At 39.3% G+C, this 57,671-nt stretch carries 40 protein-coding genes, 1 tRNA gene, 3 rRNA genes, 4 pseudogenes and 1 CRISPR repeat array (1 of these 49 running past the window's edge); of the genes and pseudogenes, 10 read left to right on the top strand and 38 right to left on the bottom strand.

Annotated elements, in window-relative coordinates; genetic code table 11:
- From AB1A03_RS00245 to AB1A03_RS00230, 4 genes are all read right to left on the bottom strand, one after another.
- On the bottom strand, positions 1 to 3,395 hold the 5' portion of the coding sequence (locus tag AB1A03_RS00245) for an RHS repeat-associated core domain-containing protein (protein WP_354622602.1). 916 nt of this gene lie to the left of the window's left edge; 3,395 of the gene's 4,311 nt are visible here — the first part of the coding sequence; its start codon is at positions 3,393 to 3,395; the stop codon falls past the left edge of the window.
- A gap of 90 nt (positions 3,396 to 3,485) precedes the next feature.
- The gene (locus AB1A03_RS00240; protein WP_354622601.1) at positions 3,486 to 5,201 is read right to left on the bottom strand and encodes an RHS repeat domain-containing protein; all 1,716 of its coding nucleotides are present in this window, start codon (positions 5,199 to 5,201) and stop codon (positions 3,486 to 3,488) included.
- Positions 5,202 to 5,245: 44 nt separating this feature from the next.
- A complete protein-coding gene (locus AB1A03_RS00235) occupies positions 5,246 to 7,006 on the bottom strand; it encodes a hypothetical protein (protein ID WP_354622600.1) in 1,761 nt (586 codons plus the stop codon).
- Positions 7,007 to 7,185: 179 nt separating this feature from the next.
- On the bottom strand, positions 7,186 to 9,189 hold the full coding sequence (locus AB1A03_RS00230) for a hypothetical protein (protein ID WP_354622599.1): 2,004 nt from the start codon (positions 9,187 to 9,189) through the stop codon (positions 7,186 to 7,188).
- Positions 9,190 to 9,643: 454 nt separating this feature from the next.
- Here AB1A03_RS00230 and AB1A03_RS00225 point away from each other — a divergent pair, with 454 nt between their 5' ends.
- The 3 genes from AB1A03_RS00225 (at position 9,644) to AB1A03_RS00215 (ending at position 11,465) form a co-directional block, all read left to right on the top strand.
- Complete coding sequence (locus AB1A03_RS00225) at positions 9,644 to 9,817, top strand: hypothetical protein (protein WP_354622598.1); 174 nt, start codon at positions 9,644 to 9,646, stop codon at positions 9,815 to 9,817.
- A 470-nt stretch (positions 9,818 to 10,287) separates the two neighbouring features.
- Positions 10,288 to 10,593, top strand: a complete 306-nt coding sequence (locus AB1A03_RS00220) for a transposase (protein ID WP_354622597.1) — start codon at positions 10,288 to 10,290, stop codon at positions 10,591 to 10,593.
- Positions 10,590 to 11,465, top strand: coding sequence for an IS3 family transposase (locus AB1A03_RS00215; RefSeq protein WP_354622608.1), 876 nt, complete (start codon positions 10,590 to 10,592; stop codon positions 11,463 to 11,465). Before AB1A03_RS00220 ends, AB1A03_RS00215 begins: the two co-directional genes overlap by 4 nt.
- Before the next feature lie 1,426 nt (positions 11,466 to 12,891).
- Here AB1A03_RS00215 and AB1A03_RS00210 read toward each other — a convergent pair.
- The 22 genes and pseudogenes from AB1A03_RS00210 to AB1A03_RS00100 all read right to left on the bottom strand — a co-directional run.
- Positions 12,892 to 13,803, bottom strand: a pseudogene (locus AB1A03_RS00210) (IS3 family transposase); the annotation flags it as partial.
- Positions 13,804 to 13,932 (bottom strand): hypothetical protein, encoded by a 129-nt coding sequence (locus AB1A03_RS00205; protein WP_354622596.1) that lies wholly within the window; start codon positions 13,930 to 13,932, stop codon positions 13,804 to 13,806.
- Between the two features lie 158 nt (positions 13,933 to 14,090).
- Positions 14,091 to 15,155: an IS110 family RNA-guided transposase gene (locus tag AB1A03_RS00200; protein WP_354622595.1), complete on the bottom strand. Its 1,065-nt coding sequence runs from the start codon at positions 15,153 to 15,155 to the stop codon at positions 14,091 to 14,093.
- A gap of 222 nt (positions 15,156 to 15,377) precedes the next feature.
- Positions 15,378 to 15,641 (bottom strand): annotated as a pseudogene (locus tag AB1A03_RS00195) (transposase); the annotation flags it as partial.
- Between the two features lie 271 nt (positions 15,642 to 15,912).
- Positions 15,913 to 16,959, bottom strand: coding sequence for a radical SAM protein (locus AB1A03_RS00190; RefSeq protein ID WP_354622594.1), 1,047 nt, complete (start codon positions 16,957 to 16,959; stop codon positions 15,913 to 15,915).
- The gene (locus tag AB1A03_RS00185; protein ID WP_354622593.1) at positions 16,956 to 17,411 is read right to left on the bottom strand and encodes a glycosyltransferase; all 456 of its coding nucleotides are present in this window, start codon (positions 17,409 to 17,411) and stop codon (positions 16,956 to 16,958) included. Before AB1A03_RS00185 ends, AB1A03_RS00190 begins: the two co-directional genes overlap by 4 nt.
- Positions 17,375 to 17,683 carry a glycosyltransferase family protein gene (locus AB1A03_RS00180; RefSeq protein ID WP_354622592.1) on the bottom strand — a complete coding sequence of 103 codons (309 nt, stop codon included), beginning with the start codon at positions 17,681 to 17,683 and terminating at the stop codon, positions 17,375 to 17,377. Before AB1A03_RS00180 ends, AB1A03_RS00185 begins: the two co-directional genes overlap by 37 nt.
- Positions 17,684 to 17,686: 3 nt before the next feature.
- Positions 17,687 to 18,193: a glycosyltransferase gene (locus tag AB1A03_RS00175; RefSeq protein WP_354622591.1), complete on the bottom strand. Its 507-nt coding sequence runs from the start codon at positions 18,191 to 18,193 to the stop codon at positions 17,687 to 17,689.
- A gap of 906 nt (positions 18,194 to 19,099) precedes the next feature.
- Entirely contained in the window at positions 19,100 to 19,609 is a 510-nt protein-coding gene (locus AB1A03_RS00170; protein WP_354622590.1) for an exonuclease/endonuclease/phosphatase family protein, read from the bottom strand.
- A 53-nt stretch (positions 19,610 to 19,662) separates the two neighbouring features.
- Positions 19,663 to 19,896, bottom strand: coding sequence for an exonuclease/endonuclease/phosphatase family protein (locus tag AB1A03_RS00165; protein WP_354622589.1), 234 nt, complete (start codon positions 19,894 to 19,896; stop codon positions 19,663 to 19,665).
- A 96-nt stretch (positions 19,897 to 19,992) separates the two neighbouring features.
- Positions 19,993 to 21,621 (bottom strand): PTS transporter subunit IIBC, encoded by a 1,629-nt coding sequence (locus AB1A03_RS00160; protein ID WP_354622588.1) that lies wholly within the window; start codon positions 21,619 to 21,621, stop codon positions 19,993 to 19,995.
- 60 nt (positions 21,622 to 21,681) lie between these two features.
- Positions 21,682 to 23,396 (bottom strand): annotated as a pseudogene (locus AB1A03_RS17270) (glycoside hydrolase family 13 protein).
- Positions 23,397 to 23,483: 87 nt separating this feature from the next.
- Positions 23,484 to 24,452, bottom strand: a complete 969-nt coding sequence (locus tag AB1A03_RS00145; protein ID WP_354622585.1) for a LacI family DNA-binding transcriptional regulator — start codon at positions 24,450 to 24,452, stop codon at positions 23,484 to 23,486.
- 461 nt (positions 24,453 to 24,913) lie between these two features.
- Positions 24,914 to 26,081: direct repeats of the CRISPR family, unit length 28 nt; unit sequence TTTCTAAGCTGCCTGTGCGGCAGTGAAC.
- Between the two features lie 413 nt (positions 26,082 to 26,494).
- A complete protein-coding gene (cas6f, locus tag AB1A03_RS00140; RefSeq protein ID WP_354622584.1) occupies positions 26,495 to 27,046 on the bottom strand; it encodes a type I-F CRISPR-associated endoribonuclease Cas6/Csy4 in 552 nt (183 codons plus the stop codon).
- Positions 27,047 to 27,048: 2 nt separating this feature from the next.
- Positions 27,049 to 27,246, bottom strand: coding sequence for a hypothetical protein (locus AB1A03_RS00135; RefSeq protein WP_354622583.1), 198 nt, complete (start codon positions 27,244 to 27,246; stop codon positions 27,049 to 27,051).
- Positions 27,224 to 28,291: a type I-Fv CRISPR-associated protein Cas5fv gene (gene cas5fv / locus AB1A03_RS00130; protein ID WP_354622582.1), complete on the bottom strand. Its 1,068-nt coding sequence runs from the start codon at positions 28,289 to 28,291 to the stop codon at positions 27,224 to 27,226. Before cas5fv ends, AB1A03_RS00135 begins: the two co-directional genes overlap by 23 nt.
- 2 nt (positions 28,292 to 28,293) lie before the next feature.
- Positions 28,294 to 29,295: a type I-Fv CRISPR-associated protein Cas7fv gene (gene cas7fv, locus AB1A03_RS00125; protein WP_354622581.1), complete on the bottom strand. Its 1,002-nt coding sequence runs from the start codon at positions 29,293 to 29,295 to the stop codon at positions 28,294 to 28,296.
- 3 nt (positions 29,296 to 29,298) lie between these two features.
- A complete protein-coding gene (locus AB1A03_RS00120) occupies positions 29,299 to 32,235 on the bottom strand; it encodes a CRISPR-associated endonuclease Cas3'' (RefSeq protein ID WP_354622580.1) in 2,937 nt (978 codons plus the stop codon).
- Positions 32,232 to 32,600 carry a hypothetical protein gene (locus tag AB1A03_RS00115; RefSeq protein WP_354622579.1) on the bottom strand — a complete coding sequence of 123 codons (369 nt, stop codon included), beginning with the start codon at positions 32,598 to 32,600 and terminating at the stop codon, positions 32,232 to 32,234. Before AB1A03_RS00115 ends, AB1A03_RS00120 begins: the two co-directional genes overlap by 4 nt.
- Positions 32,584 to 33,567, bottom strand: a pseudogene (gene cas1f / locus AB1A03_RS00110) (type I-F CRISPR-associated endonuclease Cas1f). The gene AB1A03_RS00115 and the pseudogene cas1f overlap by 17 nt, the downstream one beginning before the upstream one ends.
- Positions 33,568 to 33,661: 94 nt before the next feature.
- Positions 33,662 to 33,874 carry a BrxR family transcriptional regulator gene (locus tag AB1A03_RS00105; RefSeq protein ID WP_502945888.1) on the bottom strand — a complete coding sequence of 71 codons (213 nt, stop codon included), beginning with the start codon at positions 33,872 to 33,874 and terminating at the stop codon, positions 33,662 to 33,664.
- The gene (locus tag AB1A03_RS00100; RefSeq protein WP_354622577.1) at positions 33,814 to 34,476 is read right to left on the bottom strand and encodes a BrxR family helix-turn-helix transcriptional regulator; all 663 of its coding nucleotides are present in this window, start codon (positions 34,474 to 34,476) and stop codon (positions 33,814 to 33,816) included. The genes AB1A03_RS00105 and AB1A03_RS00100 overlap by 61 nt, the downstream gene beginning before the upstream one ends.
- A 442-nt stretch (positions 34,477 to 34,918) precedes the next feature.
- Here AB1A03_RS00100 and AB1A03_RS00095 point away from each other — a divergent pair, with 442 nt between their 5' ends.
- Positions 34,919 to 35,131, top strand: a complete 213-nt coding sequence (locus AB1A03_RS00095; RefSeq protein ID WP_354622576.1) for a cold-shock protein — start codon at positions 34,919 to 34,921, stop codon at positions 35,129 to 35,131.
- A gap of 444 nt (positions 35,132 to 35,575) precedes the next feature.
- Entirely contained in the window at positions 35,576 to 36,523 is a 948-nt protein-coding gene (locus tag AB1A03_RS00090; protein WP_354622575.1) for a YeiH family protein, read from the top strand.
- 34 nt (positions 36,524 to 36,557) lie between these two features.
- On the opposite strand, the gene AB1A03_RS00085 is transcribed toward AB1A03_RS00090, so the two are convergent.
- Complete coding sequence (locus AB1A03_RS00085; RefSeq protein WP_354622574.1) at positions 36,558 to 36,695, bottom strand: hypothetical protein; 138 nt, start codon at positions 36,693 to 36,695, stop codon at positions 36,558 to 36,560.
- A gap of 401 nt (positions 36,696 to 37,096) precedes the next feature.
- On the opposite strand from AB1A03_RS00085, the gene AB1A03_RS00080 reads away from it, so the two are divergent.
- The 3 genes from AB1A03_RS00080 to AB1A03_RS00070 all read left to right on the top strand — a co-directional run bounded on the left by AB1A03_RS00080 (position 37,097) and on the right by AB1A03_RS00070 (position 39,482).
- Entirely contained in the window at positions 37,097 to 37,519 is a 423-nt protein-coding gene (locus tag AB1A03_RS00080; RefSeq protein WP_354622573.1) for an alanine:cation symporter family protein, read from the top strand.
- The gene (locus tag AB1A03_RS00075) at positions 37,470 to 38,513 is read left to right on the top strand and encodes an alanine/glycine:cation symporter family protein (protein WP_354622572.1); all 1,044 of its coding nucleotides are present in this window, start codon (positions 37,470 to 37,472) and stop codon (positions 38,511 to 38,513) included. The genes AB1A03_RS00080 and AB1A03_RS00075 overlap by 50 nt, the downstream gene beginning before the upstream one ends.
- Positions 38,514 to 39,017: 504 nt before the next feature.
- Complete coding sequence (locus AB1A03_RS00070; RefSeq protein WP_354622571.1) at positions 39,018 to 39,482, top strand: chemotaxis protein CheX; 465 nt, start codon at positions 39,018 to 39,020, stop codon at positions 39,480 to 39,482.
- 586 nt (positions 39,483 to 40,068) lie between these two features.
- On the opposite strand, the gene polA is transcribed toward AB1A03_RS00070, so the two are convergent.
- The 7 genes from polA to trxA all read right to left on the bottom strand — a co-directional run bounded on the left by polA (position 40,069) and on the right by trxA (position 49,808).
- Entirely contained in the window at positions 40,069 to 42,867 is a 2,799-nt protein-coding gene (polA, locus tag AB1A03_RS00065) for a DNA polymerase I (RefSeq protein WP_354622570.1), read from the bottom strand.
- Positions 42,868 to 43,173: 306 nt separating this feature from the next.
- Positions 43,174 to 44,283: a 1-acyl-sn-glycerol-3-phosphate acyltransferase gene (locus AB1A03_RS00060; RefSeq protein WP_354622569.1), complete on the bottom strand. Its 1,110-nt coding sequence runs from the start codon at positions 44,281 to 44,283 to the stop codon at positions 43,174 to 43,176.
- A gap of 152 nt (positions 44,284 to 44,435) precedes the next feature.
- Complete coding sequence (locus tag AB1A03_RS00055; RefSeq protein ID WP_354622568.1) at positions 44,436 to 45,635, bottom strand: HDOD domain-containing protein; 1,200 nt, start codon at positions 45,633 to 45,635, stop codon at positions 44,436 to 44,438.
- A 119-nt stretch (positions 45,636 to 45,754) separates the two neighbouring features.
- Positions 45,755 to 46,450, bottom strand: a complete 696-nt coding sequence (gene fre / locus AB1A03_RS00050; RefSeq protein WP_354622567.1) for an NAD(P)H-flavin reductase — start codon at positions 46,448 to 46,450, stop codon at positions 45,755 to 45,757.
- A 57-nt stretch (positions 46,451 to 46,507) separates the two neighbouring features.
- Positions 46,508 to 47,977: a 4-hydroxy-3-polyprenylbenzoate decarboxylase gene (gene ubiD, locus AB1A03_RS00045; RefSeq protein ID WP_354622566.1), complete on the bottom strand. Its 1,470-nt coding sequence runs from the start codon at positions 47,975 to 47,977 to the stop codon at positions 46,508 to 46,510.
- An 84-nt stretch (positions 47,978 to 48,061) separates the two neighbouring features.
- On the bottom strand, positions 48,062 to 49,330 hold the full coding sequence (rho, locus tag AB1A03_RS00040) for a transcription termination factor Rho (protein WP_354622565.1): 1,269 nt from the start codon (positions 49,328 to 49,330) through the stop codon (positions 48,062 to 48,064).
- Between the two features lie 151 nt (positions 49,331 to 49,481).
- Complete coding sequence (trxA, locus tag AB1A03_RS00035; RefSeq protein WP_354622564.1) at positions 49,482 to 49,808, bottom strand: thioredoxin TrxA; 327 nt, start codon at positions 49,806 to 49,808, stop codon at positions 49,482 to 49,484.
- A 128-nt stretch (positions 49,809 to 49,936) separates the two neighbouring features.
- Here trxA and rhlB point away from each other — a divergent pair, with 128 nt between their 5' ends.
- Both rhlB and AB1A03_RS00025 read left to right on the top strand, forming a co-directional pair.
- The gene (rhlB, locus tag AB1A03_RS00030) at positions 49,937 to 51,193 is read left to right on the top strand and encodes an ATP-dependent RNA helicase RhlB (protein ID WP_354622563.1); all 1,257 of its coding nucleotides are present in this window, start codon (positions 49,937 to 49,939) and stop codon (positions 51,191 to 51,193) included.
- A gap of 4 nt (positions 51,194 to 51,197) precedes the next feature.
- Complete coding sequence (locus AB1A03_RS00025) at positions 51,198 to 52,124, top strand: Ppx/GppA phosphatase family protein (protein ID WP_354622562.1); 927 nt, start codon at positions 51,198 to 51,200, stop codon at positions 52,122 to 52,124.
- 202 nt (positions 52,125 to 52,326) lie between these two features.
- On the opposite strand, the gene rrf is transcribed toward AB1A03_RS00025, so the two are convergent.
- The 4 genes from rrf to AB1A03_RS00005 all read right to left on the bottom strand — a co-directional run.
- Positions 52,327 to 52,442, bottom strand: a 5S ribosomal RNA gene (gene rrf / locus AB1A03_RS00020).
- Positions 52,443 to 52,633: 191 nt separating this feature from the next.
- A 23S ribosomal RNA gene (locus AB1A03_RS00015) occupies positions 52,634 to 55,524 on the bottom strand.
- Positions 55,525 to 56,054: 530 nt separating this feature from the next.
- Positions 56,055 to 56,130 (bottom strand) — tRNA-Glu (locus AB1A03_RS00010).
- 143 nt (positions 56,131 to 56,273) lie between these two features.
- Positions 56,274 to 57,671 (bottom strand): 16S ribosomal RNA (locus AB1A03_RS00005); the annotation flags it as partial.

Raw genomic sequence — 57,671 nt, 5'->3', positions numbered from 1 at the left:
CCGTTATAAAAATATTCTGCTTGTGCCACTGCGCTATTAACTACGTTTAAACGCCCTTCTGCGTTATAGCTGTAAGTTTGATCACGCACCGCTGAGGTCAGTGTATTTCCCACTTCATCATAGGTTGCCGAATTAGCGTTAACACTCGCTAATAGATTGGACTGCCAAACGTATTGGTAACTGTCATCCGTACTGCCGTTTATATCCATCGTATTTTGTGAAATACGGTTACCCACGCCATCATACTCATAACTGCTGCTTGTGCTATCGTACGCTGCATTTTGTAAACGGTTATTAACGTGGTAGCCAAAGTTTTTATTTTCAGCGCTTAAGTTTGCATTACTGATACTGCCCAGATTAAGATTGAGATCATAGCCATAGCTCAAATTCCACTGCCCGGTTACGTTTTGATTGCTTAGCTGACCATTTAAATCATATGACTGTGTTAATGTTAAGCCATTGTCATAATGCAAACTTTGTATCTGACCACCCGCTGAATAACGGATATTGTCGACAAGGCTAGAATAGAAAGTCGGCGAGTCACCCGAGACAGTAATCCCGGTGATTTCACCCAAACCATTAGTTTGATAATTAACAAGCATATTAGAAGGATAAGTAATACTGTTTAATACCCCCGTCACCCCATCGTAACCATAGCGAGTGCTGGCAACAATATCACCACTTGTGCTGGTTAATAATGTATTAGTTTGCTCGATTAAACGGCCAAGTGAATCATAGGCAAAGTCAATGCTGCTATTGTCATTGTTAACTGAACTAAGCTTACCAATAGCGTTACTACCTGAGTCATAGCCAAAGCGGACATCTTCATCACGCGCAGCGTCATATTGCTTTTCAGTGAGGCGATTTAATGGATCATAACGTTGCCCAACACGTTGACCGCGTGCATCAATTATCTCGGTTGGATTACCTGCATCATCATATTGATAGCTAGTGCGACCTGTATCAGGACTGATTAATGTTTGTAAACGTCCTAAACCATCATAATCATAAACGGTTGTAGCGCCATTATCATCGCTTACTGTGGTCAGTTGGTTTTGCGCATTGTAGCTGTAGTTAATGACCTTACCTAACTCGTCCATATATTGCGTTAAACGATTTAAGCTGTCGTATTGCTTGCTTGATGTGGCGTTATAACCATTGGCTTCTGTTTCCAGATTATCGTTTAAATCATATTGCTGCGATGTGCTGCTACCTGCATGTAACACCTCAATTAAACGGCCTAACTCATCGTAGTTATAATTTTGCACCAGTGCAGGTGTGCCGGAACGACTCAAAATAGCCGAGGTGATATTACCCATGGCATCATATTCTAAATCTTTGTAATCACCGTTCGGGTAGCGAATAGACTGTAAACGACGCGCATCATCATAAATAAATTCAGTAGTATTATTGCCCGGCGAGGTAACAAAACGTACCTGTCCTAAGTTATCGTATTGATAAGAGGTGGTTAATCCGCCTTTACTGCTTGATGCTAGCCAACCTTCATCGCTATAGGTTAGCTGTGTGCTATGACCATTTATATCAATAATGGTTTCAGGTTTTCCATGAAGATTGTAGTTTTCGTAATAAGTAGTTTGCCCTAACGCGTTGTTCACTGAGGTTAAATACCCGGTCACATCCTGGTAAAAAAACGAGGTAATATCCTGCACATCTGTGCGCGGGCCATCGATTTCAGAAATCAAACCAAATGGATTGTCGTATTTATAGCTAACGCCTATACCGCCTGTACCTAAAACAGGTGGATCAATTGGTACTACTGGATCTACAGGGTCTGTTGGATCTACTGGGTCTGTTGGAGTGGCATCTACCTCGGTTAACTGCAAAGGTATGCTACTTGCAACTATCTGCGGCATATCTGCAAGCTCATATTGGCTGCTGAGCGCTTGCTCTAATGCACTTGCAACTGAAGCATCACCATATATTTTTAAGGCTATGGTTTCCCACGTATCACTTTCTGTTACTTGATAATAACTTTCAGCAAGCGACTCTTTTTCATAAACAGATAGGTTACTGATGATCAGATCACCACCAACATTCGCATCATCATCACCGACCAATACCAAATATTGATAATCGCCAGAGTAATAACTTCCCACGTTAATTTTGAAGTGCTGTGACTGGCCTGTACCATTATAGCGGTAGTCACTAACGCCCCAATTTTGAGTGCCTGCTAACTGAAACGTTGTTTCGAGACTCGGTGAAGTATCATTATCAAAGCCTATTCCTTGAATCTCTGCTTGTTTATTAATGGTAAGGTCAAACTCAATCATTGTTTGCGCTGTTATTGCATAATTAAAGGGTAATGCTTGCCAGCGATTGCCAAGCAACTGTACGCTGGTGCCATCAGCTGAGACAGTGACAGCCCCTGTTGTTGCATCATCTTGCCCGGGGAAGGCTTGCAGTGGAGCCTGATTGAAATTTATTAAGGCCGGTGAGTCTAGCGTTAATGAATTTTGATTTAATGAATAATTTTTTAATGTCGGGTCACTACCATTAACCCATTCCTGAAAATTGGATTTGCCATCATTATCAAAATCGCCATCAGCTGTTTGCAGCGGGCCACCAAAATAAGTTATTTCCCAACTATCTGCTAATCCGTCATTATCTATGTCGACAATATTTAGTGCTGTCAGCTCAGAAGGGAGCGCGGTGATAGCAATTTTTTCACCGCTGATTAAGCTGTGATCATTTATTAACAGCGCTTTTAATGACAGTGCTGCTTGTGCATCGCCGTATAAATCAAGCGCAACACTTTCCCAAGTTGCCCCCGCTGGCACCTCATAAAAAGCCCCTTCTAAGTTACCTTTTTCATACAAAACAATATTGCTAAATTCAATCTCTGTTTCTAATCCAGCATCGTTGTCACCGATAAAAACTAGATTCTTAAAATAACCTGTAAAATGGTCGCCAACATTAATTTTCAGATGTTGTGAGCTGCCAAAAGCACTGTAACTATAGGTATTAAGCCCCCAGTTTTGAGTTCCTGTGAGTTTAAAGCTCGTTTCGCTAGAGGCGTAAGTGTCATTATCAAATCCAATTCCCTGAATTTCAGCCATAGATGCAATATTGACATCAAACTCCATCACCGTATTTACGGTCACATCATAATCAGCAAGCAGATATTGCCAGCGATTGCCTGAAATATTGAGTGTTTTACCATCAACACTCACGTTCACCGCGCCAGATGCAGCTACATCTTGAGATGTAAAACTTTTCGGTGCTAACTGATTAAAATCAATATTAAACGAAGCGACCGTTAACCGTGATTCGTTTAATAAATATGCTGACGGGGTATCGGCTGCAACGCCTCCCGCGTACGTTAAACATCCCATCAAAGAGACCAGAGTGATGATGTTTTTAGCTGTGTTGTTCATTTCATAATCCTTGTTTTCTGTTTTATTAAATAAAACAGGTTAAATCCTGACTGCCTAATAAGGCGTAAACTGTTTCTCTGTTTTTATTGGTTAAATTTTTGCAATGCTTTTAGCCGTTAATAAGCCATTCGCATCGTAGTCATAAATTGTTATCTGATTACCTATCGTGACACTGGTCGGCAGGTTAAAAATGGGATGCCAAGTGGTAGTGATAATACGCTGCTCTGGCGTGCCTGCGGCTTCTGTACGTTGAATTTCTAATCCGCGTGCGTTATAGATAAACTCGGTAGTAACCCCTTTCCAATCGGTTTTTGATTTAAGCTGACCGTCCGGATAGTATTCGTAATTTTGGTTGGCACCTAAGCAGCTTGCCGTGCTGACACCTTCAACGGTTTCCAGGCGTTTTGCCCCGGCGATGGTGTTGTAGTTATAAATGGTTTGTTTGCCCAGCGGGTTAGTAACCGTAGTTTTATTAACGTCAAACTCAAAGGTGGTTTTATCAGTGTCATTGGCATGCTTGGAGACCACCGCACGACCGAGCGCATCATATTCCCATGTGGCATAACGGGCACCGTTTTCATCGGTGATGCCCGTCAACGCATATGGATGACGACTGTCTTCATAATGGTAACGGCGCACAGTTTCTTTACCCGAAACTAGCTTCTTAGTGACTGTTTCAAGGTTCGCGTATTGGTCGTAACCATAAGTTACCACTTCACCATTAGAGGAAGTGAGGGTAGTTAACTTGTTTTTGTCATCGTAGGCAAACAGCAGCTGGTTATTGGCATCGTCTTTAACGACTTCAAGGTTTCCGCTTGCATCATATGTGAGATGATGTGATAGCCCTGCGGAGTTAGTTCGGCGAATTAACTGCCCCTGTGCATTGTAATGCTCAGTTTGGTTGCTTGCAGAGCGGTAAATCCAGTGTAATAACTCACCCGCTTCATCTTCGACACGTATTAAACTGTCGGAAGTGATGTTAGTTGGTTTATAACTACCATCTTCTTGCAACGCAAATCGACGGTCAGCAAACTGGCTGCTGTTTAAACGAACCGTATTGCCAAGCTCTTCAAGTAAACCAAAGTAGTTATGGGTCCAGTTTTTATAACCTGCTAAGCGGGTTTCTCCATGAATTTCGTTCACAAGCAACCTCACATAACCAGCGTCTGTACTTTTATAGCCAACTGGTTGAAAGTGTGTTGCCCACTCAGCTGTATTGGTTTGAGTTTGAATTGCATGTTGACGAAGCTCCTGCGCCTCCAAGCTACGTTGACTGTTATAACTACGCGCAAAGTAAAGCGGGTAAGAGCCAGTTACAAGTATGTCAGGTGTTTCAGCTTGTACTTTTGTGCCATTAGAAACAATGACAGGATTGCCTGCACACTGTTGAACAACTTCAGGGCCAGTGCAAACACCACTTTCTAAATCAGGTTTGTCGGGGGGGCAGTATTTGGTGCAATCTCCAGCCTTCTCATCCCACGTAAACGGTGACTCACATTCTTTAACGCATTGACCATTTCTAGGTACTTGGTTCCCTCGACATTTTCCAAACATATCATGATGCCAATTAATGCTGCCAATATTTTGCCAAACATAGAAAAGCCCTGTTGTCCATTCATTACAACTACCACCTGCATACTGGCTTTTAGGTATAGAAGCATATATTGACATACAGGCTTTTTTTGCTTCTACATCATTTTGAAAGTATCCCCGATTCCATTGTGTTTCAGAAATAACGATAGATGATGTCATCATTAAAGCAATCCAAACAAAAAATTGAATGCTTGTTCGTAAGTTCGCTTTCATTGTCTTTGTTTATCCTTATTAAAGTATGTGTAATAGATATAAAATTAATTTTTTGAAACGTTTTTACCTGTTAATAACCCATTGCCATCATAGCTGTAAGTTGTTTTTTGATCACCAATAGTCACTGTTTTTGGTAGGTTGAAGGTCACATGCCAAGTGGTGGTTACCACACGCTGTTCAGGTGTGCCAACTGCTTCAATGCGCTGAGTTTCTAAACCTCGGTCGTTATAAACAAACTCGGTTTTAATGCCCTTCCAATCAGTTTTAGATTTAAGCTGTCCATCCGGGTAATACGCGTAGTTCTGATTGGCACCTAAACAGGATGCAGTAGCAACACCTTCAACAGTTTCTAAGCGTTTAGCACCTGCAATCATGTTGTAGTTGTAAATGGTTTGCTTGCCCAGTGGGTTAGTCACCGTAGTTTTATTAGTGGCAAACTCAAAACTGGTTTTGTTAGTTTCATTGGCATGCTTTGAGACAACCGCGCGGCCAAATTCATCGTATTCCCATGTTGCATAGCGAGCACCATTTTCATCGGTAATACCCGTTAATGCATAAGGGTGGCGGGTATCTTCATAATGATAAGTACGTACTGTTTCTTTACCCGAAACTAACTTCTTAGTCATGGTTTCCAGGTTGGCGTACTGGTCATAACCGTAGGTGATTAACTCGCCTTTGGAAGTTCCTAGGGTTAATAACTTACCCTGCCCATCAAAGTTAAAGTCCAGCTGATTACCAGCATCATCTTTCACTAGGTCTAACTGGTTGTTTTCATCATAAGTAAGGTGGTGGGATAACCCGGCACGATTAACGCGGCGGGTTAATAAGCCTAGGGCATTGTAATATTCCAGCTGGTTATCAGCCGAGCGGTAAATCCAATGTAATAACTCCCCCGTTGCATCTTCAATACGCGTTAAACTATCAGAAGTGATATTGACAGGTTTATAACTGCCATCGGCTTGTTTGTTGAAAGCACGATTAGCAAACGCACTGCTGGTTAAGCGTACGCTAGCGCCGCTGTTGAATGATTCTAATTGACCACTGTAGTTATGTGACCAGTTTTTAAAGCCTGCAACCCGTGTATTGTTAATTAACTGAGGCTCTAATTGCATGACTAACTGCGATTCTAATCCAGTGTAATCATTAGGCTGTACATATTTCGTCCATGTCAATTTCTGCTCTGGCGGTAGCGTTTGTATTGTTATTTGGTGCAGTTCCTGCGCTTCCAAACTGCGTTGGCTGCTGTAGTTTCGTGAAAAATTCAAAGGAAATGCACCAGTTCCCTTAATTTCAGGTGTTTCATATTGCACTTTAGTGCCGTTGGAGATCAGTACAGGGTTACCTGCACATTGCTGAATGGGCTCTTTTTTATTTTCAGGCGCAAGACAAGCACCACTGCCGGAATAGCTGCCGCTGCTGTTTTTAGTCAGATCAAGAAAAGGGGTTTCGGGGGGGCAGGATTTGAGGCAGTCTTGGGCTTCGCTATCCCAAGAATAGGGAGGAATGCATACATCATACCCTATAAAATAAAACCAAATTGGAGCACCAAAGGCCCCACCACTAATATAGTAGGCAAATCGATATTCATACCCTTCATAAGTATAAGCCCAGCCTTGTAAAACTTCTTGACGTATAAGCCCTTGCTGTTTATGCAGCTCATATTTTTCACAATCACCACACTCTAAAATATCTTGAGATATTGGCCCTCCTCGATAGCATGAAAACCCTAGATGGAAAGTTTCTGATGCAAGTGAGCTTGCGCTCATAAGTACAATTGAAAGTACAAACAAAACCAATGGAATCATATATTTCCTTTTATTATTCAAAGCAATGGCCCCTTTCTGAAGGGAAATTGGGTCACGTCTTTAATCTTGATGTCAAAACTAAAACCTTGATACCTTATGCAAGCATCTCCATACTTTCCTTTTCGGTGTTTTTTAAACTCTTTATTTATCATTTTCAATCCAACTTCCCTGTTTTAAATTTATAAGTGACTTTTGCTTTGAGAGGTCAATAACCCATTACTATCATAGTCATACGTCGTTACCTGATTCCCTACGGTGACACTGATCGGCAGGTTAAACTGCGGATGCCAGGTAGTGCTAATAATGCGCTGCTGCGCTGTACCAACCGCTTCTGTTCGTTGAACTTCTAAACCACGTTCGTTATAGACAAACTCGGTAATATTGCCTTTATGATCAGTTTTAGATTTAAGCTGACCATCTGGGTAGTATTCGTAGTTTTGGTTGGCGGCGAGGCAGGATGTTGTTGCCACACCTTCAACGGTCTCTAACCGTTTAGCGCCAGCAATGGTGTTGTAGTTATAGATGGTTTGTTTACCCAACGGGTTAGTAACAATGGTTTTATTAACGTCAAACTCAAAAGTGGTTTTATCCGTGTCATTGGCATGCTTGGAGACAACCGCACGACCGAATGCGTCATATTCCCATGAGGCATAACGGGCACCGTTTTCATCGGTGATGCCCGTCAACGCATATGGATGACGGCTGTCTTCATAATGGTAACGGCGCACGGTTTCTTTGCCCGATGCTAACTTTTTAGTGACCGTTTCAAGGTTAGCAAATTGGTCGTAACCATAAGTTACCACTTCACCATTAGAGGAAGTGAGGGTAGTTAACTTGTTTTTATCATCGTAGGCAAATAGCAGTTGGTTATTGGCATCGTCTTTAACCACTTCAATATTGCCGTTTGCATCATAGGTTAGGTGATGCGATAACCCTGCGGAGTTAGTTCGGCGAATTAACTGCCCTTGTGTATTGTACTGCTCAGTTTGGTTGCTTGCAGAGCGGTAAACCCAATGTAGTAAGGTACCCACTTCATCTTCAATACGAGTAAGAGAGTCTGAAGTGATATTGGTTGGTTTATAACTGCCATCTTCTTGCTGAGTAAATCGGCGGTCAGCAAACTGACTGCTATTTAAGCGAACTGTATTGCCAAGTACTTCGAGCAAACCAAAGTAGTTATGCGTCCAACTTTTGTAACCCGCTAAACGAATGCCATCCGTCGGTGGAACAAGCATTTCGACATAACCAATATTTTCCCCTTTATAACCAGCTGGTTGAATGTGTTTCATCCACTTAGATTTATTGGTTGTGGGCAGTATTTGAATCGATTGTTGGCGAAGTTCCTGTGATTCTAGACTACGTTGGCTATTGTAATTACGCGCAAAATAAAGTGGATAAGCGCCTGTTGTTAGCATGTCGGGGGCTTCAGTTTGAATCTTAGTGCCATTAGAAACAATGACAGGATTGCCTTTACACTGCTGAATAACTTCAGGGCCAGTACATACACCATTTACTAAATCAGGCTTGTCGGTTGGGCAGCGCTTTACACAACCTGTTTTCAGGTCTTCACCTAAAACGTCTAATTGGTCAAACAAATATGGTGCGTAACAAATCTTTTTCATTGTTATTTTGGCAGACTCTCCTTTTACAATTATTCTGTCGTAGCTTATACGTAAATCACCTTGAATAGTTCCACAACCAGCATAAGCGTCAACTTCAAGGCGCAAAGAATAATCTCTTGTTGTTTCTCTATAGCCAGAAGCTAAAGATGCCCCAAAGAATTCTGGATTCATTCTGACATTAAGCGGACACCTTTCTTGGCTATCTGGAACAATCCAATCAACGACAGCTTGAGCACTACTAAAACCACAGTATTGAGGATTTTGTGCCCCAAACCAACCATACCCATAGCTATTAAAACCACTATCATTAGCAAAGCAGTAATCTGAAAAGAAATAAACTATCTCCTCTTCTTTGTCGCTAGCTTTTGACGTAGGGGAGCTGGTTGGATAAAGTGATAAAACAAAATTGTAAGCTTTTTGATAGCTATCAAATTCTGCTGTCTGGCCTTTTACTTCGGCAATATAAATCATGGGAGATGCATAGGAATGGGCACATAGTGTAATTAAAATAAACATCAAAAAATACTGCCACTGTTTTGAAAAAATAGAGGTAGTGCGCATACTAAATCCTTTTAGTTTTATTAGTGGTTAAAGTGAATGTAGATAAAAACTAAAAGCAACCCGTCTTAGCTCCTGAATAAAGCACTTATAAATTATAAAGTTGCGAATACTAGGGATATAAATGTAAAATAGCAACTACCTACTCGGGTAGTATGGTTAGGTTACATATAAAATATGACATTATATTGACAAGAATCATTAAAATGTAGTTGTTAATACTGAAAGCGGGTTAATGTTTGCATAAATCATATCAAAAGGATTAACAATATTTTAGCTTCTTAAATTCTAACCTCATACATAAAAAACAAGATAAAACAATTCCAACAACACCTTACATTGCAGCTAGTTCGTTAGGTTGATTTGGGCTTAGCTAATCTCTTTACACCGCACATCTTTTTCACTTGGTGGGAATCACCCCAATTTTTTACTCTTTGATGAGCCCGCTCAGCATTCGATGGGAACTAAAAGTGTTAATGCGATGCTTTCTGTACTTTCTAGTACTCCCTGCCTGCAAAGTATTGTTGCGGCTTCATTTGATGAAAGTGATGATACATTCAGAGAATCGACGAATGGTATTAGCAATTTCAAGCTAATAAAATTACCACGTAAAATAATTAACCTTTTATAATTTGCTTTTTTTAGGAGTAGGTGGGGACTATGTTTCTTCCCCTCTTAGTTTTTTAAGTTTGAAGTACATAATTTTAAACTCTTTGGACGCTGTAGTTTGCCCTGTCTTTTCTTCTCGAATAGTAATTAATTGGGTGTATGCTACGTAAGTTCCGACCAGTATATCGCCAGCTGCCTTATGAAAGTAGAGTCACCTTTAGATGCTTGTGGGTGTGTCGCCAGGGCGTATTTTATATGGAGAGCATTGTGTCTCGATATAGTATGAGTAAGTGTCAGAAGCAGTTATACCAATCTGGAAAATTAACTGGTCAGGTTCATCCAATCCCTAAAGCACATTTTTTTTACTCTTTCAGGAAGACTAATAAAATCATTCCAAGCCTTGCATATTGCATCGACTATATGGTCTGATGTGGTTCAATACTACCGGACACTACTAAAGACTTCAGTTAATATGTCTAGTAGAGGTAGATTATGAATAAGAAAAAAGTACGTCCAATTTTTACAGTTGAGTTTAAACAAAGTGCAGTAAAGTTAATTACTGAGCAGGGGTATACACGCCAAGAAGCCGCTAATAATCTTGGTGTATCGCTGAGCGCAATTACTCGCTGGGTAAGAGCCGAAACGCAAGTTGACTCAAAAGCAGGCTCAAAGCAATCAACATTAAACATATCTGAGCGAGCTGAGCTGGAGATATTACGCAAAGAAAACAACCGGTTAAAAATGGAGCGTGATATTTTAAAAAAGGCCGCAGTCTTCTTTGCGAACGAAAAAGAATAAGATTTCAGTTTATTCAGCATCATAAAGAAGACTGGCCAATTAAAGTAATGTGTCGCGTCATGCAAGTAAGTTCAAGTGCGTTTTATGCTTGGCAAAATGCGCCTACTAAACCTTTTGATGCTTTGGGTTTTAATATAGACAGTGCGGTGCAAAATACCTTTAACAGTCACAAAATGACCTTGGGTAGTCGGCGCATGGTGACAGAGTTGGCAAAGCAAGACATTACGATTGGCCGTTACAAAGCCCGCTCAATGATGCGTAAATTAGGGCTTGTGGCTCGCTATCCCAAGAAATATAAAACGACAACTGATAGTAATCACAATAATCGAATTGAACCGAATAAATTAAATAGGAAATTCACTGTTGATGAGGCTAATCGTTATTGGACGACAGACATTACTTATATCGCTACGCATCAAGGGTTTATCTATTTGGCGATTGTCATGGACTTATATTCTCGCCGTATAGTGGGTTGGTCTATTGCAGACAATATGCGTACTGAACTATGCGATTCAGCCCTTAACATGGCTTATTGGCAGAGAAAACCAGCATCGGGGTTAATGCATCATTCCGACAGGGGAAGCCAATATACCAGCGATGATTATAGGAAATTACTTAGCAGCATGAAAATGGATGTGAGCATGAGCGGTAAAGGGGAATGCTGGGACAATGCCCCTACAGAGCGATTTTTCCGCAGTTTAAAGCATGAGCAATTAAACTATGAAACATTCAAAACAAAGAAAGCAGCAGAGCTAAGCATTTTAGATTATCTTGCTTATTACAACGGTAAACGCCCACACTCGGTTAATGGGTATTTATCACCGATTCAATATGAAAATAAAGTCGCTAAGAAAGTGTCCGGTTTTTATTGACCATTACAAACTGATGTTATTAGTACACATGCTCCACAGGACATAAAAGACTTGTTTAATGAGTACGAATTCGCAGTAAATGGGGACTTCTCGGATATAAACTATGACTCATCGTGCTTTAAACCCAAATCAATGCTTGGTGTTGAAAGTAAAAGTCTGCTTAAAAAATACCTTCAAAACCCAAGTGTAAAATATAATATTTCTTCTAGATACGTTGAGGAAGATGAGCATGAACTTGATTGGATTGAGCAAATAGTTCAACATTTCAATAAGAATGAAAAGTGAAAAAATTAATATTTTACGCGACACTTCTACTTATGACCGAACTCCAAATTATTTAAAGTCATTGCCTAAGCTCTTAGGTAGTGGCTTTAAATTTTGATCAAGCTAATAGAAAATTTAGCTCTGGCTTAATCTTTTAACTTTTTATATTTACTGAAAATTTTATTTCTAATCAATATTAAAAATCTAACTCCACAAGCCTTATTGACACTCGTTCAATTCGTAAATTTATTCGTTCCGTTGATATTTTTGGTTACAACTTGCAGCCAACAACCAGCAGGAAAGCAGGAAAGCAGGAAATTATCATAAAGTGAAGGTTAGAAAAGCCCTGCTTAGTTACCTAAGCAGGGCTTTGAATAGTTAGCTAACATTCAAAATTAAAAACCGGTTCCAGCTCTCTTTGCCATCAAAAAAACTTTAAAATCAAGAAAAATGTATGGCTGTCCTACCTTTTACCTATTGGAGTTCTCCACACTTTCATCCCAACTCCTAAACATGCGCCTTGTAACCACCCCCCTAAAATTAAAGGGTAAAAGCTGAGTACTAAAAACAATTCAATAGGCTTTTTTTCTACACCCTGCATAAAATTTTCTATAAAGTAATCAATAAACAATGTAGATTGAAAGTACGGTTAAGAAAATAGATTGAAAGTAAGTCTTAAATTAATAAAAAGACTGAAAGTGCGGTTAAGAAAATAGATCAAAAGTATGGTTATGTAGATCGAAAGTACGGTTAAGAAAACAGATGAAAGTAAGTCTTAAATTAATAAAAAGACTGAAAGTGCGGTTAAGAAAATAAATCGTATGGTTATGTAGATCGAAAGTACGGTTAAGAAAATAGATCGAAAGTAAGTCTTAAATTAATAAAAAGACTGAAAGTACGGTTAAGAAAATAGATCAAAAGTATGGTTATGTAGATCGAAAGTACGGTTAAGAAAACAGATCGAAAGTAAGTCTTAAATTAATAAAAAGACTGAAAGTACGGTTAAGAAAATAGATCAAAAGTATGGTTATGTAGATCGAAAGTACGGTTAAGAAAATAGATTGAAAGTAAGTCTTAAATTAATAAAAAGACTGAAAGTACGGTTAAGAAAATAGATCAAAATGACCTGGTCAACTCAATTCGGCCACCCTAGTTAAGTTCGTTAAGCTACTTCTTTTAATGATTTATTCATACGCTCAAATTCATTGGGGCTCTGATAATTTAGATATGAATGCATTCGTTGGCTGTTGTACCACATCGTGATGTAATTCAATACATCTTGCTGGGCTGCATAACGCGTTCGGTAATTACGCCAGTGGACTCGTTCCTGTTTCAAGCTACCGAAAAAGCTTTCTGCTACTGCATTATCCCAACAACATCCTTTTTTGCTCATGCTGCCTATAAATTTATGCAACCTCAGTATCCGCCTATATTGATGGCTCGCATATTGAACGCCTTGATCTGAGTGTATTATCAACCCGGCTTTAGGTTTTCGTTGCCATATAGCCATTGTTAGGGCATCACAAACAAGTTGTGCTTTCATCCTGCTACCCATACTCCAACCAACAACTTTACGAGAATATAGGTCTATTACGACAGCTAAATACAGCCATCCTTCAGAAGTCCATATGTACGTAATATCTTGCACCCATGCTTGATTGGGACGTTGAACATCGAAATCCTGTTTAAGTTCATTATCATATACAGGCTTCTTGTGATCGCTATTGGTTGTTGCTTTATACTTCTTCTTATAACGTACCCAAACGTGTGCTTCTTTCATCAGTTGCGCTGTTTTCCTACGTCCTACAGGAAAATCAAGCGCATTTAATGCCTTCTGAATGCGTCTTTCACCATAGGTATTATCGCTAAACTCGGCAATATTTTTAACCCATTGCAACATCTCTTGGTGCTCTGTATTTGCTGGTTTCTGAGACTTCCGCTTTTGATAGCTGTAGTAATTATTGTTTTTCACACCCAACACGTGACACATCAATATCACAGGCCAGATCTTCTTATTTTGGGCAATAAACGCGTATTTTACTTCGTTTCTTTGGCAAAGAAGACCGTCGCTTTCCTAAGAAACACTTTCTTCTACTGGTTGAAGCTCAAAACCAAACTTAGCAGCCCTTTGTTTAAGATTTTTAATAACCCTATCTTTATAATTTCTTTCGTATTGCTCTGCGCCTGGATCTTTATATTTCATGCCATACCTCATAGCATTGTAATATAAAATAGCGATCTTTCTTGCTGTCGCCGTTACTGCTTTTGACTTACCTATTCTTGCTGATAGTCTTCGATAAAATGCACCTAAAGCAGTATCTGATCTCCCAACGGTTGTCGCTGCTAATCTTAACTGGGCAACTAAACGGTTATTGCTCTTTCGTGATCGGGCGGATAATATTTTTCCCCGCTGATCTTAGATCCCGGGCATAAAGTTAACCATGATGTGAAATGGTTAGCACTCGGCCATTTACTCATATCTAAGCCACATTCTGACATCATTCTTAGCGCAAGATATGGTCCGAATCCATGAATTTGAGTGATATCATTCCCAACTATTTGGTATATTGCCTTTCTTACATCAAAGTTAAGTTGATTTGGTTGCCTTGTTTTGTGCTTAGGTTTTGGCAAGGGTTCTTCAGGCACTTCCTTATTAATAGCTAACTCAGCCAATACTTTTTCTACCTCACCATCACATTCATGAATACTGATTTGATAAGCATCGTACATAGCTAAAGCTTGCTTTAATGCAAAAACATGCTCAACTTGATAATTTCCGGTTAGAGCTTTTCTTATCTTTTCTTTACTCGCTTTACAGCGAGGATCACGATATTCCGCCAACTCTTCTGGAGACTTAACTCCTTTCACAATTGATCTGATTATATTCATGCCTGTGACGCCTGTTATATCAGATACAACTAAATTCAGTTGGATATTCATAAACGTTAATGCTTTTTGCATATGCTGAATATGAGCAGCTGCATAATCGGATAAGCGCTCACGAACTCTTAAGTAGCTACGCAACTCGACTATTTTTTCTTCAGGCCTAAAGCTAGCCTTAAGTAAACCGCAAGCATGCAGTCGCTGAAGCCATTGTGCATCATTCACATCCGTTTTCCGGCCTGGTACTGAACGACTTTCTCTAGCATTACAAAGAATCACTTTGATACCATGATCTTGTAAAATTTCATAAACAGGAACCCAATATACGCCTGTTGATTCCATCGCGGCTGTAGTGATGCCTTTTTTCACAAGCCAATTAGCCATATCAGATAAATCAGTTGTAAATGCCTCAAATGTTCTAACTGGCTCATCGGACATATCGGGTGGGATTGCTACAACATGGAAGCTCGCGCCGATGTCGATACCAGCAGAGGAAGCATTTAAAACAGGCAATGATTGTATTTGCTTAATTTTTTTATTCATAACTCCTCCGATCAATAAATTAATCTGGATGGAGGCTCGGATAAATCATTTTCCTAAACGGGGTCATAATGCCACCAAAATTGGGTCCGCAGATCCTCCTGAGTCAGGTTTTTTAACGGGATTTAAAATCACCAAAAGGCGAACGACTACTTTCCAGATTATGGTGAAAGTATAGGATATTTTCCGTGTTTCTATTTAGATGGGGGCGAGGATGCTAGCTAGGCTGTTTTTTAATATCTCACGCTCCATTTCCAAGCGTTTTACTTGTGCTTTTAACTTACGGATCTCTTCTTGCTCAGGCGTTAACTTACCATTTCCTCTAAATGCATGGCCATCGTCATTTTCAGCTTCTTTTATCCAGCGACCAAGAATCTGAGGAGTTACCTCTAAATTTCTAGCTGCTTCGGCAATGCTATAATTTTGCTCTCTTATGAGCGCAATGGCATCAAGTTTGAATTCTTTTGAATAGGTTTTACGTGTTTTCATTTCAATCTCCAGTTAAATCAATTATGTCTTAACTGGGTTAGTCGAATCAATTAAACCACGTCAAAAGTATGGTTATGTAGATCGAAAGTACGGTTAAGAAAATAGATCGAAAGTAAGGCTTAAATTCAACTTCTTTTTTTAAATTGGTGCGACCTTACAGGAACAAAATAGGGTCTTTATATAAACTGATAATTTACACGTAATTATTAAAATATAGAATAGATGGCAGAATATACCAAACATGCCATCAATCCTTTTTTAGATTTACACATCAATATTTAGGTCGACGCATATTACAACTCTGACAAAGTGAATTCGACATATAGTTATTACATAAATTCTGGTATTCAACACTATGCCAAATATCACTTACAGATTTTTGATTCAAATTACCGAAGTTTCCTAATTTTTTCCGTTCCTGGTCAGGGGCACAACAAACATTAAAGCGTCCATTTGGATCAACCCACATCTCTTTCCCAAGAAAGGGGCACTCCCCCTCAGGTGCAATATTATCAACTTGGGTAGGATCCAATTCAAAAAAGTTATCAAGAAGGATCTTATGCTCGCTAGCATCATTGTGCCTATCTGCAATATTATGACAAATTTTAACTGTCTCATTCCAAAGCTTTATTGAATCACTATTTTTACGTAAAGATAATGATTTTATTTCTTCAAAATGAGCCCATAAGTGATGACCTTTTACACGATTAAAACCAAGCTCAATAGCCATTTCGACCATAGCAGGAATTTCTGCTACATTAGTATCTAAAAATGTTAATTGCATTGTCATCTTGCAATAATTATTGGTTTCTTCAGCAACTTGGTCACGAACAGCGATGAAACGCTTAGCATTATCTATATGCTGCGTAAAACTAGAGCGAGGCATAATTTGCTCTTGTGTCTTAGCCGTTGCTCCATTCCATGAAATTTTAACATCACTCCCAATAGGTGTTATCCGCTTAGCCCAATACTCAACATTTTTCTCTTTATTTGGGCTAGGGAAAGTTCCATTTGTTGTAAGGTTTATTTTTAATTTCAATTCTTCACACAAATCTAAAATTAAATCAAAATGCCGATAAAGTAATGGTTCTCCCATAGTCGAAGGTATAAGCTCTGTAACTCCCATTTCAGCTGACTCACGAACAGCTCGTTCAAGCAGTTCTTTGGTCATATTCGCTCTTTGTGTCCCTTCTCGTTTACGTTCACTTTGAGACACTGCATACTCAGAATGATCTTCGCACATAATACAATTAAGGTTACAACTATCAGGGTTAGTATCTATCGTTATTCGCCACGGTATTGTATTTACTCCTTTCATGCCAATAGCCCTTTATATATGTTTTCCATATCTATAATTTGATCTGCAATATCAGGTATATCGCCACTTTCACTAAATGGGTATCCTCGATCACCCAGTTCAGCAGCCCATGAGTGATTATCAACCATTCGCTGCATCTGTTTACTCATTTCATCAACGGAACGATGTTCAAATAACAATCCGTTAACTTCATGATGGACGTATTCTGACATTCCCCCCGTATTCGCCGTAAGCACAGGTACCCTCGCTTGCTGTGCTTCATGGATGACTAATGGTGAATTTTCAACCCAAACAGACGGTACTACTATTGCGTCAACTTTATTGAATACATCTTCAACAATCTGTTGGTTTTTATATTCAGTCATCCATTCGACCTGCTTAGATTTACCTCCAGGTAAGCTATCAGCGATTTCTTTTAGCGCATTACTCTCCTGCCCTCGAGATCTCCCCAAATACGGAGCGTTGCATTACCTTCAATCATTCCAAAAGCTTCAATTAATTGATGAATACCTTTAGCTGGGATATGAGTTCCTATATAACCAAAAACAAATGTATCTTCGACTTCTCTTTTACGGTGCTGCATTCGCTGGCGATCAAACCCATAATCTAAGTAAATACTTTTACCAATAGGGAGACCAAAATCTTTTTCATAACGGCTTTTCAAATATTTCGCGGGCGATATAAATAGGTCAACTTGATCTACAACCTCTCGGATATGTGTCATTCTTCAATCAACCCAGTTTTCCCAGTATGCAATGTCGATTTCCCGATCTTCAGCTGCTCCCGAAAAGTAGCGAGCATAACATTGGGTTGCACATTTTTTATTAGCTTGCCCATCGCAGGCGGCCCATAAGTTATTATCCTCAGAGTGCATTTGCATAAACTGCCCTCTTGGGCACATTAACCAGTAATCATGTAATGTATAAACAATCGGAACATTGCGCTTTTTAGCTTCAAAAACCAATGATGTAGAAAGGTGGTTAAGATGACCAATATGCACAATATCCGGTTTAACTTGGTCTAGAACTTTAGCGAATTCTTGATCAATTGCATCTAAACGATAACGGTCTTTGTGCCTTGGGTTATTGGCTATATAAAGTTTAATTCGCGAATCATCAGCATCGGTTTCATACCGCATCGCGCCATCAGCCCTAAATGGGTCTTCTTCTCGAGTAAAGACATGAACATCATGTCCTCGAGCAGCAAGGCCAAGACATAGAGTCTGAGAATACACTTATAATTGTTTATGCTTAATGATTTTAAACGGCATTGAGCCAATACCATTGCAACCTGATTGCCGCGAAAAATTTAATTATGGATAATCACAACACAAAAACAGTGTCTCTAAAGAGTCTCTTTGAAACAAACAACACCAACAACTAGCTGATTAATATAAAAACAAACAAAAACACCGTCCAATCAAGCATGGGGGCAATGGAAAAACGGTTTGAAGGGAATTTTTGCATAAGAACACCAATATTAAGAATTAAAATCTACAAATAAGCCAAATCATAGTTTAAAACTCTAAGTGGCATTTCGGAAATAATAATTATAACAGAAAAACAGCCGTTAAATACGGCTATTGGGAGGGCATTTGGGGGTCAAAAGATTCGCATAATAAGTGATGATAATTCAAAGTAAATCTAAAGAATAAAAATAACAACCAACTTCAAATCAATAACTTAAATAAAACCTATTTGCAAACCACCCCACTATCAGCCCTATAGCGAATTGGACAGATTGAGTTACTAAGTAGCACCGTAATAATGTGTAAGGTTTACCAAACTACCTCTTACACACTGTGTATCATGGCCAAGCTCATCAGCCCCTGTGACGGCTAATAGTAAGTATGTGATCTAAATTTTGCGTAGGAAAAACAGCTTAATTCAAGGCGTAATTTGACGTAAATGGTTATTCCCTTTGCGAAAATACCGTTTTAATCAGTATGTTCAGCATTGAACTGGAGCCGTTATTTCAGGCACAAAAAAGCCCAAATAAATGGGCTGTTTTAACGCTAAATAGGGTCAATAAAGCCTATAAGCGACTTAGTTTTTTCAAGTAATGGCTGCATTTGCATTCATCTACTTGTATTTTTTCTACAGAGACACGCTTTTCAAAGGAATCAATGGGTTAATAAATACTAAGCAACTTCCACTTCAACCAATATCCCAAAGTGATCAGATACAATCGGATAAAAATCGTTATTAAAAATGGTCTGATGCTGCTTTACCACAACCACTTGATTACTAAGAATCAAATCAATCCGTAACGCTTGGCTGTTTTGCTCCCATCCATCAATATTTTTAATCACAGTGGTGCCAACATCTTTTTTCTCTGCCATTTCATAACAATCAATTAAACCGTTCTGTAATAGGTAATCATAACCTTCATTGCGTATATGAGTTGGGTTGTTGAAATCACCTAATAGAAAGCTCAACCCTGTTGATAATGTCGCCGTGATACGGTTTATCTGATCAGCAAATGGGTTCTCTGAGTCATTCCACCAGCCACAATGACAATTATAAAAATCGAGTTCACCTTGTTGAGAAGCGACTTTAATACGCACTGCTCGCCTATGTTTCCAAAAATTCACGTCATAGTTATCACTTAGGTCAATGACCTCATGCTCAATAATGGGCAATCGTGTCAAAAATGCGAGCCCCTCTTGATATACCTCATAACTTTGGTGAACAAAATCCCACGTTAGTTGGTAGTGATGCCCCTGTTCATCAGTTTTTGCTGTAATAAATAACCATAGTTATCAGCTAACACGGCATGATTACTTAATATATTGACATCAATAATCGGGCTATCTTGATGTTGATTAACCTCTTGTAATGCAATCACATCGCACCCTTGTTCGATAATGGCTTGCACCACTATATCCAACTTTTCTAGCTGTTTATCTTCTTGCCAACTGTGGGTATTTAGCGTCATTAACTTCATCTATTATTCGCTTATTTAATGTACTGAGATAAAACGCAGCTTTAAAGCTGCGTTTGTTGAGGTTGTTCGTTTAAGGTAGAGGACGAATTACGCTGCTTGCGCTGAAAACTTCTCAAGTAACCTAGATTTAATAACATCCACCCCAGGACCATAAATAACTTGTACTCCCTGTTCTTTAACCACTGACCCAAGTGCACCAGTAGGCTTCCATAACGCATATTCAGCAACCAATTGCGGATCATTAACGGTAATACGTAAGCGAGTCATACAAGCATCAATCTCAGCAATATTGCCACGGCCACCTAAATTTTGAATAATAATCTCAAGCTTCTCATCTTGTGACATGGTTTCTGCACTTTCATCTAGGTAGTTACCCATACGTCCCGGTGTTGGTAATTTAAACTTCACAATTAGCACACGGAACAGTCCATAGTTAATAACAAAGAAAACAATACACACCAATGCGAAACGAACTAAATCACCGCCAATGCCCGCTGAAACCATCATTGGTATACGCGTGAGTAATTCAATCAAGCCAAAGGCATGTACACGTAGGTCCATCACATCCACTAATGCAAATGCAATACCTGTTAACACCGCGTGTGCAACATACAAAACAGGAGCAATGAACATAAACATGAATTCAATCGGTTCAGTCACGCCCGTTAATAACACAGCAAGACACGCAGATAAAAACATCGGTTTATATTGCTTAAGCTTATCCTTATCAACACAGTGATACATCGCAAGCCCAATACCAATCAGTGATGACGCAGCTATAATTACTTGGCCCGCTTTAAAACGTGCTGGATGTACTGTATCTAATAAATACTGGTAAGTTGTCGGATCGCTTAATTTAAGATTATTTAAATCACTTATCCAAGCAAGCCATAATGGGTCTTGACCATAAACACTTGAACCCGCACTAGCCCCTGTTAAAAGCTCATAAGAACCACCTAGCTCGGTGTAATTCATTGGAATTGTTAAGGTGTGATGTAAACCAAATGGCAGTAATAAACGCTCTAACGTACCATACAAGAAAGGAGCGGCGATCGGCGCACTCTCTTTAGAGGTTGCAATCCATTGACCAAAATCATTGAGAGCACCTTGAATTAAAGGCCATACTATCGATAAACCAAGCGCAATGATCACCGAATAGAAAATCACCATAAAAGGAACAAAACGCTTACCGTTGAAAAATGCTAATGCTTCAGGTAATCGAGAGAAGTCATAGTAACGGTTATATAAGTTGGCACCTAAATAGCCCGACATAATGCCGATAAAAACACCCATATTTAATGCTGGAGCGCCTAAAATATTAGTAAAAAATTGAGAGACAGGCAGCTCAGTTCCAAATAAACTCATCACAACCGCCTGAGGATCACTCAGCATACCGTTATCTACGCCCAGTATAACCCCTGTGATACGGTTAATTAATATGAAGGCAATAAGCGCCGCAAATGCCCCACCTGCACGCTCTTTTGCCCACGAACCACCAATCGCGACAGCAAATAACAGGTGAAGGTTAACAATAATCCCCCAACCAATATTTTCCATAATATGGCCTAGTGTTTCAATCGCACCGAAACCGCCAGCATACATTGCGACGACTTTACCTAGTGAAATCATAATACCGGCTGCGGGCATCACCGCTATAACAACGATAAGGGATTTCCCAAACCGTTGCCAAAAATCAAATGATAGTAATTTACTCATAATTAATTCCTTGGTTGAAATGCAGGTTAACGTCATCAACGCCCCTGCCATAAATATAATTTAATGTTTTCTTACAAATATATACGCTGCATAAGCGGGAGCTATTTGCGTTGTTATAAAATCCGATTGAATGTGTTCATTATTGATAGTTTGGTTATCAAGCATTAACGTCCCTAATTGCGCACTGTCGATATTAACGATGCTCTCTTGTGCACTTAAATTGGTAATAATGGTCCATGTCATATCTTGAGCAATGCGTTGATAAGCATAGATATTAGGATCATCAGGCATCAACAATTGATAACGACCAACCACCAAACTTTCATTTGATTTACGCAGGGCAATCAACTGTTTATAAAAATTCAAAATTGAGTTTGGATCTTGCTGTTGTTGTTCAACATTGATATCGGTGTAATTTGGATTCACAGCAAACCAAGGTGGCACCTCAGAAAAACCAGCAAAATCGCGATCATTCCATTGCATTGGTAGACGACTATGATCACGGGATACTTGATTTAACAATGCCAAGATCTTTTCGTCGGTTTGTCCTTGTTGCTCTAACTTTTTACTTAAATTTCTAGCAGACACATCATTAAAGTCGTTCACAGAAGTAAACTGATTATTTACCATGCCGATCTCTGGCCCTGATAAATAAACGGAGTTCCTTTCATCAAAAAATAACAACTTGCTAAAGCCGTAGCACTGCCATACCAATAATCTGGATGAGCAAAGGTATTAATACTACGGGCTTGATTGTGATTCTCTAAATAAAGTGCGTTCCAGCCTTTGCCTTCTAATGCATTTTGCCAACGCGATAGAATTTGCTTAAATTCCACTAAATCAAAATGCTCGAGACTTTGCTCTTCCGCCCATAATTTCATGTGCTCAAACTGAAAAATCATATTAAAAACACCGCCTTGGTCATGTTCGCTGGCTTCAGCGACCCAAGTTAATGCATTTTCTGCAGAGACCCCATTTGCCTCGCCAACGGTAACAATATCAAAAGGTGCAAACGCCTGATCTCTTAGTTCATATAAATGCTTATCAATACCCTCAACATTCATGTGATAGTCAAATGAAGAGACATAATTTTCACCCTTTGGATTGGGTAAAGAGGGTAAACCAGCTTTTTTCTGAATATGGCTAATAGCATCCACACGGAAACCATCAATACCACGAGCCAGCCACCAATGAATCATGTTAAATAATGCTTGTTTAACTTCAGGGTTTTCCCAATTAAGATCGGGCTGTTTTTTAGAAAATAGGTGCAGGTAATATTGCGCCGTTTTAGCATCATATTCCCATGCACTACCATGAAAAATACTTTCCCAGTTATTTGGATCGCAAGACGGCTTTTCAGCTGTTGGCTCACAACCATCACGCCAAATATACCAATCACGTTTGGGGCTATCTTTACTTTCACGAGACTCAATGAACCATGGATGCTCATCACTAGTGTGGTTGATCACTAAGTCCATAATAATACGAATGCCGCGTTCATGAGCAGCACTGATTAATCGATCGACATCCTCAAGGGTTCCAAAATCAGGATGAATTGCTTGATAGTCACTAATATCGTAACCGTTATCATCATTCGGTGATGCATAAAATGGACAAATCCATAATAAATCAATCCCCAAATCAGCAAGGTAATCCAGCTTGGCAATGATTCCCTCAATATCACCAATACCATCTTGGTTTGTATCATAAAAGCTACGAGGATAAATTTGGTAGGCAGTCGCTTTCTTCCACCACGCGAGTGGTGTTAAATGCATATTATTAGTGCGCGTCATCTGTTTTTTCTTGTGCATGTGTTAACGTTAACATATATGGTGATGTTGAATTTAATTAGATGCAACATGTTACCCTAAAAACTGTGAGCTTTCTCTCATTTTTATATTAAATTGGCCTTCAACGGAACTGAAATCACGCTTAATCAATTTTTTAACGGCTTGGTAGCCCACTTGATAGTAATTAAAAGCAACAGTACTAAGGCTTGGTACTAATAAATCACTGTAGTCATAATCCCCTATGCCTACAATCCACAGGTTATGGCCAATTTTTAATTGCTGCTCTTTGGCGCGACGATATAAACGAATGGCAATATTATCGGTAGCACAAAAATAGACATTATTGGGCTGTAATTGAATCTCTTGGTATCCGATTTTTAGCTCCGAATCAGCCAATGCTTGCAGCGAAAAATTTAGCTCTGGTGCTGCGTCAGTAATAGTTGTTTGCATCAATTTAGTACGGCTTGATAGCATACGTTCATCATAGATATAATGCACGGCTGCGAGTGGTGCCTGCTGCTGTTTTAACTGAGTGATGGTTTGTGAGACTAGCGCTTTAATCGCAGCCTGTTCAGGGTAATATAAACAGCAATGATGGGGGGTGTTTTTACCAATAAATAGGACATTATCTAAGGTTTGATAAAAAGGCTCTTCAACACTGTGCTTTGAAGCAAGAATAATTGTACCCAATGCATTTAAGCCATTAAACTCTCTCACTGCTTGGCATTCGGAGTCATGACTAAACCCTGTAGCATGAAACAGCATTCGGACTTGTGATTCATTTGCCGCAGCCAGAGCCCCTTTAATCACTAAACTCGTTGTATATGATTCAATCCGAGGCGCAACGAAACCAATAATATTAGATTGACTTCGAATTGAGCGAGCAAATATATTAGGGGTATAATGACTTTCTTTGACGATAGCATCAATTTTAAGGCGATTCTCTGCCGAAACATAACCGTCATTAAAGTAACGTGACACGGTCATTGTTGAGATCCCAAGTCGCCTTGAAATCTCCGCCATGGTCATTTTTTTACTCATCACATTTTTCCTTCAATAATACATTATTGCCATATTATCCAATATATTGGCTGACAACACAGTAAAAAAAAACTATATGATGATATACACATATTACTTAGCGTTAAAAAGGCATTGTCATTTTATCGACCTGAACTGAGCAACCTGTTGTAGCTAAGTAATACTAACCAGATATTTGTAGGTTTCTAAATCACTTGAGGGCGTTTTCGAATTGGCTTTTAACTCGCTCTGGGGCACATGCGAGATAGAAAATAAACTTACAATCTATAGATGATCAAGGTTAAAGACCTGACTCTCGATCCCGCTCTACTTTTATCACTACGAATAATGCCCATTACTTTTCTAAGCTGCCTGTGCGGGCGAGTATTGCACCAGCAATTGTCACGAGCGAGAGGCAAGGATGCCGAACTGGGTGAGCCGCATGGATGCTACTTTTATCACTATGAATAACGCCCATTACTTTTCTAAGCTGCCTGTGCGGCAGTGAACGCGCAACTCAAATATACTTAATTCAAGAGTTATTTCTAAGCTGCCTGTGCGGCAGTGAACAGTTGATTGCGATCTGCTTGTCTAATAATGTTTTTCTAAGCTGCCTGTGCGGCAGTGAACAGTTGATTGCGATCTGCTTGTCTAATAATGTTTTTCTAAGCTGCCTGTGCGGCAGTGAACGTGTCAGCGCTATAGAATTTCTGTAATTGAGATTTCTAAGCTGCCTGTGCGGCAGTGAACTGAAAAAGAAATGTTCAGCTATGAGCGATTAATTTCTAAGCTGCCTGTGCGGCAGTGAACCAATCAATCCGTCACCATACTCTCCGTAAAGCTTTCTAAGCTGCCTGTGCGGCAGTGAACGTTGCCTTTTCTTTTCATCTTCAAGTTGCTGCTTTCTAAGCTGCCTGTGCGGCAGTGAACATAGAGCAACGTAAAAACGTAGAGCTAACAAATTTCTAAGCTGCCTGTGCGGCAGTGAACTATGGACTAGTGCATGACTTTAGTAATGAAGATTTCTAAGCTGCCTGTGCGGCAGTGAACGTTAACTATTAATCAAAAATCAAGCTACGAGTTTTCTAAGCTGCCTGTGCGGCAGTGAACAACTAGCCGTGAATAGTGAAATACCAACATACTTTCTAAGCTGCCTGTGCGGCAGTGAACAGGCTCATTCAGCGCTCCTTGTTCTCTTAAAGTTTCTAAGCTGCCTGTGCGGCAGTGAACGTTACTCATCCTAAGCGCGTTCATGCATTTTTTTTCTAAGCTGCCTGTGCGGCAGTGAACTGTTTCTGCTGCTGGTGTTTCAGGTACTGTTTTTTCTAAGCTGCCTGTGCGGCAGTGAACTGCAGGATGTCATTAATAGCTCTTCGACTTCTTTTCTAAGCTGCCTGTGCGGCAGTGAACTTTAAGATCTTCAAGCATCCCCTGCTCAACTTTTTCTAAGCTGCCTGTGCGGCAGTGAACCCTAAATCTAGGCCAATGGTCAGGGCATATCGTTTCTAAGCTGCCTGTGCGGCAGTGAACTAGTAATAAACTGCGAGCTACTAGGCTTTGTTTTTCTAAGCTGCCTGTGCGGCAGTGAACATTCTGTTGTTGACCCATTGCGTAAAATAGAATTTCTAAGCTGCCTGTGCGGCAGTGAACAATAGAATAACAGCCAAAAAATAAGTTACAACAATCAGTTGTTATAAAAATCATTTTTTGACCTTTATTTTCACCACACTTGTAACTCATTGTTTATTTACCAATTTTTAAAGAGCAATTTTTTAGGTTAAATTACTGAGTGTTTAAATTAGTGGGTTAGTGTAACAAGCGCGCAAATGCGTTTTTTTCCACACTTGCTTTGATAAAGAATCATCATGGTACACATTCGCTGTGTCTATTCGATAAATCAGCCTAAATGATTTAGTTAATAACTCTAAACAATCTTCATCTGTTAAATTTAGGTTGATAAAAACATGCTCTATATACTTACATTACTGATGAAAGAGAACCAGATATAAACTATATTTGGTCCTCTATAAAACGGTAATTAAGGACGTTATTATTACCGACATTTAAAACCATGGCACAGTGGCGGTTTTGCTTAAACCAAATTGGTCAAATTCACCATCAATAGCATTAGCTGATAACTCACCAAACTGAATATATCGACGATGTAAATGACCACTTGAACCACTTTCCAGTTCAAGATATGGATTGTCTAAACCTTTGGTAAACATTTTCGCTTTATAAGCTTTTACCTCCTCTGCTGATATTGTTTTTCGTTTGATCAGACGATTAAGTTTGGCGTTTGTCATGCTACTTTGTTTACGTGAAATCACGCGATGTTGCACTTGTTCAGGTATTGGTAAAATATCGTTTACTTTGCAATAGCCACTCAAACCACCTAACCAATTAACGCTTTGAAAATTAGTTAATGTTGCTAACTCGCCATGAATACGGATTACTCTACCCAATAAAACTTTATAGGCAGGAAAGCTAACGCCAATCTTGGTAGATTGTTGATCACATAACGCTTTGTGAAATTTAGTGTAAACCTTATTTAGTAAAACGTTTTCACGCATTTCAGCATCAGGTTGTAGCGTAATATCAATAAAACAATTCATTATTAAGCCCTTATCTTTGTGACATAAGCAATGCCTTTTTTACCAAGGTAAAAGGAAGAAACGCCAGCATTTTCTATTAGTTGGGCTAATTCATCAGCTCTACTTATACTTTTATCAAGCTTGCCTTTATCTTTTTGCTTATCAAGCAATAACTCTACATCCAATTTACCTGTGTGCTTATTTACAACAACAGGATTCAACCGATTTTTTTCTTTTCCCCGTCATAGCATTAAGCCAATCTCTAACACCATTAAACCCTCGTTTAGAAAATCCTTGTATTTGTATTTCACCCTTGGAATTGAGAAGAAATGACGATTCATGACCATTTTTCAGCAAATATTCAGCTTGTAAATACAGTGCCGCTGAATAAAGACTAGTAGGATAAATAACCCCATTTTTACAATATTCTTCACCCAGTTTTTTTTCATCAGGAAATTTTTGAGATAAAAAACTTATAACAGTATTTAGTTTGGTGTCTGCTTCATTCGCCAAAGGATCATTAACCAATACTTTTAAATCATTTTTAGCATCATTTAATTCCGATAATAACTTCATTAATTGAGACTGGCTTTTACTCTCTTGTGCTGGTGTTTTTGGTGGGTTAATTTTAACTTTGTTGTTAAATTTTTCTACTGCTTCACATTTTTTATTGATAATGAATTCATGTTCTTGAATTAATCTATCATTGGTTTTTAAAACTGCACCCAAGTCGCTTTTCGAATCAGATATTGCATTAATTCGACTAATCAAACTTTTAGGATCACAAGAAACACAACCAATTCCATTCATTTTTTTACTTAAAATGAAATTAATAAGTTCATGTTTGGTTAAAAATAAAATAGACCAAAGATAGTGTGAGTTTTTAGAAAAAAACCATGGATTATCATCCTCCAACACACCTAAATAAGAAGATTGTGCGCATCTATCATCTGATTTATTAACTAAATACATTAACTCTTCAACTTTGTGCGATTGATTATCATGCTCAAGCCAATTTATTTTATTTTGAATATCATCAAAGTAAAAATCACTATTCTTGGCTTGATATAATTTTCGCTGATCACCAATTAATCGACTAAGTACACCAAGTACAGTATCTAAAGTAATTGGTTGAAATTTTTCACCTCTAGTTTTAGAGGTAGCTACAAATGCTCTATCATTTTCTTTTTTACTAATTGGTTTGTTAGGATTTCCATTTAAGAAACCTGTTTGCCAACAAGAGTCATATTCAATAGTAATCCTCATAATTACTTACCCTCATAATAAACGGCGTAAGTATTTGAACCTTTTTCCTGCAAAATTTGACTTTCATCTTTCTTTATACGGAACATATCTTTAGCAGTTTGACTATTATTGTAATCAACTAATACATCATCAACGTACATATAGCCTTTGGCTTGCCTAATACTCAAATCCGTAATTAATTCGATTGTCTGTTTAACTAAAACATCGATAGCATCGTCATTTAACAAAACACCTTGTTCACCCTCATCAAAAATAGAACCTCGACGAACATAATTTTCATGGTATTCAGCTATAACATTCTTATTTCCAGATAAGGTTTGCAGATAATCTGTTAATTTTTCTGCAACTTCTTTCCCTTCTTTATGATTATTAATTTTCATTGATTCACGGCCAAAATCTGCACATAAAGGAATAAACTGTAATTGCTCAATGCTAATTGAACCATAAGAAATATATTTAGTATCACCAAAAGTAAACTTTGAAAATAATGAATTACTTGAATCTTTACCTGCTTTATTAGTTTCTTTTTCTTTTACTTCCCAACGCCCCATTTGTTCGAAGTTACCATTACCTAGCTGATCAACAAAATCAGTTAACAATAATGGACTTGTTCTTTTATTTTCATTTTTTGGATTAACATAACCTCTTATTAAGCCTGTGGTTGAACATAATAAACTAATAATATTCTCAGCTAATTTAGGGGAATTTAAATTATAATGTTCGCCTCTAAACAAATGATGTCTAATACAGTTTTGACTGATATATAACTCAACAGTGCTCAAATCAACATCTTCAGGGTGCTTATAAAATTTAGCCGTTCCATCTTCGTTAAACTCTTTGACATTGCTATAACCTCTCAACTTAGGCATAGAGTGGTTAGTAATATTTTTAAATTTGTTATCGTTAATAATGGTTAAACTTGGAGAGCCATTCCAATTCACCACCCCATGACCTAATGCGGTAATTTTAAAATCTACACTTTTAATTCCTGTTACTTTTTCCATGATTTATTCCTCATCTTCTGTTGTGTTATTAAGTTGTTTTAGCGACATTGCGCCAATGGGTTGTTTTTCGCATGTCATATAATAAATGGCATGTGAATGTCTTGCTGATTTACCGCCAACGGCATCGAGATCATTTGATGTGTAGCTTAAATATATCGGTAATTCTGGATCGCGCGCTTGGTTTAATAACGCATTATCGTTATAGGGTTTAGAGCAAACCAAAGCTTTGCATTGCTTAAACATATGAGAAAGAAGATCTTGATCGCTTTTGCCATAACCTTTAATTGCCATGGTTGAATAAGTGAGATTATCGATAGCAGTTGTATCATCAAGTGGCATTGTGTACGCGTATTCATTAATGAATTGAGGCGTACTTGCATTGCTCAAATCGCACACGGCCATTTGTACAAAACGATTATTACCCCGTAATGAATTTTTACTTATTTTGCCGCGTGATTTTTCTAGCTGTTTTTTAGGGGGAATAACAAAGGGATCAACCACCTTATTATTAATTTCAACCACACTATTTTTTAACGCTGAAACTAAATCACTTATTATCATTTTTCGTGTTAATGACTGTTGACTAAATTGACGATACTTTTGATAAATCTCGGGCAAAACAAAGGTTTTACCTTGATAGTTTTCCAGTAAAAATTGATACCATGATCTGGTGGTTGCCAAGCTATACATTTTATTTAAAAATCGAGAGGCGGCACTTTGCCCTTTGTTGTTGGCTATAGTTTCAGGAACCGCTAAGCAATAAGTGTTTACTGCTTTATTTAACCCAAAACAATCAAGCCTGCCCAAGCGTTGTAAGGTGTTTTCAGGGTTTGATATTTCTGCAACCATGTAGTCACAACTAATATTGAGTGATGCTTGAACAATAGGACCGCTACGCAACACTTCATATTTGTTCGTGCCTTCTTGTTTAAATGATTCATAAACTTCGTTAAACCATGTTTGTTTATCACTTTTTTTGAACTTGGAATGCAGTAGAATATTATTTTCTTTTTGTTGGTTAGCAATAAAACTGTTTTGCGCAGATAAGGCGGTATTGCTAATAACAAAAGTTTTACTGTTATGAGCTTTTACTAATGGATTTGAATCACTTAAATTAGCGTCGTTAAACACTTCAAATTTAATTTCATAGGTACTTGAATTAAAAGAAGGCATTTCGATAATATCTTCTTTATCAATAGCCAAGACTTCTTCAACAAAGACATAATGAGGCGTTGCAGAAACGAGTAAGGTATTAGCTTGCTTCCCTTGAGCTTTTTTACAGGCAACTAATTCGGCAAATAATAAGTTAAACGCAGACATATTGATGTACTCATGGAATTCATCAAACACGATATGAGCATTTAAGTAGTCAATCAGGGTATTGGCTTTGCTATGGCTAATGACTGAACCCAATATTTGATCAATAGTGGTAATCACCACATCACCTGAAAAATACTGTTCGATAGGTGTTTCATTACCCCAAGTATCTTGGAACTTGAATTCGCCTGTCATAATTTCTATGGTGGCATCAGGCAAGTAACGATCAGATGTTAATTCTGCAAATAAACCTTGGCAAACCTGTACTCTTGGGCAAATCCAAATAATTTTTTTCGCATTTTTCAACAATGCCCATTCCAGTGCTATTTTGGTTTTTCCACAACCTGCCGCGCCAGCTAACACGCCAACATCTTCAACCTCTGTTAACAATGCAGCTATTTCATGTTGTTTTTTTGTTCGATCACTATTATCAAAGTTCTTCAGACAATTAGTTATGTGACTTGATAACGTAGAATCAGTTACCAATTTTTCGGCAATAATGTCATCGAGTGTTTTAGTTTTAATCGCTTGATGTAGTTCTTGAGTACTTAACGCTGAGACCAGCCTGTCAGCAGTGATCACACAAGCTCTTGCGATATTGTTATTGGCATTTAATTGGATATTTTTTTGATAATCATCCACCTCTTCTTCTGTTTCATATTCTTTATATTGCGGTAATGGTGGCGCGTTCGGTAAAAGATCTTCTGCATCATCAATTGCACCATTTAAATATGCGTTGGTTAAACTTGGTTCACTGTCTCGATATTTCAGTTCAATATCGCTCACTTTTAACAAGATATTTTGCGATTTTGCAATAAAGTCGTTTAGTGATTCACCTTTGTTATTAGCTAAGAATTTTTTAGCCAAGCCTTTATAACTATCAAACTCTAGCGCTATTTTGTCATTACGGTATGCTCTTGCATGATGCCAATAAATAACATGGCGAATAGTTCGCTTGTTACCTGTGCTGACAAATTTAAGGCTTACATCATCAAGTAAATGATAAAACAATAATGATAATTCGTTATGTCTAGGGTGTTTTTCAAAGCTAAATTTAGCAGTGTCAATATGCTGTCCGTCTTCAGCAATTACATCTTTCTTTTTAGGATCAATAACCCACTTTTGAAAATTAGGATCAAGCTTGCCTAAATCATGCAAACAGCCGGCAACAAAACATGTTGTTGCGTATTGTTGATCTAAATTAGGAAATAATTTTTTATGTAATGATTCAGCGACATAACCAACAGCAAATAAATGCTCAACCAATGTCTGTAAATGCGTATTAGCATAAGCCACTCCTTTAATTGGTTTGTTGTTATTCGTGTCCATAAAAACCTCTTTTGCTGTTGTATTCACAGGCACTACTCCCTGCTCATTAAATTTTGATTTTGAACCCACCACCCACAAAAACTGGCTACGTGAGCGACTTCTGATCCAGTGACAACTCACTGCGGTACTTTTACTGGCGGTTTGGCGGAGCATTTTTTTAACGGTTAATAACCCATCTTCGGTAATAATGGTTTGCCACGTGTTATCGCCGATACGGTTAGCAAAAGCATCAAGCACGCGGCGTGTTTTTTTGAGAGCGTTTTTTTCGCATTGCGAAACGAAAGTGACCATCATGATGTTGGCCTGTTTAAAAAGTGGCTAATATGTTGCGAATTTTGTCCTATCACTTTTAAAGCGTGAGTTATTTGCCCCTTTAAGCGCTGACCAATATATTCGGTGATGGGATATTGTTCACCTTCAATTAAATTCATGGGATCACAACATCCTAATACCTCAATTTCTAAGGGCTCCCCGATGGTTATTTTACTCTTCAATGAGTTAACCCATAAGCAGGCTATCTTGGTTATTACCATGCCAGACAAAGGGTATGCTTTTGAAGCGCGATGTATTTTTACCTCAATAGCGTAACCGCTTAAGCGCGCTTTTAATTCGCTTTCTTCAATATCAATAGCATAATCTGGTTCACACCAACTGGTCATGACCATCTCCTTTTTGCGCATAGCCGAATGAAAGCGCCACAGCTTTAACGGTGTTAAACATAAAATCCAGCGCTTTGTTATCGGTAAAGGCTTGCAGTATTTGTTGGCGAAACTCTTGCTCTGTGGCATTTTCTTTGGCGCAGATAAACGCCCAAGGTAAGACCAGCGCATCTTTGATTAAATCGGCGACATCAAACACTAAGGCCCCTCGGCGTGTTTTTCCATGCATCACGGCGAAACCATGGGGAATGCCTAATACCCATAATGTGCAAGCCGCTAAGCCGTAGGCTAAATAATTACCGTGATTTAAGAAATCGTTCGCTAAGTCTGTCGATTCATGTTGACGCTTAAAGCCTTCTGTTTTTGTGGCATTAGCTGCAAATTTATAAAGGGTCTTGGTCAGTTGCGCTTCTGCAAGTAATAAGTCAGCAGGTTTGAGTGCACTGTCCATACGTTCTTTGAATCAGGCTAATGCACTTTCGATGTCACTACTCTCTGTACTAAAGCCTTCCGATTTAATGCCTCGATCGTTATTCCAAATTTTATGTAAATATTCAATACGCGCTTGTTGAAATTGCTTAGCGGCTTGTAAGCGTTTTTGATCATCAAACCAGAATTGCATCCAGCCTTGTAAGTATTCCGTCGGACGATATTCACTTTGTGGGGTTAACCATTCAATTTCATTCGCCATATAAAGAGGAGTGCCCCCTCCCCCAGAAAAACCGACCAATACCCCCGCTTGGGCAAGCATCCTCATTGCAGCTTGGGTGACAGATGTGCCAGTGCCTAAAAGCAAAACGGTTGTATTGGCAATGGGAATATTAAAATATTGATTTTCTTTTTTGGCTTCAGTTAAATAGAGAACACGACCATCTTTTTGCATTACTCGGCAATGCTCAAGGTAATAGATATTGGCACGTTTGGAATGAAGAATACTTTTTAAATCAGATGGAGATAAATCTTTCATTTTGCTTCCGCCATGATGATGTTTTAGCTAAGTTATACCTGTAAGTTCAAGTACTCAATACTGTAAAACCAAACATGTCGAGTTATTCGGCAGGTTAGGGTAAATATTTTGATATGCTGTTTCGGCAATCGGGTGTTAATACTATTTGCTGTTCTTCTGGTCTGTTTTTATAGGTATCGAGACGCAAACGAATTAATAGGTAATTCAATAACGCGATACGTGTTTTTATTGTTTTTAGATTGTTTATCATTTGAAAATCGCTGGCGATAATAGCTTGTTGTTTATCCACCAGCCTTGGGTCTGGCATAAAGACGACATCTGTATAAGTTTGCCATAGTTCATCTTGTTCCACCTTGCATTGAGCTTCACCTTCAAAAACGGCAATGCCATTAAAACGCGATAAAACAAAATCTCGAAATGCGGCATTTTTTCGACAATACGCTGAACATGCCAACGTAACCCATCGAATATTAATGAATGGGGTTCGATGATCCGATCTAAATAATCGGGACTTGTTAAGGATATATAGCCGATATCAATCGCTAATTGTTCACGTATCGCTTTTAAAATAGGGCGTAATAATTGCGCATTAATGTTTCTAAGCGGTGTTGCAACTTCTTCTATACAATTTGATATTGCTTCGTGGTTAGCGTTTTTAATTAAGTTGAGGTACCCATCGAAGCTACTAACATCATTTAATGGTTGGAAATTTTCTGTTATAACTCGCGCTTTTATCGATTGATCGTACTGTAAATTATTGGGGTATTGGCTATCATAATTTTTCAATATAGAAGATGCGGAATCACGCGACAAATCAAAATGGCGCATTAAATGTGATGCATTAATTTGCCCCTCCCACCAAACTATATATTCAATATAATTGAATCGTTCTATATCTGATTTTTTCATAGGTTTTTAATTATTAGAGGAAAACTGCATAGAATCATATTGGTACGCCCCCTACAAACAAAACGTTATATTTTATGAATTTAATATGATGTTTCTAACATTAATATAAAAAGAGTCGTATATTGGCTATTTGCCACGCCAAAAAATATAGCTGAAAATCACGGATACAATTTAATTGCACTCCCTTCCATCTTTCACCATCTTTATTTACATATTGAAAATAAAATTAGGTGTTCTTTATTTTGTAGGTTAATATGCGCTCGCTCTGTAAGTCAGAGTTATTAATGAAAATGTAAAGTCCAAGTTATTATCTCAGTTACTCCCGCGTTATCGTAGTTGTCCTTAGTGTATCCCTTAGCTTCACCCTCACATTCAATAATTCAGTTCTCAGCGCTTCGCATTTTGGCGATATTTTTTAATGAATTTATATAAGGGACACAACATGTCTAATACAACAACTGGTCTAGTAAAATGGTTCGACGAAGCAAAAGGTTTCGGTTTTCTAACTCAAGATAACGGCGGAGCTGACGTATTTTGTCATTTCCGTGCAATTGCATCTGAAGGCTTCAAAACATTAGCAGAAGGCCAAAAGGTTTCTTTTACAGTTGAGCAAGGCCAAAAAGGTCTGCAAGCTGCAAATGTAATCGCACTATAATTTAGTCCGATTAATCATGGTGGATGTAAGCTTAGGCTACATCCCCTTTATTCACTGAATCAGTAATACAGTTTACTTACTACAAATATTTACTCCATTAACACCCACTTCTGTTTGTGTCATGTCGTTTTATATTGTCATTGTTCTCTACTATATTGGTTCAATTTTTACATCTCCTAAAAGGATATTTCTATGGCTCGTACTACGGGAAGAAAACGTTTTTGGTTTCAACAAAGTCGTGAACTAAAATCAGAAACTCAAAACGGTATTAAATCAGCACAATAATTAACTAAGTTATACCATTCGCGGTGTTATTTTTGAGGAGCCCTCTATCCTCTTAAAATAACCAAGCGTTCAATTTTACTTAACCTCAAATTAAATTCTTTAGAATATCCTTAATAAAATTTATCGCATAAACTGTGTTTATAAATTTGAGGATAACCAATGCTTAACACTATTAATAAAGTACAGTTCAATAAACGTTATTTTGTTTTTTTTACACTCGCTGTCGTCTGTTTATTTCCTGTTATCTCGTCACCTATTGCATTAGTTATTGGCTTTACTATTTCTACGTTAGGGCTTGTTCCTGAGCAAATTGATACCGGTAAAATCACCAAAAAATTATTAGCTTATTCTATCGTTGGATTGGGTTTTGGAATTAACTTGCCAGAAGCGATTGCGATTAGCTCAAATAATATCGGTATTATTGTTTGTTCAATTTTTACGACTTTATTATTGGGGATAGGATTAACTAAGGCGTTAAAAATCAACCTAAAGATGGGCCATTTAATTGCGTCTGGTACGGCGATTTGTGGTGGTAGTGCGATAGCGGCTGTCGCCCCTGCCATTGATGCGGATGCGACCGAAACATCGCATGCGTTAGCAACCGTATTTATTTTAAATAGTGTCGCGTTATTCGTTTTTCCATTAGTCGGTCATTGGTTAGCGATGAGTCAACACGATTTTGGTATATGGAGCGCCATTGCAATTCATGATACGTCATCGGTTGTTGGGGCCGCATCAGTTTATGGTGATGAAGCATTACAAACGGCAACGACTTTAAAATTAGCACGTGCATTATGGATCATTCCCGTTGCATTTATCAGCGCACTGATTTTTAAAGGTGATAACAAAAAGATCCCAATACCGCTATTTATTCTATTTTATTGTGTAGCGATTGCAGTTGCTTATTTTTTGCCACAATTTGATGTTTTTTACCAAGATATATTTGCCGTTTCAAAGCGATTACTGGTGCTCTGCTTATTCTTGATTGGCGCGGGATTAACAATTCATAGTATTAAGTCTGCTGGTGTGAGGCCGTTATTATTGGGCGTGACTTTATGGGTGACTATATCTGTTGCATCGCTCTGTTACATCGTTTTCCTGATGTAGAAAAAACCAGTTGCATTAACTAGCGTAGCAAAGTCTACGCTTTTTTATTGATGCCATAATAGACTAATAGAGAAAACGCAAACAGTGCTAAAGCTGCACTGATAAGTCCAGCGGTAAAGGTGGAGATAAGCACCGCCAACATCACTAAGCTGATAATGATTTTCTGTAACATAGATTCCCTATAAAGTGATTACACCAGTTGGTATTAGAGTTACAACATTATTTATTACAATGAAAAATAGGTAAAATAAATTAATCGTCTATCTAATAACAGAAAGTTTACAAGGCAACATTGACTTTCACTCGACAGCCCACAACCCGACATAGCTACGGCACAGATAAAACATTTATATAAATTCATGTTACTGATAAAACTGGCATGTTTTTTGATTGTTTTTTAAGTTTTATAGCGGTTTAATCCACTTTTCAATGATCTGCTCTATTATTTCCACTTTATTCTTTGCGTATAATTTGCCGCTTGCCTGTTTCTTTCCAAATTTAGTGGGAAATATTACATTCCACGGAAATCTTCATTTTGAAAGGCAGAAAGTATAATTAATTCGAGGAATAAAAATGGAATTAATAGAGTCATTTTTTGGGGTCATTGGTGATCTTACTTGGGGTTGGTCACTTATCCCATTCTTAGTTATCTTAGGTTTATTCTTTACCTTAGTAACAGGGTTTGTGCAATTCACCTTCTTTGGGCGTATGTTTCGAGTCCTTTTGAATAAAAACCAAACTGCTAATAAAAATGCCATTTCTGGTAGAGAAGCGCTGCTATTGTCCGTGGGTGGACGAGTTGGAGGTGGTAACATTGCCGGTGTTGCTGTTGCGATCACCTTAGGTGGTCCTGGCGCGGTATTCTGGATGTGGGCTGTTGCATTAGTTGGCATGGCAACTAGTCTTGTGGAATGTTCTCTTGCACAACTATATAAGCGTAAAGAAAATGGGAGTTCCAGGTGGTCCTGCACGTACTATTATTCATGGGCTTGGTGAAGATTACAGATGGCTATCATATCTCTATGCCATTTGTTTGATCGCATCATTTGCCATCGGTTTTAATGCATTCCAAGGTAACACCGTTGCAGGGGCTGCACAGGATAGTATGGGCATTGATAGGATCTGGACTGGTATTGTATTAGCTATCATCACTGGTTTCGTTGTATATGGTGGGATTAAGCGTATTACGAAAGTCTCAGACGTGATTGTGCCAATCATGGCTGTTGGTTATGTATTAATAGCCATCATTGTCATTCTGTTAAATATCACAGAAATTCCTGCTATATTCCACTCTATAATAGCAAACGCCTTTGGCTTCGAAGAGGTCGTTGGCGGAGGCATGGGGGCCGCATTAGCACAAGGTTTGCGACGAGGACTATTCTCCAATGAAGCAGGGCTAGGCTCTGCTCCAAACGTTGCTGCAACAGCAGATGTTACGCACCCAATCAGTCAGGGGATTACACAATCTCTTTCGGTATTTATCGACACAATATTAATTTGTAGCTGTACGGCATTTATTATTCTTCTTGGCGATGTTTATGTTCCAGGGGCTGAAAATATCGATGGCGTTGTACTGACACAGCAATCTCTCGTGTCTCATGTCGGTACATGGGCTCAGTATTACCTTACTGGTGCTATTTTGCTTTTTTCAATAAGCTCAATTATTTACAATTATTATTTGGGTGAAAATGCATTAACATTTATGTCTAAGAGCAAAAAATCGCTACATGCTCTGCGTATTATTGTTATTGCAATTGTATTCATCGGCGCTGTTGCACCGGGCGCCACTGCGATATTCTTCTTCTCCGATCCGATGATGGGGGTATTGGCTATTGTTAACTTATTAGCATTGCTAATGCTGTTTCCGACGTTAAATCGCCTTCTTAAAGACTATAAAGAGCAATTGAAAAAAGGGATCGAACACCCCGTATTTGATCCAGCCAAATTTTCAGACCTCGATATCGACCATAAGGCATGGAAGAAAAAATAGCATTTACCAATAACAGTCAGTAAGGTTAGTTAAACTTGAACATGACTAGATAAAGATGGGATTTCCTATCAATACAAAAATCCGCTATTTGAACGAATAGCGGATTTTTTTATGCTAAGAAATTAGAATAAGCTACAAACAAGTACTGCCTAAAACATCCCAATTAACCGCACTGACTAACTCAACAAGAGAAGAACAAGGTTATCAGGAAAGCAATTAATCTAAAACTATCGCCCATTAATTAAGAAACACTCAATTTTATATGATAAAAATTAGCTTTGGCTCAAACTACGAGATTATTGGTTTGCGATAGCAATCAAATAATTATAAGCTTTGCTCTATGAGTGCTTTAATTAATAATTAAATAATAGTATAAGCTGGCAAGTCACAATAACGTGAAGAAAGCTATAGTATTTATTATCACTGTCCTTATAATTGCGTATGTATACAACAAATGTATACCGGCTTATATCTACCCTACAATCAAAGACAAGCGTGTAAACTATGAATGCAGAATTTGTAAATCCTTTTTTATCTTCCTTTATCAATGTATTGCAGACAATGGCGCAAATAGATATAAAACCGGGTAAACCAAGCCTTAAAAAAGATGCTATTGCGCATGGCGATGTCTCAGGCTTGATTGGTATGGTCGGCCCAACGGCGAAAGGCTCCTTTTCCATTAGCTTAGACAAAAAGCTAGCACTAAATGTTTTTCGTTTAATGGTAGGGGAAACCTTAGATGATATATCCGATGATATTACTGATATGCTAGGTGAGATCACTAATATGGTTGCTGGTGGAGCAAAACGCCAGTTGGGTGAAAAGGGATTTGAATTTAATATGGCAACCCCGATTGTCGTCTCGGGACCAAACCATACTATTAAACATCAAGTCGATGGCTCTAAAGTATTGATGCCTTTCCATTCTGAACATGGCAATGCTTTTATTGAAATCTGTTTTAATCAATAAAATAGGGAGTAAATTCCCAACAACCGTATCACTCTTCCGCTATAATTTATTATTTATCGAAAATAATATAGCAATAAAATCAATAGCATAATACCCATACTCCAAAAAAAACCTCTTTGCATAAACAATGCAAAGAGGTAAAAGAAAAACTATGAAATTAACTAACTCATAGGGTTAGTACATCGTAATAAAAAAAGTTCCTAACTATTTTAAATATATTTTTAAGGTAACAAAGTTACTGTAAATTTTTACCTATTGATAGAAATTACTTACTATAACTGTGTGGTGATTAATAATAGGTAGGGGAATAAAGATATAAAAAGCCTCTTTACACAATAAGTGTAAAGAGGAAAAGGAAAAGTTATGAAATTTAAAATTTTCAAACTCAATAGTTAGTACACTGTAAAGGAAAAAAGTTCACAATTATTTTAATTAAATTAAAATTTTTTATTTTTAACTATCCCAATAAAAAAGCCCCTTTGTAAAAAACATACAAAGGGGCTAAAGATACTATGAAATCAATCAACTCATTAGGTTAGTCAATGAGTCTCAGAAAAAGTTCATGGCAATTTAAAATATATTTTAATTAATGCGCCTCATCCCAATTATTCCCCACGCCAACATCAGCAATCAGTGGCACATCTAATTCAGCAGCCTTTGCCATGATGCTTTGGATTTCTCCTTTATAAAGATCAACAAACTCTTCCTTTACCACAAATACTAATTCATCGTGAACTTGCATAAGTAACTGAATACTTCCTTTTTCTTGTTGTTTCACCCAAGCAGCCATATCAATCATTGCTTTTTTAATAATGTCAGCTGCAGTGCCTTGCATAGGGGCATTAATGGCTGCTCGCTCAGCTGCTTTTTTCAACATACCATTAACGGATTTAATATTTGGCAATTGTAAGCGACGTCCCAAAATTGTTTCTACATAACCTTTATCGTTGGCCAAGGCGCGCGTATCTTCCATATAGGTAAGCACACCAGGGTAACGGGCAAAATAAAAATCCATATACTTTTGTGCTTCTTGACGACCGATATTTAGCTGTTTGGCAAGACCAAAAGCACTCATACCATAAATAAGCCCAAAGTTAATCGCCTTTGCACTTCGACGTTGTTCCGTTGAAACTTCATCAAGTGGAATGGAAAACACTTCCGATGCCGTCGCTTTATGAATATCTTTGCCCGTTGAGAACGCATCAAGTAAACCTTTATCTTGAGAAAGATGAGCCATAATACGTAATTCAATTTGACTGTAATCGGCAGCAACTATTTTATAGCCATTCTGCGCGATAAAAGCTTGGCGAATTCGACGCCCTTCTGCGCTGCGGATCGGAATATTCTGTAAATTTGGATCGCTTGAAGATAAACGTCCGGTGACAGTCACCGCCTGATGATAGGATGTGTGTACCCGTCCCGTCTGCGGATTTACCATTTTAGGGAGTTTATCCGTATAAGTTGATTTCAATTTACTCAACCCACGGTGCTCAATAATGATTTTTGGTAATGCGTAAGTAAGCGCCAACTCTTGAAGTACTTCTTCTGCGGTGGAAGGTGCACCTTTAGGTGTTTTCTTTAAGACAGGTAAGTTAAGTTCATCAAATAATATTGTTTGTAACTGCTTAGGAGAGCTTAGATTAAAGGGTTTGCCAGCCTCTTCATAGGCGGCAGATTCCAGCTCTAATAAGCGCTCAGCGATTTCAATACTCTGTTTACCCAGCAATTCACTATCAATTTCAACACCACCACGCTCAATTTCGGATAATACGGTGAGTAAGGGTAATTCAATATTCGTGAATACGTTTAATAATGCCGGCGTCTCTTGCAAACGTGCGATTAAATCGAGGTGCAGACGTAGCGTAATATCGGCATCTTCAGCGGCATAAGGGGCTGCTTCTTTAATGCTGATTTGATTAAAGGTTAATTGGTTTTTGCCCTTACCTGCTATATCTTCAAATGCAATGCATTTGTGCCCAAGATATTTAAGCGCTAAGCTGTCCATATCATGCTTACCCGTACTGTCTACGACATAGGATTCCAGCATTGTATCAAATTTTATCCCTTTTAATTCAATACCATGATTAAGTAACACACTACGATCATATTTTAAGTTTTGCCCGACTTTATGGTGGCTCTCACTTTCTAATAAAGGCGTTAACTGTGCGAGTGTCTCCTCAAAATCTAATTGCTTAGGGGCATCGATATAATCATGTGCAAGCGGTAAGTAAGCCGCTTCAATAATAGCAGGCTCTGCACTACCTACATTTGTTTGCACAGCAAAAGATAATCCCACAACCCGTGCTTGCATATAATCCAAACTGGTTGTTTCTGTATCAAATGCAAATAGATCAGCCTGCTCAAGCTTTTTAAGCCATTGGCTCAGTTGCCCTTTAGTATAAATAGTTTGATAGCACGTTGTATCGATAACTGAAGCGGGTTTTGCCATATCATCTATCGCTATCGCAGCACCAGAAGATGTTGCTTTGCTAACCACCTGTTCGCCATCTAGTAAAGACGATAACCAACGCTTAAATTCAAGCGCACCGAATAATTTAACTAATTCATCAGTATCTTGCGCTTGCGGTTTAAAATCATCATAAGCGACGGCTAATTCCACATCTGTTTTGATGGTTGCTAATTGATAAGAGAGGCGAGCCATCTCTTCATTATCTTGCATTTTTTTTGCCATGGTTTTACTACCACGGAAGCCAAGTGGCGCTAGTTTATCAAGGTCATTATAGATATCATTCAATGAACCGATTCCCTGCAACATCGCTAGAGCGGTCTTTTCGCCAACACCTGGCACACCAGGGATGTTATCAACTTTATCGCCCATTAAGGCTAAGTAATCGATAATCAGCTCAGGTGGGATGCCAAATTTATCATTAACGCCTTGAATATCGAGCACAGTATCAGTCATGGTATTAATAAGAAAGGTATGCTCATCAACCAGTTGCGCCATATCCTTATCACCCGTGCTAATGACGGTCGGAATACCCTGCGCACTTGCTTGACGAGACAAAGTACCGATAACGTCGTCGGCTTCAACACCCGGCACAATTAAAATAGGCAATCCCATCGCTTTAATAACATTGTGCAAAGGTTCAATTTGACAGCGTAAATCATCGGGCATACTGGGGCGCTGTGCTTTATATTCTGCATAAAGGTCATCACGAAAGGTTTTTCCCTTGGCATCAAAAACGACCACGATATGGCTAGGTGAAAATTGCTTTAAGAGACTTTTCAACATATTAACAACGCCATAAACCGCACCTGTTGGTTCACCAGCGGAGTTGGTTAGATGTGGAGGCGCATAAAAAGCACGATAAAGATAAGATGAACCATCGACAAGTACAAAAGGGTTTTCAGGGATAGTAACCATTCGCTTATTACCAATATTTAAAAAATAGAGAATGATTATACCGATTCGGGCCTGAATAAGAGAGAAAATTTGGCAAATAAATAAGATTAGCGAGTCAATCAAAGGTGAGTGGCTATTCACTTTCAACACAGGGCAGTTGTGGATAACTCTGTTAGTAGTTTAAATAAAAATATAAACTGTCATATTTACATAAAAAAGATCACTTTAGTTTCATGAAGATAAAATGCTTATATGACAAAAAATGCACATAATTTTAAAAAAATTATGTGCATAACAAATTAAAGTAGTGGCGAATTAGTCTGTTTATTATGCGATATGGTTATAAACAGGGTTTGCATACATCTTTAAAACTATATCGTGCAGCTCAGGCTTGATCAACGCCATATGTTTTGCAAATGCCTCTCTATCTTCCGCAGTAACAGCCTGTAATTCATCATCGGCTGCAATATAATTCGAAGGATGTAGGTAATAATTTTGATATATTTGCGTATCTATCGCTTCTGCTACTTGATCCGCATCGTTAAAATCCCCACTTAACGGTTTACCAAAGGCAACATGCACTCGCCCCTTTTTGCCGACAATACCACGAACAATACTTTCTATGTCCTCAAATTGTGTTTTTTGATACTCGCCCTTGACGGATTTATCGTGCAATTCTTGCGCTTTTTGTTGATCACAGGGGTCATATTCATAGGATACAGCAACGGGAACAATATTTAGTTGTTTAATATAGTCAGTAAAAGTAATACCGCTTTTCTTGCCATTTACATAAAACATTTTCACAATGGCGGGCTCTGTTTTATCAAAACCATCTTTCGCACGCCCTTCACGCTGCGCAATCCAAATGCTACTCTCTTCTTGTAATGAGCTAAAAATATAAGCCGATAAATGTGATAGTGATTTCATCATTTCTCGTACACCCGAGACAGAGCGCTTAACAATAAAGCTTTTATTCATGCGCATAATATCTGAGACATAGGATTTTTTTAAGAGATTATCACCAATGGCGATACGCACAGTTTTGAAATTTTCAGTAAATAGCGCCCAATTAACAAAACAAGGATCCATTGCAATATCGCGATGATTTGAGACAAAAAGGTAATTTTTGCTTGGATCTAAATGCTCTAAACCTGAATAGGTAAATTGAGTCGTTGTGGAATCAATCATATGCTGTACATAGACACCAACGATTCGTTGTAACTCATCAATACTATTAATAGCGCCCCATTTATAGGAAATATAGCGCTTTAAAAGAGGCTTTAACAAAAAGCCAAAAAATTTTGCTAGGTTAGCAAAACGAAAACTAATTATCGCATCAAGAAACTCATTGTCATTTATAACACGCTGAATAGCAGCTTGAATTTCATCGTCATTATAAGGGCGAATATCACTGAACATATCTGATGAGGTAACCATTTTTTCACTCTCTATAAAATTGAAGGCGCATTCTACCTTCTTTTAAAAGTCGCAGCGAGTTTAATTGATAAAAACCACTAATATCAATATAAAAGGGTAATAAATCATGATCAGCTAAGAAACAAAGCAGTAAATTTCAACACCACGCATTATTATGACCAATTAGTTTTAAAACGAAAGAGCTCTTGCCGTACTAAATTTTTATAGGTGTCTGACGAAATATGTGACGCTTGCAAATAATCATCTAACCATTCCGCTTTAAATAAACGCACCGTTCGTAATTGATCATATTTTGCAAAACGCAATGCTTTAAATAATATTTTCCCCACACTACTCATTTCGGTAAATTCGACGCACTCAACTTGCTCTCGAAGCGCGTTAACAAGATGAGGAAAATCTTTACTAAATAACGTTTCTGATAGGCTAAGACTTAATGCTAATTTTGCCTGTGACACCAATAATTGTTGTAAGGTTGCAGGGTCTGTTTGCAAATCAAAGAAGAAATCATGTTGCTCCTTTTCTCCTTTATCCCGCGCTTGATCCAAACAAGCAACCCGTACAGTTTCAAATGAAATTTGGTATTGTTTATAAGCAGCAACATAGGCAAAGTTGACCATTGCCGATAACAACATACCTTCATGGGGGCGGCGATAATCACTCTCTTTCATTAAAGCTGTACAAGCTTGCCCTAGGGTTAATTCGTAACGCCATAATTTTTTGGTAAATAAAACATTATGTAAGCCGTTATTGCTAATTGTATATTTAAAAATAATAGCAGGAATAAGATAGCGTAAAACATCAATACCGATTAAACCGATAGCGGCTTGTATATCACGGACATTGCGTGCATCTCGCCCTAATGATTCCATGAAATCAGAACTACAAACCAATGAGATTAAATGATTACGCGTGCTTATATTTAATTCTAATAAACTCGCTAAAATTGAATAACGAGGCTCACTCGACAGCAATTTTTTTAATAATTCAAGGGTACTTTCTCGTAACTGTAGCTGATGGGTAATAACTTCATCATGGTGACTTAATCTATTTTGAATAGCCGTTAAAAGCGTTTTCTGAAAGAGATGCATCAATACGGCATTACGCTTCTCTTTAATCGCTTTATCAGCCTCAACACGTTTAACTCGCTGTTTTTCAACATCTAACAATATACGTTTATTCCAACCATCGGCAGCACCCGGTGTGCATTGCTCATCGAGTTCACTTTCTGATAAGCCATCATTATAGCTTTCTTCGTTAGCTATTTTATTTTTCCCCACTAAAAACCGCAGAAATAAAATATCAATTGATTCAGCTAAAGTATGTTCCTCTTTTTGTGATCTGTTTGCCGTCATAAATTGGTCGTGTTCTTTATTCATATGAATTGATCGGATGATTTGCCATGATAACAAAAAATCAATGGCAATTAAGGTAATACTTAACATCCTTAAAAACTAATTTATTAGATGATGCCTCACATAAAGGCAAAGGCATCACCAAAGATATGCTCTGCAACCGCTCCCTGAGCGAGAAAATCTTCGCGGGCCACTTTAGCCATTTCAAAACGGCCTACAATATAAATATCAAAAGAACTTAGATCAGGAAACTCTTCTAACACAGCCTGATGCACGTATCCTTGACGTCCGAGCCATTCACTCTCTGGTAATTCAATGACCGGATTAAAGTGAATATTATTGTGCATTTTTGCCCACTCAGCAGCTTCAGTTTCGAAATAAAAATGTGCGTATTCCTTAACCCCCCAATAGAGATAAACTGGGTTAGCTAATTGCAATGCAACTATTTGTTCTAATAGTGATTTTACATAGGAAAACCCTGTCCCCCCTGCCATTAAAATAATAGGTCTTTTCGACTCTTCGCGTAGATAAGCGTCTCCATTACCAATTTCAGCTTCAATTTCACCATCGAGTTTCATTTTATCAATAACTTGCATCGCATAGCTATTCTCTGGTGTTGCGCCTATGTGGAGCTCAATAGTATTACTTAGTGGCGCATTGGCAATGGAAAAGTGACGTTTGTCCCCTTCTCCCATTATGATGGATATATATTGCCCTGCTTTGTAGGGGGTATTTTTCTCCGGAGTTAAAAATATACGGTATAAAAAGTCATTGAGTTTTTCGATGGTATTTATTTTACAAGTAACAGGTTGCATTGAGTTCTCTTATTCTATTAGGTGAAAATTCATTTAACAAAAAAATAACATTCCCAATTATGACAGGATATCCAACTCTTGCCAGAGCTTATCTATTTTTTGTTTTACATCCTTATCCATAACAATAGGAACTCCCCACTCTCGTTCAGTTTCTCCCGCCCATTTATTGGTGGCATCCAACCCCATTTTTGAACCAAGCCCTGACACGGGTGATGCAAAATCGAGATAATCGATGGGAGTATTGTCGATAATCGTACTGTCTCTTGCTGGATCCATACGCGTAGTAATAGCCCAAATCACATCGTTCCAATCACGTACATTGACATCATCATCACAGACAATAATGAATTTGGTGTACATAAACTGGCGTAAGAATGACCAAATGCCTAACATCACTCGCTTTGCGTGTCCCAGGTAACGTTTTTTGATTGAAACAACCGCCATTCGATAGGAACAACCTTCAGGAGGAAGATAAAAATCGACAATCTCTGGAAATTGTTTTTGTAAAATAGGCACAAATACTTCATTGAGTGCGACGCCTAATATAGCGGGTTCATCGGGTGGACGCCCGGTATAGGTGCTATGATAAATGGGATTTTCTCGTTGCGTTACATGGGTCACTGTCATGACTTGAAAATCATCGACTTCATTATAGTAACCCGTGTGATCGCCATAGGGTCCCTCGGGCGCTTCCTCTCCGGGCTGTAAATAGCCTTCGAGTATGATTTCAGCGGTGGCAGGCACATCTAAATTATTACTGATGCTTTTTGCCACTTTGGTTCGAGAGCCACGCAGCAAGCCTGCAAAAGCATACTCAGAAAGCGTATCGGGGATAGGAGTCACAGCCCCCAAAATGGTCGCAGGATCTGCCCCTAACGCCACAGAGACTGGAAAAGGCTTACCGGGATTGGCTTCTTGCCACTCACGATAATCAATCGCCCCACCTCGGTGAGATAGCCAGCGCATGATCATTTTATTTTTACCCAGCAATTGTTGACGATAAATACCTAAGTTTTGACGTTTTTTATAGGGACCTTGGGTAATAGTTAATCCCCAAGTAATTAAAGGAGCAACATCACCAGGCCAACAGGTCATCACTGGCAGCTTGGTCAAATCAACCTCATCACCCTGCATAATTATCTGTTGGCAAGCGGGTTTACGCACCCGTTTTGTCGGCATATTCAATACTTGTTTGAATATGGGCAAACTTTCCAACAAAGACTTAATTCCCTTCGGTGGCTCAGGTTCTTTTAAGTAGGCAAGCCATTGCCCCACTTCTTTTAAAGCCGCAACATCATCTTTCCCCATCGCCAATGCAACGCGCTGTGTCGTACCAAATAAATTGGTTAATACGGGGGTGTCATAACCTTTAGGGTTTTCAAATAAGAGAGCGGGTCCTCCTGCCCGCAAAGTACGGTCAGAAATTTCCGTCATTTCCAAATGCGGATCAATTTCTTGGCTAATACGTTTCAAAAGCCCCTTTTCTTCAAGTTGTGCAATAAAGTCCCGTAAATCATCAAATTTCATAGCAACCTAACTTATTTATTTAAAGATTAAAAAAAAACGCTACCAAAGTAGCGTTCTATTCTCTATTTGGTATGACCCAACTATTTATTTAGATTTCTGATTTTTCATCGCATCAAAGAAATCGTCATTGGTTTTACTTAAGCCGAGTTTATCAATTAAGAACTCAGTTGCACCAACTTCACCCATTGGATGAACGATTTTACGTAAAATCCACATTCTTTGTAGCTCACCAGATTCAGTTAGTAACTCTTCGCGTCGAGTCCCTGAACGAGTAATATCAATTGCAGGATAGACACGTTTTTCAGCTAACTTACGATTTAAATGAATTTCAGAGTTACCCGTACCTTTAAACTCTTCATAAATTACTTCATCCATTTTCGAGCCAGTATCGATCAAAGCTGTAGCAAGAATCGTTAAACTTCCACCCTCTTCTACGTTACGTGCAGCACCAAAGAAACGCTTAGGACGTTGCAGTGCATTTGCATCAACACCACCAGTCAATACTTTACCCGAACTCGGCACAACCGTATTATAAGCTCGTGCTAAACGCGTAATCGAATCTAATAAAATGACCACATCTTTTTTATGTTCAACTAAACGTTTGGCTTTTTCAATGACCATTTCAGCAACTTGAACGTGACGGCTTGCTGGCTCATCAAATGTAGATGCAACGACTTCTCCGCGAACTAGACGGCGCATCTCAGTTACCTCTTCAGGACGCTCATCTATTAGTAAAACAATAAGTACTGAGTCAGGAAAATTAAGACTCAAACTCTGAGCAATATTCTGCAATAACATTGTTTTACCCGCTTTAGGTGGGGCTACAATCAAACCACGCTGCCCTTTACCAATCGGAGAGACTAAATCCAAAATTCGAGCAGTAATATCTTCTGTGCTACCATTACCGTTTTCTAAACGGAAACGCTCATCGGGATGAATTGGTGTTAAGTTTTCAAAAAGGATTTTATTGCGGGAGTTTTCAGGTTTGTTAAAGTTAACTTCGATTATTTTCAATAACGCGAAATATCGTTCGCCATCCTTAGGAGGTCTAATCTTCCCTTCAACACTATCCCCTGTACGCAGATTAAATCGGCGTATTTGGCTTGGTGATATATAAATATCATCAGGACCAGCCAGGTAAGAACTATCAGAACTTCGCAAGAAACCAAAGCCATCTTGTAATATTTCAAGTACACCTGCACCGAAAATATCTTCGCCACTTTTAGCGTGAGCTTTTAGAATTGCAAAAATTATATCTTGTTTTCTTAAGCGAGCTAAGCTTTCAAGCCCCATTGATTCGCCAAGTTTAACAAGTTCAGAAACAGGTGTTAGTTTTAGTTCGGTTAAATTCATAATTTATATTGATAATCAGATTTGAGGTAAGTGGATGATTGAACTATAGAAATAATTGCTCGCATTTTGAGCATAAGATAGCATTAAAAATAATATTAGTCCAGATTGGACGTGTTGTAGATCACAACTTATCCAATCTGAAGTTAATTTTTTAGATATTTGCGTCTAAAAATTCAACAAGCTGTGCTTTAGAAAGGGCACCAACTTTAGTTGCAGCAACTTTTCCATCTTTAAATAGTAATAGAGTAGGGATACCTCTGATACCAAATTTTGGTGGTGTAGCACTATTTTGATTGATATTTAGTTTACCAATAGTTACTTTACCTGCATATTCAACGGCAACTTCACTAAGAATAGGGGCAATCATTTTACAAGGCCCACACCATTCAGCCCAAAAATCGACTAAAACAGGCCCTTCTGCATTCACTACATCTTGTTCAAAACTTGCATCACTTAACGTTACGATACTGTCGCTCATATTTCTCTCCAGAAACTATTGCCTAATAAGTATATAAATACTATAACATGGAACATAATAAAAATTAATTTTAGATATTTGAATCGATCTCAATACTTATTGCAAGTATAAACTGTTATCATTTGCAAATGAATAAAACACACTTAACTCAAATAAAATTTGCAGACCTTCCTCTTCAGGATAGTCTAATTTCAGCTTTAGCATCACAAGGCTACGAATACTGCACACCTATACAAGCTTTATCACTGCCAATCACCCTCACCGGGAAGGATATAGCAGGGCAAGCCCAGACAGGTACAGGTAAAACGCTGGCGTTTTTACCTGCAGTATTTCATCACTTGTTAAGCGATGCACAACCTGAAAATCGCCGTAAGAATCAACCTCGGGCTATTATTTTAGCGCCGACGCGTGAGCTTGCAATTCAAATTCATAAAGATGCCCTAATATTAGCAAAAGCATCCAACTTACGCCTTGGTTTAGCATATGGGGGCGAGAAAGTAGAAATTCAACACACTAAACTAGAAAAAGGTGTTGATATATTAATTGGCACAACAGGACGGATTATTGATTTTGTTAAACAAGGCGTTGTTGACCTAGGATTAATCCAAAGTGTGGTCTTGGATGAAGCTGATCGTATGTTTGACCTTGGCTTTATCAAAGATATTCGTTACTTATTTAGACGTATGCCGGAAGCAAATAGTCGTTTAAATATGCTCTTTTCTGCAACTTTGTCGCATAAAGTACAAGAGCTCGCTTTTGAGCACATGAATGACCCTGAACATATTCAAATCGAACCAGAGGTCATGACATCTGCCAATATTCAAGAAGAGTTATTTTATCCTTCTAACGAAGATAAAATGTTACTGCTATTAACATTAATAGAAGATGAGTGGCCAGATAAAGCCATTGTTTTTGCCAATACAAAACATACCTGCGAAAAAGTCTGGGGATACCTAGCAGGAGATGGTTTACGTGCTGGTTTGTTAACGGGTGATGTACCACAAAATAAACGCATTAAGATTTTAGAGCAATTTACTAAAGGTGAAATTGACTTTCTTATCGCCACAGATGTCGCGGCTCGCGGTTTACACATACCTAAAGTATCACATGTATTTAATTATGACCTACCCGATGATTGCGAAGATTATGTACATCGCATCGGTCGAACAGGTCGCGCAGGCGAAAAAGGTTTAGCGATCAGCTTGGCCTGTGAAAAATATGTATTCAATCTGCCTGCCATTGAGGAATATATTAAACACTCCATTCCGGTCAGTGAATATGATAAAGATGCGCTGCTTGACTCCTTACCTATTATGAAGGTGACTAAATACAAAGCGCATCCGAATAAACGTAATGACAATTACCATCGCAACCACAAGCGTTAACATTATGCAAAACAACCGTTATACCATCATCGATCTTGGCTCCAATAGCTTCCACATGCTAACAGTTGAAAAAACAGATGATGGTTTTAACGTATTGGCTAAACATAAAAGAAAAGTTAGGCTCGCATCAGGATTAGATGCGCAGCATAATTTAAATATTGAAACGATAGAAAATGGTTTAGCTTGTTTACGCTACTTTAAAGAAGTATTAAACGATATAAAGCCGTTAAAATTAATAATCACAGCGACTGCAGCACTCCGACTGGCTAATAATAGAGATATTTTTATAACACAAGCCGAAAGTATATTAGCCCATCCTGTAAACCTAATTTCCGGCATTGAAGAAGCCGAAACCATTTACCGTGGTGTTGCCTTTACCGAAAGAACTGATGAACAGCTACTCATTATTGATATAGGTGGAGCAAGTACCGAGTTAGTCATTGGCAAAGGTGAAAATATTATCGTCGCACAAAGTCTCTCTATGGGTTGCGTTACTTGGCTTGCTAATTACTTTTCAGACAACAAACTCAATAATGAAAATTTCAATCATGCCATCGCGATGGCTAACGTGGTTTTACAACCAACGATAGAAAGCTATACACAACAGGGCTGGAATCTAGCAATGGGAGCATCAGGCACTATTCAAGCCTTGCAGGAAATCAACACCGCTCAGCAGTTAGGTAGTACATTAACACTGCCGCTATTAAATAAAGTAAAACAGATGTGTATTGCCTGTGAAAGCATAGATAAATTACAAATTGTAGGGCTAGAAGCATCTCGCATACCCGTTTTTGCGAGCGGTTTATCTATACTTATCGCTATATTTGAAGCTTTCAATATCCAACAACTAAAACCGTCCCAAGGCGCACTAAGAGAAGGTTTAATAAGCATTATTTTTAGTGATAAAACAACCAGCCCATTTAAAATTTAAATTCCCCTCTCTACTCTACTAGTGACGAGCATACACAAACTTGCCCTGCACTGCATGGCGGCACTTTATGCAGAGCTCCTCAGCTCGTGACACATTGCTGTCGCGATACTCGCCCTACTCTCGAGCAGGTCATCGTCGTCAGTACCCTAAAATGAAAAAATCCCTGCTGACATCGTCAACAGGGATTTTTCGTTTATTAGGCGCTTGGCGATGACCTACTCTCACATGGGGAGACCCCACACTACCATCGGCGCAGCTGCGTTTCACTTCTGAGTTCGGAATGGGATCAGGTGGGACCACAGCGCTATGTTCGCCAAGCTAAAAAGTTAATTAGAAAAAGCTAATCTGTTTCCACTATTTAACTTCGTTAAACAGTACGAAACTGTAAATTACGTTATAATTTACTTATTGTTCGTTTAATCAATCTTGTAAAATATGCTTCGCAAGCATTGCTAGTTTATAGAGATCACACTCTCGTCTTGGTAAAACCAACACCCTTTAGGTGTTGTATGGTTAAGCCTCACGGGTAATTAGTACAAGTTAGCTCAATACGTTACCGCACTTACACACCTTGCCTATCAACGTTGTAGTCTCCAACGGCCCTTTAGGGGACTTAAAGTCCCAGTGAGAACTCATCTTGAGGCTCGCTTCCCGCTTAGATGCTTTCAGCGGTTATCGATTCCGAACGTAGCTACTGGGCAATGCCATTGGCATGACAACCCAAAACACCAGCGGGTCCGTCCACTCCGGTCCTCTCGTACTAGGAGCAGCTCCTCTCAATTCTCAAACGCCCACGGCAGATAGGGACCGAACTGTCTCACGACGTTCTAAACCCAGCTCGCGTACCACTTTAAATGGCGAACAGCCATACCCTTGGGACCGACTTCAGCCCCAGGATGTGATGAGCCGACATCGAGGTGCCAAACACCGCCGTCGATATGAACTCTTGGGCGGTATCAGCCTGTTATCCCCGGAGTACCTTTTATCCGTTGAGCGATGGCCCTTCCATTCAGAACCACCGGATCACTATGACCTACTTTCGTACCTGCTCGACGTGTCTGTCTCGCAGTTAAGCTGGCTTATACCATTGTACTAACCTCACGATGTCCGACCGTGATTAGCCAACCTTCGTACTCCTCCGTTACTCTTTGGGAGGAGACCGCCCCAGTCAAACTACCCACCAAACAATGTCCCAAACCCCGATTCAGGGGCCATGGTAGAACTCAAAACATACAAGGGTGGTATTTCAAGGTCGGCTCCACGTCATCTGGCGACAACGCTTCATAGCCTCCCACCTATCCTACACATGTAGGCTCTAAGTTCACTGCTAAGCTGTAGCAAAGGTTCACGGGGTCTTTCCGTCTAGCCGCGGGTACACTGCATCTTCACAGCGATTTCAACTTCACTGAGTCTCGGGTAAGACAGCATGGCCATCATTACGCCATTCGTGCAGGTCGGAACTTACCCGACAAGGAATTTCGCTACCTTAGGACCGTTATAGTTACGGCCGCCGTTTACCGGGGCTTCAATCAAGAGCTTCGACCTAAGTCTAACCCCATCAATTAACCTTCCGGCACCGGGCAGGCGTCACACCGTATACGTCATCTTGCGATTTAGCACAGTGCTGTGTTTTTAATAAACAGTTGCAGCCATCTGGTATCTTCGGCCGCCAATAGCTCCATCCGCAAGGGACTTCACCGTCAGCGGCGTACCTTCTCCCAAAGTTACGGTACCATTTTGCCTAGTTCCTTCACCCGAGTTCTCTCAAGCGCCTTGGTATTCTCTACCTGACCACCTGTGTCGGTTTGGGGTCAGGAATCCTTATATTTCTGAAGCTTAGAGACTTTTCCTGGAAGCATGGCATCAATGACTTCATCACCTTAGTGACTCGACATCGTATCTCAGTGTTAAGAAAACCCGGATTTACCTAAGTCTTCCACCTACATACTTGAACCTGGACAACCATCGCCAGGCCCACCTAGCCTTCTCCGTCCTCCCATCGCAAAATATAAGGGTACGGGAATATTAACCCGTTTCCCATCGACTACGCCTTTCGGCCTCGCCTTAGGGGTCGACTCACCCTGCCCCGATTAACGTTGGACAGGAACCCTTGGTCTTCCGGCGGGGAGGTTTTTCCCCCCCTTATCGTTACTCATGTCAACATTCGCACTTCTGATACCTCCAGGATGCCTTACAGCTTTCCCTTCGACGGCTTACAGAACGCTCCTCTACCATGCTTATAAATAAGCATCCGCAGCTTCGGTGATATGTTTAGCCCCGTTAAATCTTCCGCGCAGGCCGACTCGACTAGTGAGCTATTACGCTTTCTTTAAAAGATGGCTGCTTCTAAGCCAACTTCCTAGCTGTCTAAGCCTTCCCACATCGTTTCCCACTTAACATATACTTTGGGACCTTAGCTGGCGGTCTGGGTTGTTTCCCTTTCCACGACGGACGTTAGCACCCGCCGTGTGTCTCCCGTGATTGCACTTGTTGGTATTCGGAGTTTGCATGGGGTTGGTAAGTCGGGATGACCCCCCTAGCCCAAACAGTGCTCTACCCCCAACAGTGATACACGAGGGCGCTACCTAAATAGCTTTCGAGGAGAACCAGCTATCTCTTGGTTTGATTGGCCTTTCACCCCCAGCCACAAGTCATCCCCTAATTTTTCAACATTAGTGGGTTCGGTCCTCCAGTTGATGTTACTCAACCTTCAACCTGCTCATGGCTAGATCACCAAGTTTCGGGTCTAATCCCAGCAACTATTCGCCCAGTTAAGACTCGGTTTCCCTACGGCTCCCCTATACGGTTAACCTTGCTACTGAAATTAAGTCGTTGACCCATTATACAAAAGGTACGCAGTCACCGAACTAAGTCGGCTCCTACTGCTTGTACGTACACGGTTTCAGGTTCTATTTCACTCCCCTCACAGGGGTTCTTTTCGCCTTTCCCTCACGGTACTGGTTCACTATCGGTCAATTAGGAGTATTTAGCCTTGGAGGATGGTCCCCCCATATTCAAACAGGATTTCTCGTGTCCCGTCTTACTCGTTTTCACTGCAAAGAAGTTGTCATATACGGGACTATCACCCTGTATCGTCGGACTTTCCAGACCATTCTACTAACTTCTAAACAGCTTAAGGGCTGTTCCAATTTCGCTCGCCGCTACTTTCGGAATCTCGGTTGATTTCTTTTCCTAAGGGTACTTAGATGTTTCAGTTCCCCTGTTCGCTTCGTTAAGCTATGTATTCACTTAACGATGACACTAAGTGCCGGGTTGCCCCATTCGGAAATTCCAGGATATAACGCTTGTTATCAACTCCCCTGGACTTATCGCAGATTACCACGTCCTTCATCGCCTCTAATTGCCTAGGCATCCACCGTGCACGCTTATTCACTTAACCATACAACACCTAAAAAGTGTCACGCAGTGACGCGTTTTAGGTGTTGTTCCCAACAAGAGATTAACGTCTTTTTGTCAATGTCTGAGTGGGCAACACCATTTGGCATCACTACTTAATACTGATTTTTGTTTTGTATGTCGTTTCCAAGACGCTTGCGATTTCTCATATTTTACAATACAAAAAACAACATTCGTTTTTCGTGCACCTATCAATCATATGATTGAGTAGATACGTACTGTTCACATTTCACTACGTGAAAAATGAACTTTTTATTTTTGCTTGATTACAATAACTAGAATAAATTCTAATCATTGAGAACAATTTCGTTTCGTTTAAACATATTGATATTAATATCGATACGTTCAAACAGAACTTTATCAGCTTTCCTAATTGTTAAAGAGCAGTGTTACTTATATTTCAAAGAAAGACACTTTATAAGCATTCTAAAGAGAACATTTATAAAGTGATTCTTTTGGTTTCACAAAGAACAGTAAAAAAAGATTAAGTATCTTTTTTTATCGTAGTGTAGGTGGTATCCCCAAGGGGATTTGAACCCCTGTTACCGCCGTGAAAGGGCGGTGTCCTAGGCCTCTAGACGATGGGGACATAGAACTTCTGCACTTCTTCAGTCTAATCAAACAATCTGTGTGAACACTAACACGTAATTTGCCTAAGCAAATTAGCGTGGCCACGTAGGTTTATTTGCCTAAGCAAATTCACCGAAAGGCTCGTTAATGTGTTTCTTTACGTAAGGAGGTGATCTCAGCCCCGGAGGTTCCCCTAGGGCTACCTTGTTACGACTTCACCCCAGTCATGAACCACACCGTGGTCATCGCCATCCCGAAGGTTAAGCTAATGACTTCTGGTGCAGCCCACTCCCATGGTGTGACGGGCGGTGTGTACAAGGCCCGGGAACGTATTCACCGTGGCATTCTGATCCACGATTACTAGCGATTCCAACTTCACGGAGTCGAGTTGCAGACTCCGATCCGGACTACGACAAACTTTATGAGATTCGCATACCCTCGCAGGTTAGCAACCCTTTGTATTTGCCATTGTAGCACGTGTGTAGCCCATCCCGTAGGGCTGATGACGACTTGACGTCGTCCCCACCTTCCTCCGGTTTATCACCGGCAGTCTCCCTAGAGTTCCCGGCACGACCCGCTGGCAAATAAGGATAGGGGTTGCGCTCGTTGCGGGGATGGAGAGTTACCTGAACATTTCACAACACGAGCTGACGACAGCCATGCAGCACCTGTCTCAGAGCTCCCGAAGGCACTCATCAATCTCTTGGTGATTCTCTGGATGTCAAGGGATGGTAAGGTTCTTCGCGTTGCATCGAATTAAACCACATGCTCCACCGCTTGTGCGGGCCCCCGTCAATTCATTTGAGTTTTAACCTTGCGGCCTGTATCTCCGAGGCGGTCGATTTAATGCGTTAGCTTTGAAACCCACGGCATATAGCCACAAACTTCTAATAGACATCGTTTACTGCGTGGACTACCGGAATCCAATCCCGTTTGCTCCCCACGCCTTCGCGCCTCAGTGTCAGTCTCTGTCCAGGTGGCCGCCTTCGCCACTGGTATTCCTTCAGATCCTCACGCATTTCACCGCTACACCTGAAATTCTACCACCCTCTACAAAACTCTAGTTAACCAGTTTCAAATGCAGTTCCAAGGTTGAGCCCTGGGCTTTCACATCTGACTTAATTAACCACCTACGCGCGCTTTACGCCCAGTAATTCCGATTAACGCTCGCACCCTCCGTATTACCGCGGCTGCTGGCACGGAGTTAGCCGTTTCTGCGAGTAACGTCACAGATACAGGGTATTAACCTGCACCCTTTCCTCCTCGCTGAAAGCGCTTTACAACCCGAAAGCCTTCTTCACACACGCGGCATGGCTGCATCAGGGTTTCCCCCATTGTGCAATATTCCCCACTGCTGCCTCCCGTAGGAGTCTGGACCGTGTCTCAGTTCCAGGTGCCGGTGGTCATCCTCTAAGACCAGCTAGGGATTGTCGCCTTGGTAGGCCTTTACCCTACCAACTAGCTAATCCCACTTGGGCTCATCTTGTCGCGATAGCTTATAAATAGAGGCCACCTTTGGTCAAAAACACTATGCGGTATTAGCAGTCGTTTCCAGTTGTC

The sequence above is a fragment of the Psychromonas sp. MME2 genome (assembly GCF_040566515.1).
In the GTDB taxonomy this organism is placed as follows: Bacteria; Pseudomonadota; Gammaproteobacteria; order Enterobacterales; family Psychromonadaceae; genus Psychromonas.
This window is presented reverse-complemented; position numbering and strand designations above follow the sequence as displayed.

Coding starts and splice junctions, on each gene's coding strand:
- AB1A03_RS00240 (WP_354622601.1), bottom strand. CDS start 5,201: ATGAAAGCGAACTTACGAACAAGCATTCAATTTTTTGTTTGGATTGCT.
- AB1A03_RS00235 (WP_354622600.1), bottom strand. CDS start 7,006: ATGATTCCATTGGTTTTGTTTGTACTTTCAATTGTACTTATGAGCGCA.
- AB1A03_RS00230 (WP_354622599.1), bottom strand. CDS start 9,189: ATGCGCACTACCTCTATTTTTTCAAAACAGTGGCAGTATTTTTTGATG.
- AB1A03_RS00225 (WP_354622598.1), top strand. CDS start 9,644: ATGGGAACTAAAAGTGTTAATGCGATGCTTTCTGTACTTTCTAGTACT.
- AB1A03_RS00220 (WP_354622597.1), top strand. CDS start 10,288: ATGAATAAGAAAAAAGTACGTCCAATTTTTACAGTTGAGTTTAAACAA.
- AB1A03_RS00205 (WP_354622596.1), bottom strand. CDS start 13,932: ATGAAATATAAAGATCCAGGCGCAGAGCAATACGAAAGAAATTATAAA.
- AB1A03_RS00200 (WP_354622595.1), bottom strand. CDS start 15,155: ATGAATAAAAAAATTAAGCAAATACAATCATTGCCTGTTTTAAATGCT.
- AB1A03_RS00190 (WP_354622594.1), bottom strand. CDS start 16,959: ATGAAAGGAGTAAATACAATACCGTGGCGAATAACGATAGATACTAAC.
- AB1A03_RS00180 (WP_354622592.1), bottom strand. CDS start 17,683: ATGACACATATCCGAGAGGTTGTAGATCAAGTTGACCTATTTATATCG.
- AB1A03_RS00165 (WP_354622589.1), bottom strand. CDS start 19,896: ATGACGCTAAATACCCACAGTTGGCAAGAAGATAAACAGCTAGAAAAG.
- AB1A03_RS00160 (WP_354622588.1), bottom strand. CDS start 21,621: ATGAGTAAATTACTATCATTTGATTTTTGGCAACGGTTTGGGAAATCC.
- AB1A03_RS00145 (WP_354622585.1), bottom strand. CDS start 24,452: ATGAGTAAAAAAATGACCATGGCGGAGATTTCAAGGCGACTTGGGATC.
- cas6f (WP_354622584.1), bottom strand. CDS start 27,046: ATGAATTGTTTTATTGATATTACGCTACAACCTGATGCTGAAATGCGT.
- cas5fv (WP_354622582.1), bottom strand. CDS start 28,291: ATGAGGATTACTATTGAATATGACTCTTGTTGGCAAACAGGTTTCTTA.
- cas7fv (WP_354622581.1), bottom strand. CDS start 29,295: ATGGAAAAAGTAACAGGAATTAAAAGTGTAGATTTTAAAATTACCGCA.
- AB1A03_RS00120 (WP_354622580.1), bottom strand. CDS start 32,235: ATGATGGTCACTTTCGTTTCGCAATGCGAAAAAAACGCTCTCAAAAAA.
- AB1A03_RS00115 (WP_354622579.1), bottom strand. CDS start 32,600: ATGACCAGTTGGTGTGAACCAGATTATGCTATTGATATTGAAGAAAGC.
- AB1A03_RS00105 (WP_502945888.1), bottom strand. CDS start 33,874: ATGCCAGACCCAAGGCTGGTGGATAAACAACAAGCTATTATCGCCAGC.
- AB1A03_RS00100 (WP_354622577.1), bottom strand. CDS start 34,476: ATGAAAAAATCAGATATAGAACGATTCAATTATATTGAATATATAGTT.
- AB1A03_RS00095 (WP_354622576.1), top strand. CDS start 34,919: ATGTCTAATACAACAACTGGTCTAGTAAAATGGTTCGACGAAGCAAAA.
- AB1A03_RS00090 (WP_354622575.1), top strand. CDS start 35,576: ATGCTTAACACTATTAATAAAGTACAGTTCAATAAACGTTATTTTGTT.
- AB1A03_RS00085 (WP_354622574.1), bottom strand. CDS start 36,695: ATGTTACAGAAAATCATTATCAGCTTAGTGATGTTGGCGGTGCTTATC.
- AB1A03_RS00080 (WP_354622573.1), top strand. CDS start 37,097: ATGGAATTAATAGAGTCATTTTTTGGGGTCATTGGTGATCTTACTTGG.
- AB1A03_RS00075 (WP_354622572.1), top strand. CDS start 37,470: ATGGGAGTTCCAGGTGGTCCTGCACGTACTATTATTCATGGGCTTGGT.
- AB1A03_RS00070 (WP_354622571.1), top strand. CDS start 39,018: ATGAATGCAGAATTTGTAAATCCTTTTTTATCTTCCTTTATCAATGTA.
- polA (WP_354622570.1), bottom strand. CDS start 42,867: ATGGTTACTATCCCTGAAAACCCTTTTGTACTTGTCGATGGTTCATCT.
- AB1A03_RS00060 (WP_354622569.1), bottom strand. CDS start 44,283: ATGGTTACCTCATCAGATATGTTCAGTGATATTCGCCCTTATAATGAC.
- AB1A03_RS00055 (WP_354622568.1), bottom strand. CDS start 45,635: ATGACGGCAAACAGATCACAAAAAGAGGAACATACTTTAGCTGAATCA.
- fre (WP_354622567.1), bottom strand. CDS start 46,450: ATGCAACCTGTTACTTGTAAAATAAATACCATCGAAAAACTCAATGAC.
- ubiD (WP_354622566.1), bottom strand. CDS start 47,977: ATGAAATTTGATGATTTACGGGACTTTATTGCACAACTTGAAGAAAAG.
- rho (WP_354622565.1), bottom strand. CDS start 49,330: ATGAATTTAACCGAACTAAAACTAACACCTGTTTCTGAACTTGTTAAA.
- trxA (WP_354622564.1), bottom strand. CDS start 49,808: ATGAGCGACAGTATCGTAACGTTAAGTGATGCAAGTTTTGAACAAGAT.
- rhlB (WP_354622563.1), top strand. CDS start 49,937: ATGAATAAAACACACTTAACTCAAATAAAATTTGCAGACCTTCCTCTT.
- AB1A03_RS00025 (WP_354622562.1), top strand. CDS start 51,198: ATGCAAAACAACCGTTATACCATCATCGATCTTGGCTCCAATAGCTTC.